The organism is Sorangium sp. So ce296 (assembly GCF_051529605.1).
GTDB lineage: Bacteria > Myxococcota_A > Polyangia > Polyangiales > Polyangiaceae > Sorangium > Sorangium cellulosum_D.
In genome coordinates, this window is record NZ_CP150325.1 from 13,728,582 (window position 1) to 13,786,252 (window position 57,671).

Here is a 57,671-nt window from a genome sequence, read left to right on the forward strand (position 1 = left end):
CATCACGGCCAGCGCCATCTGCGGCACCGACCTCCATTTCGTCCGCGGCACCATGCCGGGCATGGTCCCGGGCACCGTGCTCGGCCACGAGGCGGTCGGCGTCGTCGAAGAGCTCGGCAAAGACGTCAGGAACCTGAAGAAGGGCGACCGCGTCGTCGTGCCGTCGACCATCGCGTGCGGCTATTGCTCGTACTGCCGCGCCGCGTACTACGCGCAATGCGACAACGCGAACCCGAACGGCAAGCAAGCGGGCACCGCCTTCTTCGGCGGCCCCAAGATGTCCGGCCCCTTCGACGGCCTCCAGGCCGAATTCGCGCGCATCCCCTTCGCCAACGTCGGCCTCGTCAAGCTCCCGAACGGCGTCAGCGACGACCAGGCCATCCTCCTCTCGGACATCTTCCCCACCGCGTACTTCGGCGCCGAGCTCGCCGAGATCCGCCCCGGCGACACCGTGGCGGTGTTCGGGTGCGGCCCCGTCGGCCTGTTCACGATCGCCAGCGCCAAGCTCATGGGCGCAGGCCGCATCATCGCCGTCGATCAGGTGGCCGACCGCCTCGAGATGGCCCGCGACCAGGGCGCCGAGACCGTCGACTTCTCCGCCGAGGATCCGCTCGTCGCGATCATGCGCCTCACCGGCGGCATCGGCGTCGACCGGGCGATCGACGCCGTGGGCGTCGACGCCGAGCGCCCCCACGACGGCCCCGCCCACAAGCAGACAAAGCAGGACGCCAAGGCGTTCGACCTGGAGGTCAAGCAGATCTCCCCCGACGCGCGGACCAAAGGCGACACCTTCCGCGCCGGCGACGGGCCGTCGCAGGTGCTGCAGTGGGCCGTCCGCTGCGTGGCCAAGGCAGGGACCATCTCGGTCATCGGGGTCTACCCGCAGACCTCGCGCACGTTCCCCATCGGCGAGGCCATGAACAAGAACCTCACCCTGCAGATGGGCAACTGCAACCACAGGAAGTACATCCCGAAGCTCGTGGACCTCGTGCAGACCGGCCAGGTCGATCCCACCACGATCATCACGAAGCAGGCGCCCCTCACGTCCGCGATCGACGCGTACAAGGCGTTCGATCGGCGGGAGGCCGGCTGGGTGAAGGTCGAGCTGCGCCCGTCGGCGGCCGGCACGCCCGCCAACCTGAACCGCGCCGTCGCGTAGCCAGGCACCGCGCCGCCGCATGGCTCGGGTGAGCGCGCCGGGCGCCGGCGCGTCCGCCTGGGCCACCCGCGCGCGGGGACCGCTCCAGCGCGAACGGGGAACTTCCCGCTCGAGCGGGGCCCGCCGCTGCGGCTAGGCTCGCAGCCGCCATGAGGGTCGAGCCGTACCGCGCCCCGCTCCGGGGCGGCCGTCACTGCGTCGTCCGACAGAGCTCGCGCGACGACGCCGCCGCCCTGCTCGATCTCGAGCGGGCGATCGTGCGCGCCCGGCACGGCATCGTGAAGCACGAGGACGAGCTGCCGGCGGACGCGGACTCCTACGCCGAGCAGCGGGAGCGCGCGGGCCTCACGGCGATGGACGGCTCGGCGATGTGCCTGGCCGCCGAGCTCCCGGGGGGACGCCTCGTCGGCGAGGCGACGCTCCTCCGGCGGTTCAGGTTCCGGATGCTGCGCCACGTGGGGATCCTCGGGCTCGGCGTGCACCCGGAGGCGCAGGGGCTCGGCGTGGGCCGGGCGCTGATGGAGCGGCTGCTCGGGCTGGCGGCCACGCACCGCGACCCGGACGGGGGGCGCGTGCGGCGCGTGGAGCTCTACGTGCGGGCGGACAACGCGCGGGCGATCGCGCTCTACCGGTCGTTCGGGTTCGTGCACGAGGGGACGCGGCGCGACGTCGTCCGCGGCGACGGCGGGGCGTTCGTGGACGACCTGGTCATGGGCCTCCTGCTGTCCGACGATGCGCCCGCCGCGGGTCGATGAGGCGCGCCGCGCCCCCCGCGGGCACGACGCGCGCCCGCCGCGGGCCGGTGAGGCGCGCCGCGACCCCCGCCGGGCATGACGCGCGCCGGCGCCGCGCGGTAGCCTCCCCGCGATGAGCGGACCGCCTCCTGCCGCACGCGCCGCCGGCCCCGGCGCCCTCCCCGACCCCGGCGCCCTCCCCGACCCCACCGCCCTCCCCGGCCATGGCGTCGCGCCCGCGCCGGCCGCCGCTGCCGGCCCCGCCGACCGCGACGGCCCCGCCGCCCGCCACGACCCCGCCGCCCGCGCCCGCGCCGCGCTGCGCGCCGGGCGCATCGCCGCGCTGACCGCCGGCGGCCTCGCCCTCGGCAAGCTCGTCGCCGGCCAGCTCGGCCAGTCGATGGCCGTCACCGCGAGCGCCGTCGACTCGCTCACGGACCTCTTCGCCTCCTCGGCGAACGCCCTCGCCATCCAGCTCGCCCACGCCGCGCCCGACCGCTCCCACCCGTTCGGCCACGCGAAGATCGAGACGCTCGCGACCGCCGGTCAGGGCCTGCTCATCGGCGGCTCCGGGGTCTACCTGCTCGTCGAGGGGATCCGGCGGCTGCTCTCGCCCCAGCCGCTCCGCCTCGCCGCCGTCACGCTCGGCGCCATGGCCGCCGCCGCGCTGATCACCGCGGCGCTCGTGGCCTACCTCGGCCGCGTCGCCGCCCGCACCGGCTCGAGCGCCATCCAGGCCGACGCCATCCACTACCGCACCGACATCGCGGCGAACGTCGCCGTCCTCCTCGGCGTCGCCGTCACGTACGCGACCGGCTTCTCCCGCGTCGACGGCCTCCTGTCGATCGCGGTCGCCGCCTACGTCCTCACGTCCGCGGGGTCCCTCCTCCGGCTCGGCGTGCGCGACCTCATCGACACGAGCGCCCCCGACGAGCGCGTCGCCGCCATCGAGGCCGCGCTCGACGCGATGCGCGCGCGCGGCGAGATCCTCGGCCACCACGGGCTGCGCACGCGGCTCGCCGGGCGCACGCTGTTCGTCGACGTGCACATCGAGCTCCCGGGCGACATGCGCCTCGCCCGCGCGCACGCGACGGGCGACCGCGCGCGCGACGCGATCCGCGCCGCCGAGCCGGACGCCGAGGTGCTCGTGCACATCGACGTCGAGCGCGACGAGCCGGCGTGAAGGGCGCCGGCGCGGCGGGCGGGCGGCCGCGCCGAGCGCGCGGGGCCGCTCAGCCCGGCGGCGGCGAGCTCGGCTCGCCGGCGCGCGGCGGCCCCGCGCACGGGAGCTCGAGGAGGAACGTGGCGCCGGCGCCGGGCGCGCTCCGGACGCGGATCGAGCCGCCGTGCGCGTCCGCGATCCTCCGGCTCATGTAGAGGCCGAGCCCCAGCCCGCCGTAGTGCCGGTCGGACACGGCGCGCCCGAAGCGCTCGAAGATCTGCTCCTGCCGCGCCGGGTCGACGCCGATCCCCTGATCCTTCACCGAGAGCCGCGCCGTCCCGGCCTCCTCGCTGACGACGATCTCGACCGGCTTGCCCGCGCCGAACTTCATCGCGTTGGTGAGGAGGCTCGTGACGATCTGCTCGACGCGCGCGCGGTCCCAGCGGCCCACGATCCGGCCGCAGTCCCGCAGCGACACCGAACACCCGGCGCGCGAAAGCTCCAGCGTCAATCGCGCGAGGACATCGCGGACGACCGCCACGAGATCGACCTCCGCGACATGGAGCGACAGCCGATCCACCTGGCTCCGCGAGACGTCGAGGAGCTCGTTGTGCAGGCGGGTCAGGCGCTTCGCCTGCCGCAGCGCGCGGTCGACCTGCCTGCCCATGGCCCGCGGGTCCCAGGGCCCACCCGACCGGAGGGCCCGATCCATCGCCTCGAGCGTGAGCGTGAGCGACGTCATCGGCGTGTTGAGCTCGTGCGTCGCCACCGTGAGGAACTCGTCCCGCACCCGGACGGCCTCCTGGGCAGCACGGTAGAGCCGCGAATTGTCGATCGCGTTCGCCGCCCGGCGCGCCACTTCCTGCACGATCTCGATGTCCGCATCGCCGTAGCGGCGCTCCGGCACGGACGAGACGACGCTCAGCATCCCGAGCGGTTGTCCCCGCGCCACGACCGGCACGGTGATGGAACTGTAGATCCCGAGCTCTCGGAGGAGCCTCACGTGCCCGTCGTCCTCGCAGTGTTCCCGGAGGATGGCCTCTGAGATCTCGGGGAGCAGGAGCGGCTCACCGCTGCGCAGGACCCTGGCCGCGGGGTGCGGCGAGTCCCGACCAGGCGGATACCGCCGCTCCAGCTCCTGGATCAACGACGCCATCGTGGGATCTCTGTGCGCCCAGGAAATTCGCCGGATCTCTCCACCTTCCACGACATCGATGATGCACCAATCGCAAAGCGATCGTACCGAGAGCCGCGCAATACGCGACAACGTCTCGCCATAATCGAGCGACCTGGAGAGGATGTCCCCGGCCTCGGCCAGGAAGGCCGCACGCCGCTCCGCCGCCTCGGCCGCGGTCCGCGCGGCCTGCTCCTTGGAGAGCAGCCGCGCGTTCTCCAGCGAGATCGCTGCTTGCGTGGCGAGCAGCGAGAGGGCGGTGAGCCGCTCCGGCGTGAACGCGCCCTCGACGAGGTTGTTCTCGAGGTAGAGCAGGCCCACCACCTCGCCCTGCCTCAGGATGGGCATGCAGAGCAGCGACTTGGGCCGACACCTCGCGAAGTAGTCATCGCCGGAGAACTTGCCCGCGTCCGCGGCGGCATCGCTCAGGATGACGTGGTCCTTCGTCCGCTGCACGAAGCGGACGAGCGACATGGGGACGCGCCGCGAACCATCCTCCGTCGAAGGCGGGAGGAGGGTCGTCGCCGCCCCTTTCTCTTCGAGGGTCGCCTCCGCTTCGATGGAGAGGCGCTCGTCCTGGTACAGGAGGATGCAAGCCCTCTGCGCGCCGCCCTGCTCGAGGACGACCGTGAGCAGCGTGCGCAGCAGCTTGTCGAGGACGATCTCGCTCGACAGGCTTTGCGATGCCTTGGTCACCGAGAGCAGGTCGAGCTGCTCGGACCGCGCCGCGAAGGTGGCGGCCTGGGCGAGCGGCGTCGTATCCCAGAGGTGCGGATTCTGCTGGTCGATCTGCTTGACCTTGCCGTCCGCCCCCCAGCGGGCGTAACAGGCGCGCGCCTCGCGGAGGTACGTGGCGGCGATCAGGTCGAACCCTCGCGCCCGGTAGAACCTCGACGCGATCTCGTAGGCGAGCGCCTCGTCGTGGACGAAGCCGCTCGCGCGCGCGGCGCGGATGGCCTGCTCGTAGAGCTGCGCCGCCTTCTCCCATTCGCTGCCGACGCGCGCGATCTCGGCGCCGACCAGCGCCGCGCGATGGACGAAGTTCTCGGGGCAGCTCGAAGCCCAGACCTCGAGCTGCGCGTGGTGCGCGAGGAGCTCCGTGAGAACCTGGGGCCGCTCATCGGCAGGTGCCGCGTCGTGGCGCGCTGCCCGCGCGAGCGCGCTGTGGGCGAGCGCGCTGTAAAAATGGTACTCGGAGATCTCGGGGAACGACGGCGACGTCCAGAGGAGCCAGTGCGCCTTCGCCGCGGCCTCGATAGCAGAGGCATAATCACCCGCGTAAAAGCGCGCTTGCAGCTTGCGGATCCAGTACCAGCTCGCGGCCAACGAGAGGCGCGGATCGCCCTCGAGGTGCCGTTCGAATCGGCCCTCGTCGAAGCGCTCATCGTTGAAGGAGGCGAAATCCGGCAAGAGCCCCTGGAGCGTCTGGATGAGTCTGAGCTGTCCGGTGATGCAGTCGACGACGAGGCCGAACTTCGCCTTTCGCGCGAACTCGAGCGCGCCCTCGGCCTCTCGCTGCACCTCGCCGAGCGGCTCTCCATCTATGAGGAGGAGCGTGAGAAAGGCGGTACGCAGATAGGACGCATACGTGAGATCGCCCGCCTCCTGCGCCGCGTGAAAGGCGCGTCGCAATCGATCGAGGCTGGTACGCACGTGCCTCGTCCAGGGATTGATGGCGTACCAGAAGACCAGATAGACGCGGGCCTTGAAGCGGTCCAGCCCGCGCTTCTCCACGAGGTCGAGGCCGAGCTTGCCGAAGCGGAACCCCGCGCGGTAGTCGCCGAAGCGTGGCCCAAGGACCGTGCCGAGCCGGACGTAGCCGAGGCACGACGCGTCGCTGTTGCCATGCTCGATGCTGACGTTCACCATGCGAGCGACCAGGAGGCTCAGCAGGTTCTCGTCGGTGAACAGGGCGGGCGCCTCGCACCACGAGAGGACGTCGATGGTCGTGCGGCAGTCCGGATCGGCCATCGGGGGCAAGTCGAAGAGCTCCTCGATCGGGCGGCCCTCGAGCCTCTGCCACATCCGCTCGTACTCCTGCAGGACCTCCGCGTCCGTCGGGTGCGGCGACCACTCGACGCCGACGCGCCGGAGGTATTCGAGGCATGCCTCCACGCTGCGGTCGCTCCGATCCATGGTCGTGTAAAGAGCCATGCGCGCGCACGTGACGGCGCCGAAGGCGACGAGGTCTCCTGCGCGGCGCGAGAGCATGGAGAGCCGCTCCTCCGCTCTCGAGAGCTCGCCGGTCAGGAACTCACACTCGGCCCGGTGGAGCTCGAGCGCGAAGATGAGCTCGTAGCGGATGGACCAGCCGTCCTCGGCCAGGAGCGCCGCGCCGGCGACGAGGTACGCCAGCGCCGAGGCGTAGGCGGTCGACCCCTTGGCGCGCTTGCCCGCGATGAGGTTGAGCTCGGCGACCCGTTCTCGCTCTTCCCACGACGTGATGAGCCCGATGCCGCGGTTGAGCTGGTTCACGATCTCGAAGATCTTCTCCTCGAGCTCCTCCGGCGCCGTCCGCGACGCGAGCAGCCTGCCTATCTCGAGGTGCACCGACGCCCGCTCGCCTTCGGGGATGAGCGAATAGGCGGCTTCCTGGACCCAGTCGTGGAGGAACTTGTACGTGCCGTTCAAGCGAAAGACGAGCCCCTCATGGACTGCGTCCCAAAGATCCGCGTGCACATCCTCCTCCGAGCCGCCATGAACCAGCGTCAGCAGGGCGACGTCCGCGGTGTGTCCCAGGCAGGCGAGCTGCTTCAGCGCTCCCTGGGCGCCCTCCGGCAGCCGCGCGAGCTTGCCGACCATCAGGGCCGCCACGTTGTCGGTGAAGCCCTTTTCGCGGATCTTCGCCACGTCCCACCGGAAGGCCTCGGCCCGCTCGTCGAACTCGATCAGCCGCTCTTCGTGCAGCACCCTGAGGAACTGGGCCGCGAAGAAGGGGTTGCCGGCCGTCTTCTCGTGGACGAGGTTCGAGAGCGGCGCGGCGTCTTCGCGGGAGCAGTGGAGCGCGTCGCTGACGAGCGCGGCGATGTTGTCTCGGGAAAGCGGGCCGAGCACGATGTCCGAGATGCGCGCGCCCTCCTTCCGCATCTGGTCGAGCGCCAGCGCCAGCGGATGCGAGGGGGGCACCTCGTTGTCGCGGTACGCGCCGGTGACGAGCAGATAGCGCGTCTCGGGGTGCGTCACCAGATCGTGAAGGAGGCCGAGGCTCGCCGAATCGGTCCACTGGAGATCGTCGAGGAAGAGCGCGAGGGGGTGCTCCTTCCGGGCGAACACCCCGATGAAGCGCCGGAACACGACGCGGAACCGGTTCTGCGCCTCGGTCCACGGAAGCTCTGGAGCCGGCGGTTGCCGGCCGATGACGAGCTCGACCTGGGGGATGACCTCCACCAGGAGCTGTCCGTTGATCCCGAGGGCGTCGAGCAGCCGCTGCCTCCAGGCCGCCATCTGGTCCTCGCTCCCGGCGAGGATCTCGAGCACGACCTCCCGGAAGGCCTGGACGAGCGTGGAGTAGGGGATGTCGCGCTGGGATTGATCGAACTTGCCCGAAAGGAAGAGGGCTCGCTCCCGGACGACCGGCCTGTAGATCTCGTGGACCAGCGCCGACTTGCCGATGCCGGAATAGCCGGAGACCAGGACGAGCTCGGGGGATCCCGTGCCCACCACGCGCTCGAACGCGCGCAGCAGCGCGGCCACCTCCTCCTCGCGGCCATAGAGCTTCTGAGGGATCTCGAAGCGATCGGAGGCGTCGTGCTCGGCCAAGGGGAACGGCTCGATCCGGCCGGTCGCTCGCCACTCCGAAAGGCACCGCTCGAGGTCGTGCTTGAGGCCGCGCGCGGTCTGGTAACGATCCTCCGCCATCTTGGCCAGGAGCTTCAGGACGATCGCCGAGAGGACCTCGGGCAGGTCCGGGACGAGCGCGGCGGCCGGTGGCGGGGCGCGGGCGACGTGGCAGTGCACCCACTCGGACGGGTCGCGCGCCTCGAACGGCAGCCGCCCGGTGAGCATCTCGTAGAACGTGACCCCGAGCGCATAGAGATCGGTGCGGCTATCGATCGCCCGGTTCATCCGCCCCGTCTGCTCCGGAGCCAGGTACGGCAAGGAGCCCTCGATGAGCCGGGGAGGCCCTGCCGGCGACTGCTCACGGGAGAGGCGGGACGCGAGGCCGAAGTCGGCGAGCTTGACCTGCCCAGTAGCTGCATTGACGAGGATATTTTGGGGCTTGAGATCCTTGTGGATGATGTCCCGCTGGTGGAGCTCCGCCACGCAGGCCACGATACGCACCGCGAGGTCGAGGAACCGCTCGACGTTCATGGGCGCGTCCATGAAGTGGTCGAGCGACTCGCCGCCGAAATCCTCCAGGACGAGCGCCGGCAGCCCCTCGTACGTCTCGAGGGCGAGCGGCGTTACGATGGCCTCGTGGTTCAGCGCCTTGCCGATCGCGTACTCGTGCTTCAGGCGCTCGATGTCCTTCGGGCGGCTGCGCCTCGGGTCGAGGACCTTCAAGATCACCGGACAGCCATCGGCGCTCCGGATCGCGCGAAGCAGGCTGGTCTTCTGGCCCTCGTGGAGGGTCTCGGTGATCGCGTAGGGGGAGGCCAGGCTCACCTCCACGGGGAGCATCTCCCCGCGGAGGACACGCCGTGGGGCGCTGGCGCCCAGCGGCTCCGTGGGGCATGAGAGCTGTCGACGCCGGAACGGTCGAGCCCGCGTGCCTCGCCGAGGCGACGCAACCGCACGGTCGGCGTGAGCGCATAGCGCAGGCCAGGCACCGCATCACCTGTCGCGGTCTCCTGCGGTCGTACCATATCCGAGGCCCCCTCGACCGATAGATACCACGGCTGATGCCCGGCAGTTCCGCGGTGCACCTCGCAGGCGCCGACGAGCAGGGATCCCTGGCTCATGCGCACGCCCGGCCGCTCAGCCCGGCGGCGAGCTCGGCGCGCCAGCGTGCGGCGGCCCCGCGCACGGGAGCTCGACGAGGAACGTGGCGCCGGCGCCGAGCGCGCTCCGGACGCGGATCGAGCCGCCGTGCGCGTCCGCGATCCTGCGGCTCATGTAGAGGCCGAGCCCCAGCCCGCCATAGTGCCGGTCGGGCACGCGCGCCCGAAGAGCTCGAAGATCTGCTCCTGCCGCGCCGGGTCGATGCCGATCCCCTGATCCTTCACCGAGAGCCGCGCCGTCCCGGCCTCCTCGCTGACGAAGATCTCCCGTCAGCGCTCGAGCGGTCGAGCGCGCTCGCGCCGCGGCGACCGCGCAGCCGCACGATCGGCGTGAGCGCGCGGCGACCGCCGGCCCCCGCGCGCCGTGTCACGCGCTCGCGCGATTGTGACATCCCGGAGCCCCCCTCGATTCACAGATATCATAAGCGAGGTGGGAGATAAGTGACGTGGGGAGTTGCGCGGCGCGCTCCGCGTGCCGCGCCTGAGCGAGCTCTTCAAAAGCTCGCTCAGGCGCGTCCATTCCTCAGATTCCGTTCATGACAGCTCTCCGGGAGCGCCGAGGGCGGAGCCGGGCGAGGCCGAGCGAGAACGCCGATGACGTCGAACTCGGTGCTCTACGAGGCGCTCGCCTCGCCGTCGTCGTCGTGCTCGTCGAGGTAGCGCTCGGGCGCGAGCTCCCACCGCTCCGGCGAGCGCCAGAGCTGCGACAGGAGCAGCTCGCGCATCAGGAAGAACTCCTTGGGCAGCCGGTCGTAGAGCCGCTCGAAGAGCTCCCGGTGCGAGCCGAACTCGACCTTCCACGCCTCCCGGTCCACCGCCATGAGCTGGTAGAACTTCTCCTTCGAGAAGCGATCCATGCCCCGCCACTCGATGTCCTCGTAGCGCGGCATCCAGCCGAGCGGGCTCTCCTCGGCGAAGCCGCGGCCGTGCACGCGATCGACGATCCACTTGAGGACACGCATGTTCTCGCCGAAGCCCGGCCAGAGGAAGTTGCCCTGATCGTCCTTGCGGAACCAGTTCACCGAGAAGATGCGGGGCGGATTGACGATCTGGCGCCCCATCTGCAGCCAGTGGTTGAAGTAATCGCCCATGTGATAGCCGCAGAACGGCAGCATCGCCATCGGGTCGCGGCGGACCTGGCCGATGTTGCCGGCGGCCGCCGCCGTCATCTCCGAGCCGATCGTCGCCGCCATGTACACGCCGAAGCTCCAGTTGAACGACTGGTACACGAGCGGCACCGTCGTCGCCCGCCGCCCGCCGAAGACGATCGCGCTGATGGGCACCCCGTTCGGGTCGTCCCAGCGAGGATCGAGCGAGGGACACTGCGTCGCAGGGGCCGTGAAGCGCGCGTTCGGGTGGGCCGCCTTGCGCCCGCAGTCCGGCGTCCAGGGCTTGCCCTGCCAGTCGATGAGCTCGGGCGGCGGCTCGTCCGTCATCCCCTCCCACCAGACGTCGCCGTCGGGCGTGAGCCCCACGTTCGTGAAGATCGTCCCCTTCCGGATGGCCGCCATCGCGTTCGCGTTCGACTTCTCCGACGTCCCCGGGGCCACGCCGAAATACCCTGCCTCGGGGTTGATCGCGTAGAGCTGCCCGTCCCGCCCGGGCTTCATCCACGCGATGTCGTCGCCCACCGTCGTCACCTTCCAGCCCGCGAACGCCTTCGGCGGGATGAGCATCGCGAAGTTCGTCTTGCCGCACGCGCTCGGGAACGCCGCGGCGACATACGTCTTCTCGCCCTTCGGCGACTCGACGCCCAGGATCAGCATGTGCTCGGCGAGCCACCCCTGCTCCCGGCCGAGCACCGAGGCGATGCGCAGCGCAAAGCACTTCTTGCCGAGCAGCGCGTTGCCGCCATAGCCGCTCCCGTACGACCAGATCGCCCGCTCCCCCGGGAAGTGGACGATGTACTTGTGCTCCGCGTTGCACGGCCACGGCACGTCCGCCTGCCCCGGGGCGAGCGGCATGCCGACCGAGTGCAGACACGGGACGAAATCGCCGTCCCCGAGCACGTCGAGCACCTTGCTCCCCATGCGCGTCATGATCCGCATGCTCGCGGCGACGTAGGGCGAGTCGCTGAGCTCCACGCCGATGTGCGAATAGGGCGAGCCCACCGGGCCCATGCTGAACGGGATCACGTAGAGCGTCCGGCCCCGCATCGACCCGGCGAAGAGCCGGCGCAGCGTGGCCTTCATCTCCTGCGGATCGGCCCAGTTGTTCGTGGGGCCGGCGTCCTGCTTGCGGCGGCTACAGATGAACGTGCGATCTTCGACCCGCGCCACGTCGCTCGGGTCCGAGCGCGCGAGGTAGCTGTCCGGGCGCTTCTCCGGGTTCAGGCGGATGAGCGTGCCGGCCTTGACCATCTGGTCGCAGAGCGCGTCGTACTCCTCCTTGGAGCCGTCGCACACGTGCACGTTGTCCGGCTGGCACAGGGCGACGACCTCCGCGATCCACTGCCGGAGCTTCTCGTTGGCGATCGACGATCGGAGCCCCGGGATCGAGACCGGCGGCGGCGGCTCCGAGTGGACCGAGTTCTGGCTGCTCTGGCTGGCTGCTACGGACACTGGCGTACCCTCCTGGCTCTCTGGGGTCGAGCGGGTCTGCAAGGCGCAGGCCCTGCCCGCCCACGCGTCGATTCTGGCCGAAATGCGCCCGGTTGGCTGCACCGATCCTCCCTGAGCCCGGCCGCCTCGGCGTGCGGCGCGCACCAGGTGCGCCCCGGGGCAAACCGTGCGCGGATCCAGGAGCACGGGGCCAGCCCACACACGCGCGGCGTGAGCGAGACGAGAGGGGCTACTCTGCGTGCCCGTGGGCCGTCGCGTCGCCCGCGACGGCGAGGACCCGCTCGACCACCGGCGCGTGCAGCGCGAGCAGCCGCGAGGGCGCGACGCCCAGGGTCACGGTCAGCGCCAGCAGCGAGAGCAGCGCCGCGCGCTCGCGGAACAGGAGCGGCTCCACCATGGCGGCGCCCTTCGCGCCGCGGGGGAGCGGGCCGAGGAAGGTGCGCTTGAACGCGCGGAACATCGTGATCCCGTTGAGCGCCGTCGCGCCCAGCATCAGCACCGCGAACACGGGGTGGACGTGCAAAACCCCGTGCAGGAGCAGATCCTCGCCGATGAACGTCAGCGCCCCCGGGAGCCCGATCGTCGCGCACGCGAGCAGGAGGAAGAACGCGGCCATGCGCGGCGTCCTCGCCACGAGGCCGCCGAGCTCCCTCACGTCCGCGGTGCCCGTGCGCGCCTCGATCGCCCAGACGACCATCGTCACCCCGGTGACCGCGATCGACAGGGCGAAGCTCTGGAGCAGCGCGCCGCTCAGGCTCTGCGGGTTCATCGACGCGATCCCGAGGAGCACGAGCCCCTTCTGGCTCGCCACGAGGTACCCGATCATGCGGCGGAGATCGGTCTGCGTGAGCGCGAGGACGGCCCCGTGCAGGGCGCTGAAGAGCCCCAGCGCGGCGAGGACCGGCATGTTCGCGGCGCAGCCCTCCGGCAGGAGCGGCACCACCACGCGCACGAGCACGCAGACGCCGACCTGCATCTCCGCGAGCAGCACGGTCACCCCGAGCGGCCCGCGCTCGAGCAGCACCGGCAGCCAGCCGTGGAACGGCACGGCGGCCATGCGCATCAGCACCGAGATGCCGATGAGCGCGAAGAGCGGCGACTGCCATGCCTCCGGGATGCCCGCGCGGGCGACCTCCTGGATGTCGAACGGCAGCGCCGCGCCGCGCCGCGCGGCGAGCGCGGCCATGACGCCGAGCGCCAGGACGAGCGGCGCCGTGCCGCCGATGAGGAAGATGCGGTAGGTGCGCCGGAGCAGCTGATCGGCCGCGCCCCTCCGCGCGATGAGGCGCGCGCCCGGCAGGAACGCGGCGACCCACGCCACGGCGAGCACCACGAGGTCCGCGGCGCAGTAGACGCCGAGGATGGCGCTCCCGGTGACGAGCACCGCCGCGAGGCTCCGCCGATCGAGAGCGGCGCGCGGGCCCGCGGCGATCAGGGCGAGCAGCATGGCGCCGAGCAGCGGGAGCAGGGAGGCGGTGAAGCCGTTGAGGACGAGGCGGAGGCGCACGCCGAGGAGCGGCACGGCGGGGCCGATCGCGTCGACCGCGGCGCCGCCGGCCGCGTGGAACAGCGCGAGCGCAGCGAGCGAGAGCCCGAGGGTGAGCGCCGCGCCGGCGAGGGCCACGCGTCGCGCGGCGGGGTCGCTGCGCGCGCAGGAGGCCGAGAGCGCGGCGAGCGCGGGCGCGAGGATCGTCGCCGAGAGGATCAGGAACATGCTCATGACCGCGCCCCCTTGGTCTGGGGCGCCGGCGCCGCCGCGCCCGCGCGCTCGCCGGGAGTGCCCGCCTCGACGGCGCGGCCCTCGTCGCGCTCGGCGAGGCCGCTCAGCGCCGCGACCCAGCGGCGCTCGAAGCCGTCGATCACCTGCCCGAGGCGCATGAGCGGCGCCGCGATGAACCGCTGCTGCATCACCTCCACCTGGAAGCGATCGAGGGAGGCCCAGTACGCGCGCCGCACGAGCGACGCCGGCAGCACGCGGGCGGCGATCGCGAGGTGCGGGAGCGGCTCGCTGGCGTGCGCGGCCCGGATCTCCTGCGCGTCGCGGAGCGCCGCGGGCGCGCGCAGCATCTGCAGGCACCGGAGGCACGCGTGCGCGAAGAGGTGCACGAGCGCGAGCCGGTAGTACCCGAGCCCGATCTCCACGAACATGATCCCGACCTGCGACATCGTCGCGTACGCGAGCGCGCCCTTCACGTCCGCCTGCACCCGGCCGACAAGCGTCCCGTAGACGGACGTGAGCGCCCCGACGCAGGCCACCACCGCGCTCGCCGCGGGCGAGCGCTCGAGCATGGGGGCAGCGCGCAGCATCAGGTACACGCCCGCGTGGATCGAGATCGCCCCGTAGAAGAGCGCGCTCGACGGCGTCGGCCCCTCCATCGCCCGCGGCAGCCAGGTCCCGACGGGGAACTGCGCGCTCTTGCCCATCGCGGCGAAGAACAGGCACAGCGCGATCGCCGTGGCCCCGGAGGCGCCGATCGCGGCGGCGGACCCGGGCCACGGGGCGCCGCCGAACACCTCGCCGAAGTTGGCCGAGCCGGCGAGCGAGTGCATGAGCACCGCGCCGACGAGGAGCCCCACGTCGCAGAGCCGGTAGGTGATGTAGACGCGCAGCGCCGCCCGCGCCGGCGCCGCGCGCTCGTGGAAGAACGCCACGAGGAGCACGCTCGTCCCGCCGACGAGCTCCCAGCCGGCGAAGAGCTGGTCCATGCTCCCCGCGGACACGAGCGCCAGCATGCCCGCCGAGAACAGGGCGAGGAGCAGGAAGAACCGCGCGAACCCCGGCTCGCGGTGCAGGTACGCGACCGAGAACCTGCCGGTGACGAGCGCGATCAGCGAGACGAGCACCATCATCGTCGTCGACAGCCGGTCGACGAGCAGGACGATGTCGAACGCGTAGCCCGAGACCTCGAACCAGTGCCCGAGATCCACCGAGAGGAAGGCGTAGGGCGCCGCGACGGACGAGCCCCAGGCGACCAGCGAGGCGACGAGCGAGAGCGAGAGCGCCGACAGCACGACGCCCGACACGACGCGCTCGCTCGGCGTGCGCAGGAGGAGCAAGTAGGCGCCGAGCGCCGCGAACGCGACCGCCGGCGAGAGCACGGCGACCGCGGTGAGCTTGCCGAGGAGGACGTCAGGCAGCATGGTAAGAGATCTCCGTCTGGGACCGTGGAAGCCCGGCGCGGACGATGGCGGGCGGGATGAAGCCGCGCTTGCCCGCGTACCAGTCGACGGACCGCTGGACCGCGGGCAGCGGGTGCTCCGGCGGCGTGAACGGCGCGAAGGCGCCGCGGGTGAAGCGCTCGAACCGGCCCGTCGCCGGGTCGATGCAGACGAGCTGGATCCAGCCGTTGACGACGAGCTCGCGGAGCGCCGGCTGCCGCGCGCAGATCGCCGCGGCCGTCGCCGCGCTCGCCTCCACGACGGTGAGCATGCGCACCGGCTCGTGGATCTCGATCATCTGCTTCGGCAGGCCGGTGCGCAGATCGCTCAGCGAGCCGTCCATGACCCCGAGCAGCGAGGCGAGGTTGTGCGGCAGCTTGGTCCCGGCGCCGTAGCGGAGGTTGTCGACGCGGGAGAAGTAGTACTCGAGGTTGATCCCCGCCCCGACCGGACCCGCGGAGAGCAGGACGCGCTCGAGGATCGCCCCGGTCGGGTCCTGGGTCGGGTCGTACGAGACGAGGAACGCGCGGCGGTCGAGGAACATCCCGTGGGTGAGCTCGCGGCGGCCGATCACGCAGACGGCGTTTGTCGCGTGCCCGAGCTCGGGCCGGGCCTCGCTGAGGTCCACGGCGCGCGCCTCGACGTGCGCGAGCGCCTGCTCGGGGCTCAGGCGCTCCGGTGCCGACGCGAAGCGGCGGCAGCGCTCGTGCGCGTGCCGCTTGCGCGCCTCGCCGAGGGCCTGCTCGAGCGCCTCGATCTCGCCGCGGTGCGACGCCGGCGCGAGGTGCTCGTCGTAGAAGACGATCTCCTCCGTCGTCGTGTTGTTCATCCCGCCGAGGAAGAAGGTCCCGTCCGGGATGTCGATGCCGCGGCCGCGGAGCAGCGCACGCACCTCCTGGTCGTTGGCCATGGCGGCGAACAGCCGCGCGTTCGGGCCGCCGTGCCGGCCGCCGCACGCGCCGCAGTCGTACGCGGACTGGTGCGGGTTGTTCACGCTGGACGCGCCGTGGCCGAGCACCGCCACGACCGGCGCGAAGCGGCGGGTGAGCCCCATGATCTCGAGCGTCGCGGCCACCCTCGCGGCCTTCTCGGCGGCCGTGAAGGGCGCCCCTCCGCCGCCCGCCGGAGCCCCCTCCTCGTGCGGGCTGTGGAGGTGGGTCGGCACCGCCGGCAGGAGGCGGCGCTCGAGGGCGCGGCGCAGCCGCGCGAACGCCCTCGGGAACAGGACGCGCCCGACGAGCGGGATCGTGGAGAGCAGCCCGAGGGTCGGCGTGAGCAGGAGGCCGCGCGAGAGGGTCCGGGTCCCGTGCCCGAGCGTGTGGACGAAGCGCGCCCAGCGCCTGCGGCGCGCCTTCCGGAGGTGGAAGGCGCCCTCCTCGCGGGGCCGCTCGACGATCTCGTGCGCGGGCTCGACGCCGACGGGGCAGAGGCTCACGTGGCCGGCGGCGTCGAGCCCGCGGAACCGGATCGGCACGCCGAAGAACCCGGCGATGCCGAGGGTCTCGTGCCGCGGGGAGAGCTCCTCGAAGTGCCTCCGGAGGCCCTCGCAGCGGTCGTCGATGCACAGCGCGAGCTGGAACCGAGGGTCCATGACCGCGCGCTCGTACGCCGGGCGGCGCAGGTTCGCCGCGATGCCGTGCAGCACCTCGACCCGGTGGTGATGCTCGTACGCCTCGTGCAGGAGGCGCCGCCGCGTCGCCTCGTCGAACGCCTCGAGCACCTCCAGCGCCCAGACGCGCTCGGCCTGCGGGAGCGCCTCCACCTCGGCGACCGACAGCCCCGCGAGCTGCGCGAGGTGGAACAGGAGGAACGGCCGATCGCTGTCGGGCGAGCGCGGCGGCGGCCCGGCGCGCCTCGCGGCGAGCCGGGCGTGCTCGACGAGCCCCGCGAGGGGCCCGTCGAACCCGAGCCGCCGGCGCGCCACGTCGCGCAGGGCGTACCGGGCGAGGGTCAGGCGCACCGCGAGGTACTCGAGCAGCGACGCGGGCGGCGAGCCGTGCGGCCGGTCGCCCGGGGTGTGCTCGAGCCGGTGGACCATGCCGGCCCAGCCCGGCAGCTCGAGCAGGACGCGCGTCACGTAACCTTCCCAGCGGTCCTCCGCGACGCCGAGCTCGCGCAGGGCGCCGGTGACGAGGGCCGCGGGCGACGCGTCCGGCCCGAGCCGGCCGAGCTCCGCGTCGAGCCCGGCGAGGTGCGCGCCGGCAGGCCTCGCCCCCTCCAGCACGAGGCTGCGAAACGCGCGGAAGAGCCCCTGCGCGCGGTCCGGCATCACCCAGTGCGCGACGCCCTCGTCGAGGTAGGCGCCGAGGAGCCGGATGAAGAGCGGGTCGATGAGCTCGGCCGGGTCTTCCCCCGTGAGCGCGAGCAGCAGATCGCGGTGGGATCGATCGACGCCCACGCGGTCGGCGAGCGGCACCTCGGCGGACGGCGCCGGCGGCAGCGGCACGCCGCAGCACGCGTCCCAGAGAGCGAGCGCGGCGCGGACCTCCAGGTCGTAGCCGCCCTGGGCGAGGAGGCGCACGGCGGCCTCGGGGCGCTCGACCAGCCATCGCGCCGTACCGACGAGGATCCGGCGGCGCGGCTCGGACGGGAGGTCGGGCCTCAGCCTGCGCGCCTCTCCCGCCTCGGCGATGCGCCACCGGAGCCCCGCCTCGGTGGCGGCCTGGATGGGAAAGCGCAGCGCGAGGCGCTCGATCTCATTGCGAGACAGCGGGCCGCGACGCTCGTCAGGCCGGTCAGAGAAGCGCTCGACGAGCGCCGCCTCGATGTCCTGGTCGTCGATCCGGCCCGACGCGATGTGCGCGCGGTACTCCGCCTCGGAGAGGTACGGCTCTGCCCCGAACAGCGCGCTCGCCGCGGCGAGCGCGTCGTGGAACGGCAGGTGCTGAAACGCGTGCAGCGTGTTGTGGTGGACGAACACGCCGATGGGCCCCTGCGATGGCAGGAGGTGACCGGCGTGCTGGAGGGCGGTGCGCAGGCGCTCTTCTGGAGCTTCACCTGCGCTGGACTTCGCACTTGGCTCGTTCATGTCAATCGTACGTCTCCTAAAGTATCGCTCCATCAAGCGCGGCGCGCACGCGCAGCTTTCGCGCACCTCGCGCAGCTCGTGCACCTCGCGCAGCTCGTGCATCTCGCGCACCTCGCGCACCTCGCGCGCCGTGCGGGCTCAGCGGGTCACCGGCTCACCGCGGGCGCGAAGGCCACTTTCTTCCGCGCGGAGAGCGGGTGCGACGACATCGGGCCGTGGTCGTCGAGTCCCGACAGCGAGAGCGCCCGCCCCTCGCGCTCGAGCAGCGCCTTGAGGTCGTGCAGGTTGGCCATGACCGTGTGATCGACCAGGCGGGTAGCGGCGAAGTCGATCTCGATGGCAGCGACGTCCCGGTGCCGCGCGAGCCTCCGCTTGATCGAGAGGTAATTGCTGAAGACGGCGGCCTGCTTGACGCGCAGCACGAGCCGTCCGCCCTCGACGTGCTCCTCGATCTCGGGCCGGAAGAGGCTGCGGAGCGGCGCGCCGTGGAGCACGTGGATGAACATCTCCACGGCGATCCCGGCCACGACCCCCACGAGCAGATCGGTCGCGATGGTGATCGCGGCGGTGGCGACGAAGACCACGAGCTGCTCCTTGCCGATGCGGAACGTCTTCACGAGCTCCGTGGGAGCCGCGAGGCGGGTGCCCGTGAAGGTGAGCATCGCGGCGAGCGCGGCGAGCGGGATGCGGTGGATGAGCCCCGGCGCGAACGCGACGAACAGCAGGAGGAAGGCGCCGTGGAAGAAGTTCGAGAGCCGGCTCCTCGCGCCGTAGCCGATGTTGGCGGAGCTGCGGACGATCTCCGAGATCATGGGCAGCCCGCCGAGCAGGCCCGCGACGAGGTTGCCGGCGCCGGTGGCGAGCAGGTCCCTGTCGAGGTCGGGGCGGCGCTTCTCGGGATCGAGGGAGCTGACCGCCTTCGTGGACAGCAGCGACTCGATGCTTCCCACGAGGGAGAACATCAGGACATATTTCATGGACGCGGGCGTGGCGACCTGGCTGAAGTCCGGAAAGGCGATAGCCTGCGTCAGGTTCCCCGGCAGGGTGACGAGGAACTTCGGCCCGATCGTGTGGACCGAATCCGTCACCGACAGCGTGTACGTGTGCTCGTGCTCGAGGTCGAAGGCGAACGCGAGCGGTATCGAGGCCGCGAGCACGAGGAGCGGCGCGGGGATCTTCTGCATCCACCGCGTCCTCCTGGCCACCGCCGGATAGCCGAACAGGAGGACGAGCGACAGGACGCCTATCAGGGCGATCTCGGGGTTCATCCGCAGGACGCTCGCCGGGATCTCCAGGAGCAGGTGGAGCGGCGCCTTGGACGTCGGGGTGACGCCGAGGAGCGTGTGGACCTGCTTCGAGCAGATGATGATCCCGATGGCCGCGAGCATGCCGTGCACCACCGAGGAGGGGAAGAAGTCGCCGAGGGTGCCGGCGCGCGCGAGCGCGAAGGCGATCTGCGCCGCGGCGGCGACGACGATGCAGGCGAGCGCGCGGCGGTAGCCTGTCGCGTTGTCCCCGCCGCCGAGCTCCTGCACCGCGCCGAGCGCGATGACGATGAGCCCCGCGGCCGGGCCCTTGATGGTGAGGGGCGCGCTGCCGAGCCAGGTGGCGATGACGCCGCCGACGACGGCGGTAAGCACACCTGCGATGGGGGGAAATCCGCTCGCCATGGCGATGCCGAGGGAGAGCGGGAGAGCGATCAAGAAGACGAGGAACCCTGAGACGAGATCGGACTTCCACGTCGATGGAGCCGGCGCTGTCGGTGCTGGCTCTGGTGGGTCCGGGATGTTTGGCTTGGGCATGGCAGTAGTCGTTCTTCGGCAGGACGTGAGTCCCGCCACCTCCGCCCGACCGCTAGGAGATCGAGTGACGGCTTTCCAGTCCCCGGCTCGCACAATGTTTCAAAAAGTTTTCGCGAACACCGACGCTGTACTATTCCGCCGTGCGCGCATCGACGAGCGGCCCGGTCGCTGATCGACCGCGGTACCCGCCTCGCGTCCTGCGATGTCCGACGGTACGGCGCGGCGCCTGGGTGAAGCCGTTCGCGCGCGTCGCGGAGCTCGTCGCTCCGGCGGCGGCTCTTCAGAGCAGCCGCACGAGGAGCTGCGCCGCCACGATCTTCACCAGCGTCGCCACCGGGTAGACCGACGCGTACCCCGTGTTCGGCGCGTCGCTGCGCGCCTGCTCCAGGCTGAAGGCGAGCACCGCGGGCTGCGTCTGGATGCCGGCGAGCATGCCGGTGAGGGTCCCCATCGGGATCCGGAGCAGCCGGTGGCCGACGAGCAGCGTGCCGAACGCGACGACCGCGGTGATGACCGCGCCGCTCCCGATCAGCGCCGCGGCGCCGCCTTGCTGCAGGGTGTGCGCGAACGAGTACCCCGAGCGGGTGCCGACGCCGGCCAGGAACATGACCACGCCGAGCTGCCGGACAGCGCCATCCTCGCGTCTCTCCCCGCCCCGCGCGCGGGCCCCTGGGCTCTCGTGTGGAGGACGAGATCTCGAAACGCAGAGGACACGGCGAGACTCGGTCGAGCGAGAGCGAGAATGCCTTGAAGGAGGGATCGCCGAGCCGCGGACGAGCCCGCTCGGCGCGGTAGCGGCGCCCCGCGCCGCTGCTACCCTGAGCGCGACGAGCGGCCCATGTCCACAAGCCCCGTCGAGCGCGCGCTCGCCTATCACACGCGCACGAAGCATCACCTGAGGCGCTATGCGCGCGGCCCGGCCGCCATGGACTGGAGCACGCAGCCGGATCCGTTCCGCACCTTCGAGGGCGCCCCGGTCGTCCCCTTGCCGCTCCGCGCCGGCGGGCTCGCCGCGGCGTACCGGGATCTCTACCGCCCCGGCGCGATCCCGCCGGCCGCGGTCGAGCTCGACTCCATCGCGGCCCTCTTCGAGCTCTCGCTCGGCCTCTCCGCCTGGAAGGAATACCGCGGCTCGCGCTGGGCGCTCCGCTGCAACCCCTCGAGCGGGAATCTCCACCCGACCGAGGGATACCTGCTCTCGGCCGGCGCGCCCGGGCTGCCGGCGGGCCTCTATCATTATGTGAGCCGCGATCACGCGCTCGAGCGCCGATGCGCGCTGGGCGCCGGCCCTGCCCGCGCGCTCGCGGGGCTCCTCCCGGCCGGCGGCTTCCTCGTCGGGCTGAGCTCCGTCCACTGGCGCGAGGCGTGGAAGTACGGCGAGCGGGCGTTCCGCTACTGCCAGCACGACGCCGGTCACGCCATCGCGGCCGTCCGCTATGCCGCGGCCGCGCTCGGCTGGTCCGCCGTGCTGCTCGGCGACCTCGGCGACGGCGAGCTGTCCGCGCTGCTCGGCCTCGATCGGGCCACAGACTTCGCGGGCGTCGCGGCGGCGGATCGCGAGCACCCTGACGCCGCGCTGCTCGTCGTGCCCGCCGCGCCGCTCGCCCGGGAGGCGGCGCTCGCCGCGGCCCGCGCGGCGGCCGCGCGCGCGGCCGAGCTGACCCGCCTCACCGGCGAGGGCGCGTGGGCCGGGCGGGCGAACGCGCTGAGCCCGAGCCACGTCGACTGGGAGGTCATCGACGACGTCGCCGGCGCCACCTGGAAGGCCCACGCCGAGGAGCCGGCCGCCCCCCTGGAGAGCGGCCTGCCCCCGCTGTCGGACCACGGCGGCGGCGGCGCGCTGGCGTCGGAGATCCTCCGGACGCGGCGGAGCGCCACGGCGTACGACGGCCGCACGTCGATCGGTGCCGAGGCGTTCTACGCCATGCTCGACCGCCTCCTCCCCCGCCCCGGCGTGCCCCCGTGGGACGCGCTCCCGTGGGCGCCGCTCGTGCACGCGGTCGTCTTCGTGCACCGCGTCCGCGGCCTCGACCCGGGCCTCTACGCGCTCGAGCGGTCGGAGGCCGCGCACGAGCGGCTGAAGGCCGCCCTCGCGCACCCGTTCGCGTGGGAGAAGCCGCGCGGGTGTCCGGATCACCTGCGGCTCTATCGCCTCTCCGAGGCCGATCTGCGGAGCGCGGCGCAGATCGTGAGCTGTCATCAGGAGATCGCCGCCGACGGCGCGTTCAGCCTCGGGATGGTCGCCGACCTCGGCGCCACGCTCCGGGAGCGCGGCGCGCCGTGGTACCGGCGGCTCTTCTGGGAGGCCGGCGTCCTCGGCCACGCGCTGTACCTCGAGGCCGAGGCCGCGCGGGACCCCGGCGGCCGCGTGCGGGCGACCGGCATCGGCTGCTACTTCGACGACGTGTTCCACGAGCTGTGCGGCATCGCTGGCGGCGACGTGCAGAGCCTCTATCACTTCACCGTCGGCGGCCCCGTCGAGGACACGCGGCTGATGACGCTCGCGCCCTACGAGCACCTCGAGCGCGCACGGCCCGCCGCGCCTCCGCCTCCGGCGCGCGGCCCCCGCGGGAGCGGCCCCGAGGCGCCCTGAGCCGCCGCCGTCGGCGACCGCCGACGGGCACGCGCCTCGCATGATCGCGACCGATCTCGGGTCGCCGCGGCGCCCCGCCGGCGTACCGCAGCGCCGTCAAATAACGTCCTCACAACAAATCGCCAAACCGCCTTCGAATTCATGATGCCCGCTCGGCCGTATCACCACAGAGCTCCGTCGATGCCGCGACCCAGACGGCCAGATCGCAAGCGGCTTCGCCGCGCGCAACGCGTGTTGTGCGCGCAGCGCGCACAGCCCACGCGACCCACGGCGGCAAGCCCCGCCGCGGTCATCGGGCCTGCGTCTCGGGCCGGGGGCGTTGACAAGGATATCGGTCTTTGCTCCCATAGCGAGTTCCTTCGGAGCGGCGCGCGCGTCTGAGGACGGCCGGGGACATGGTGGGCACGGGTCAAGACAGCTCGGACGCGGAGCCGACCCAGACGGCGATCATGGGCAAGTACCGCCCGATCGCGAAGCTCGGCCGGGGCGGGATGGGCGACGTGTTCCTGGCGATCGCGCGGGGGCCGGGGTCGTTCAACAAGCTCGTGGTCGTCAAGCGCCACCGCGGCGTTGGCGGCGACGGCGAGAAGATCGTCACCATGTTCCTCGACGAGGCGAAGCTGTCGGCGCGCCTCAACCACCCGAACATCGTCCAGACCTACGAGGTCGGCGTGGACGAGGCCGGCTACTTCACCGTGATGGAGTATCTGGAGGGCCAGCCGCTCAACGCGATCATGAGGGCGGTGGCCCAGGGGGAGCCGGGCGCGGACGGCTTCACGCGCGGCGTCTGGGTCCGGATCGTGGCCGACGTGCTGGGCGGCCTCCACTACGCGCACGAGCTCTGCGATTACGACGGCACGCCGCTCGGCATCGTTCACCGCGACGTCTCCCCGCACAACATCTTCGTCACGTACGACGGCGCGGTGAAGCTGCTCGACTTCGGCATCGCCAAGGCGTCGATCAACACGGACCTCACCGAGACCGGGAAGCTGAAGGGCAAGACGTCCTACATGGCGCCCGAGCAGGCGGCCGACAGCGCGGGGATCGACCGGCGGGCCGACGTCTTCGTGGCCGGGATCGTGCTCTGGGAGCTCCTCACGCGGGAGCGGCTCTTCGGGGGCGACGCCGTGAGCGCGCTCTGGAAGCTCGCGGCCGTGGACGAGATCCAGCGGCCCTCGCTCGTCCACCCGGACATCCCGCCGGCGCTCGACGCCATCGTCGCGCGGGCGCTGGAGCGCGACCCGGCGAAGCGGTACGCGACCGCGCAGGAGATGCGCGCGGCGCTCGAGGACTACCTGCGCGGGTCCGGCGAGGACGTGCGGTCCGACGAGATCGGCGCGCGGATGCTGGCCGTGTTCGCGGAGCGCCGCGCCAGCATGCAGCGGCAGATCAAGGCGTACATCGAGCAGGGCGCGGGCCGCCCGAGCGTGATCCTGGAGCCCCGCCTGTCCCGCCCGAGCGCGATCGAGGGCTCGGACGGGCGGCGCCTCCAGGCCCTGACCCCCCTCGATGAGGAGATCGGCCAGCGGACGGCGGGGCCGCCGGGCCCCGTGCGCGCCACGTCCGACTCGACGAGCCTGAAGCCGGCCCTCCGCGCGGCCGGCACGCCGCAGCAGCGCAGCTACCTCATCGGGGCGCTCGGCGTGGCCGCCCTGATCGCGGCGCTGGCGATCTCCGTGCGCCGACCGGACAGGCAGGCGCGCTCCGTCGCTCCTGGGGCCGCCGCGCTCGCCGGGTCCGCCGCCGCCGCAGGCGCCCGCTGCACGGGGACGCTCCGCGTCCGGATCACGACGGGCGCCACCGGGATGGCGACCGACATCGCGCCGCCGTACAGCTACGGAGTCTACGACTACCTGCGTCACCTCAACGACACCCATGGGGGGATCCGCGGCTGTCCCATCGACGTCGACATGAGGGACGCGCAGTACGACCCGGCGAGGACGGAGGAGGTCATCGCGGCGTGGCGGCGGGAGCCCGCGTGGAGCGAGGTCTCCACGCTGTTCATCTTCGGCACCGGGCCGACCACGCGCGTCGCGCCGAAGCTCGCGGAGGAGAAGAAGCTCATCATCCCTGGCTCCTACGCCGGCTCGCTCGCCACGCCGGTGCCGATCTCGGCGGACGTGCCCTACGCCGAGTTCAACGCCCTCGGACAGAGCATCTCGGCGACAGAGCACAAGACGAGCCCGGGCTATCCGTACATCTTCTTCCCGGCCACGGACTATTCGACCGCGATCCGCATCGGGGTGAAGGCGGCCTGGAAGATCGCGCCCGGGCGCATCGCGATGGTGCACGACACGATCGACCGGTGTCTTTATTGCGTCGATCCGCTGGCGGCGGGCAAATCATACGTGGAGCACCTGCCCGGCATGCTGCTCGGCGAGGATCTCGTCGTGCCGCAGACGTCTTCCCTCGAGGACGAGGGGCTCATCGTCGAGGCGGTGACCCGCTATGTGAAGAGAGAGATCGAGAAGAGGCGGGCGGACCCGTCCTATGTCCCGACGAGCTGGTTCTGGGCGGGCAACAGCGTCGTCTCGTCGTCCTTCGTCGGCAAGGGCGCCGCCGCCGCGCAGAGGCTCATCGATCAGGCGTTTCCAGGTCACGGGTTCCCGGGGAGGAAGCGCTGGCAGCTGCGGGTGATGGCGAACAACTGGGGGATCGGCGAGCGGACGCTGTCGATCTGCGGGGCCGACTGCGCCGGCATCTTCTACGGGCTGTTCCCGGTCCCGATCTACGGCGACACGCAGCACTCGAGCGGGATGGCGGAGATGCTGCGGATCCACCGGGTGTACCGGGAGAAGGACGATCACCCGCTCGATCGGTATCAGGACCAGTTCTACGTCCAGGGCCACGCGGCGGCGCTCATGTGGCGCGAGGCCGTCGAGCGGGCGGTCGACGCGGGGCGGGAGCGGCCGACGGGAGAGGACCTGAAGAACGCGCTGGAGTCGTTCCAGAACGTGGTGCTCGACGGGATGACGGCGGGGCCGATCTCGTTCAGCCCGACGGACCATCGGCCTCAGGCGAACGAGTCGGTGTACACGATCCGCGCGAGCGGGGACGCGGGGGGCGTGGCGTTCAGGTTCGTGGATCATTATTCCATCGAGCTCGACCCGAAGTGGCTCGGGTACTGACGCCGTCCCCCGTCCCGCGAGGCTTGCTGTGGACGAAGCTCCACGGTGCCCTGTCCGCCGCGGCGATCGCTTTCTCTTGACAGCCGAGGCGCTGAGACCGCTATCGTCGAGCGTGCGTTCAGCCTCCTTCTTGCGCCGCCTCGCCCCTGTCTTGCTCGCCGCGCCGCTCGGATGCCATGGCGCCGATGAGCCACGAAGTCGCGCCAGGGAGCACGGCATCGAGGCGGCAGCCGCCGCGCTCACGGCGCCACGCTGGGACGTCGCGCCGCCGATGAACGTCGCCCGGAGCAGGCACACGGCGACACGGCTGCTCGACGGGAAGGTCCTCGTGGCCGGTGGAGCGAGCGCCACGGCCGAGGTGTACGACCCTGACACGAATACATGGACGCTCGTCGCGTCGATGAGCACGCCGCACACGGGGCATACCGCGACGCTCCTTCCGGACGGCAGGGTCGTCGTGGCCGGCGGCATGACCGAAGCCGTGGAGATCTACGACCCTGCCACGGACACATGGACGCTCGCCGCGCCGCTCCTCACGCCGCGCGAGCGCCACACCGCGACGCTCCTGCCCGACGGCCGGATCCTCGTGGCCGCCGGCGAGCTCGAAGAGTGGGTGATGAGGACGAGCGAGATCTACGATCCCGCCTCGGATACGTGGACCGACGCGGGGTCGATGGCGCAGGCGCGCTCCTCCCACGCGGCCGCGCTCTTGCCGGACGGCGACGTCCTCGTGGTGGCCGGGGTGGGCCCCTCCGGCGACCCCATCGGCAGCGCGGAGCGCTACGATCCGGCCACGGGCACGTGGACGGCCGCGGGCTCGATCCAGAACCGCAGAGGCCACACCGCGACGCTCCTCGGGAATGGCAAGGTGCTCGTCGCCGGCGGCTACACCGACTACGGCGGTGAAGGGTTCTCCTCCACGAACCGCAGCGCGGCGCTCTACGATCCGGCGAGCAACACCTGGACGACCGCGGCGCCGCTGAACGTCGCCCGCGACAGTCACACGGCCACGCCGCTCGCCGATGGGCGGGTGCTCGTCGCCGGCGGCAGCGCGATCACCGAGGTCTACGATCCGGCGAGCGGGACGTGGTCGCTCGGCAAGTACCTGAACACGGACCGGAGCGGCCACACCGCCACGGCGCTCGCGGGCGGGCGGGTGCTCGTGACCGGCGGCGGGAGCGCGAGCGTCGAGGTGCTCGCGCTCGCGGCCCCGGGCGCTCCTTGCCTCTTCGCGGGCGAATGCGCGAGCGGCTTCTGCGTCGATGGCGTCTGCTGCGACACCGCGTGTGACGGGGGCGCGTGCGACGCGTGCGCGGTGGACGCGGGCGCGTCGGCGGACGGCACCTGCACGCCGCTGAGCGGTGCCGTGTGCGGCAGCGCCGACGGTTGCACGGCGAACGGCGTCTGCCAGGCGGGCGCGTGCGTCGGGGATACGCCGGTCGGCTGCCAGCCCGCGTGGACGCCGGCCGGGAACATGCCCGTGCCGCGGCACGACGGCACGTGGGCCGAGCTCGCCGATGGCCGCGTGCTCGTGGCCGGCGGGTACGACAACGACTGGAACGATACCCTGTCCGCGAACCTCTACGATCCCGCGACGAACGCCTGGAGCGACGTCGCGCCGCTCTCGCATACGCGCCGCAAGCCCGCGTCGATCCGGGTCTCGACCGGCGAGATCCTCGTCGTGGGCGGCGATTCGCCGTCGACGGCCGAGGCCTACGATCCGGCGAGCGACACGTGGTCGCTCACCGGCGCCATGGTCGCGCACCACGATCCGAGCGTCGCTCTCCTGCGGCTCCCGGACGACCGTATCCTCGCCGTGGGCGGCGGGACGGCGGTCGCCGAGGTTTACGATCCGGCGACGCGATCCTGGGCTGCGACGGGCTCGCTCGGCGCCTCGCGCTCGAGGCATTCGGCGGTCGTCTTGCACAGCGGGAAGGTGCTGGTGAGCGGCGGTGCAGGCAACCCGGCGACGGCGGAGCTTTACGACCCGGCCACGGGGGCGTTCTCCCCGGCCGGGACGCTGACCTTCGCGCACTCCGGGCACAAGGCGACGAGGCTGCTCGACGGCAGCGTGCTCGTGGTGAGCGGCGACGGCGCCGATCGGTATGACCCGGCCACGAATACCTGGACGCCCACGCGAGCGTTGCTCATGCCGCCCGCCGATTTCACGGCGACGCTGCTCGCCGAGGGTCGGGTGCTGGTCACGGGCGCGGCGAGGGTCCCGCACGCGCAGGTGTACGATCCGGCGACGAACGACTGGATCGTGACTGGGCCCCTGGACGTCGCGCGCCGGCGTCACACGGCCACGCTGCTCGGGAACGGAATGGTGCTCATCGCGGGCGGCAAGGAATGGACCGGCGGCAACGAGTGCACCCTCCGCAGCGCCGCGGTGTACGACCCCGCGAGGAATGATTGGTCGACGGTGCAGAACATGAGCAGGCTGCGCGACGCTCCATCGTCCGTGCTGCTCGATGGCAATCGCGTCCTGGTCTTCGGGGGGTTACTGGCGGGGTGTTCGTCCGGAGACGGCGACCCCGAGGCGCATGGAAGCGCGGAGATTTACGAGGGCGGCATCACCCCGGAGGGCAGCGGCGGAAGCGGCGCCGCGGGCGGCTCCGGGGGAATGGGCGGCGCAGGCGGCTCTGGTGGAATGGGCGGCGCAGGCGGTCAGGGCGGCTCCGGCGGCTCCGGCGGCTCCAGCGGTTCTGGTGGAATGGCCGGCTCCGGCGGTCAGGGCGGCTCCGGCGGCTCCGGCGGAAGCGGAGGCGACGGAGGAAGCGGCGGCGCGGGCGGCTCCGGGGGATTAGGCGGCGCGGGCGGCATGGGCGAGGCCGGCGGCGGCACCGACGGCATGGCCGGCTCAGGCGGTCAGGGCGGTATGGCTAGCCCGAGCGGCACTGGCGGCGGCCAGGAGCCGGACGGCGGCTGCCGCGCCGCTCCCGGACCCGCGGAGAACAGCGGGCGCGGCTTCGCGGCCCTCGTGGCCCTTGGCGCCCTCTTCGCGCGCCGCCGCAGGCGCTGAAACGCAGCAGGCCCGCAGTCTCGGCGCGCCAGCGCTGGAGCTCCTAGTCGAGCGCGAGGCGCAGCACGCCAGAGCTCGATGTTCCGCCGCGCGAAGGGACAGCTGCGCGCTCAGGAGAGCGCGCTGACCATGACGTAATAGCCGTCGGGATCGCGGAGGGCGAACTCGCGGGTCCCGGTGGCGGGATTCGTCTGGGGCTCCTCCTCGAGCTGACTCACGAGGGCCCGGGCGCGCGACAGCGCATCGTCGAAATCATCCACCCGGAAGAACAGCAATAGCCCATTGCCAGGCTCCGCGCGTTCGGGACTGACCAGCGTCGGGTGCTCGTGGGATCCCCACTTGTGAAGACAGAGCAGCACCGTCCCGTCGGTGTCGAGGATTTGGCCGAAATAGTCATGAGCAGGCGACGACTCCGGCTGACCGAAGAGCGTTCGATACCAGTTGAAGCTGCGAGCCACATCAGCGACCCCAATGATTGTCCACGTGCGCTTCACGGGCTCCTCCTGTGGCGTGACGCCGCGCCGGTCTGCCGCCGCGGGAAGCGCGGTCGGCAGAAGCGGCTTGCCGGGCCGACTGCGTTCCGCAGCGCGTCCTGAGCACCCTGCGGGTCGATAACATACCGTCGACGCTCCCGCCGAGACAACGGCCAAGCTGCCGACCCCGACCGAGGCCGCCCGCCTCGAGAGGGCGCTCGGCCTTCCCGGCGTCGGGCCGCGCGTCCCCGGCGCGGCCGCATCTCCGCCCCGGGCCCTCGGTCCGCCTCTGGACCTGCCGCGGTGACCGAAGGGGCGATCAGCCCCGGAGAGATGATCCGCTACGTCGGCCCGGAGATCCGCCAGAAGCCCGTCCTCGCGGCCCCCCACAGGTCCGGGCCGACCGGGCCCTTGCCCCAGAAATGATCGTCGTAGTTCGGGAGCGTCCAGCCCGCGCCGTAGACCCCCATGATCGCGTAGATCACCTTGTCGTCGGGCTGGACCTCGATCGCCGTCGTCGCCCACGCCTGCCGGAGCGGCGCCGGGCTCGTGTCGTCGAGCAGGCGGCTCGCGAACATCGACCCCTCGTTCGTGTCGTCGAACGACTCGGTCGCATATCCGAGCAGCAGGTGCAGGCCGTCGAACGCGTTCGACCACCGGAGACGCCAGGCGCCCGCGTCGTCCTGGAGCGGGCCGCAGGCGGCGACCACCATCCACTCCAGGTTGGAGTTGCCCCAGTGAGCGTCGCTGAAGTGAAGGATCCGATCGCTCATGGCGCTGCAGAACATGAACCCGACGCCGTTCGCGTGCCCCGTGTAGAACGTGAGATCGACCGAGTCCGCATACGACGCGTCCTGGCCGCCCATCGCCGGGTCCTTGAAATCGACCTCCCACGCGCGGAGCTCACCCCAGTTGAAGCGGTGCTCGACGCCCCCCGCCTGGAAGCTCTTCAGGAGACCATCGACGTTCGCCGCCGAATGATCGAGGCCGCCGCAGCGCCCGACCCACTCGGCGCCAACCACGGCGCCGCCCTCGTTCGCCGACGGCGCCGCGGGCGCGCTCGGCGCCACGGGCGCGCTCGGCGCCACGGGCGCGCTCGGCGCCGCGGGCGCGCTCGGCGCCGCGGGCGCCGCAGCGCGCGCAAACGGGAGCTGCCGCGCCGCCGTCGCGACCAGGCCGTCGGCGTCCGTGACGTAGAGGGTGAGCGTCTCCGTCTCGCCGCGAAGCGCGGGGCCGTCCAGCGAGATCCGCACCGCCGCCCCGTCGGCGCGGTCAGGAGCGAGCGACCGCGCCGAGGTTACCCACCTGTACGTGTACGGCGCAGTACCTCCGGTGACGCTCGCCTCCGCAGAGAGGGTCTCGCCGTCCTCGCGCACCGTGATCGCCGCCCTCGGAACGTCGATGACGGCCGGGACGATCACCTTGCGGACGTCCACTACCTCGGCGCCGAAACGCCGCCTGCCGCTGCACACATAATGAGGGAGGATCCGGCGCACCTCGCGGGAGAGCGGCGGCGCGTAATAGACGAGCTCCGGCTCGGCCGCGACGACCGCGCCGCCGCCGAGCGCGCCGGCGCACAGCGCGGGGGCCTCGGCGGCCGGGACGATCGCGACGTCCTCGCCGCGCGCGAGGTCGCGCCGCGCATAGACGAGGTGGGTCACGGCGCCCTCGGCGTCGAACGTCACCCGGACCTTGGCGCCAGGGCCGATCAGCCGGAGCCCCTCGAGCGCGTCGCGAAAGCTCACCTGCGTGTCGAGGGCGGCCCGCGCCACGTAGCGCCCCTGGGCGTCGCTCGACTCGAAGAGCGAGTGGCCGACGGCGACGTCGCGCCCGAAGGGCAAGCGCGCGCCTTCCAGCGCGGCCCACGCCCGCGCCGCGGCGTCCGTCTCCGGGAGGACGCGGAGCGCCGCGAGCGCCTCGATATCCAGGGCGTCGTCGCCCCTCTCGGTGGCGAAGCCGCGCTCGTCGCGGAACCCGGGCGCGGGCGGGTAGGCCTTCCTCGTCGGCAAGCGCTGGAACCTCGCCCGGTCGAGGTAGCGAATCGCCCCGTCGGCCCCGAGCGCGGCGCCGCCCCAGAGGCCCTCCGCCGCGAGCCCGAGCGCGCCGGCGAGCGCGGACGCCCGCGCGACATCGGCGCTCCGGCCGATCACGCGGTACGCGGGCAGAGAGCTCGCCCAGCGGGACAAAGGCGCCGTGCCGGACGCACCGAGATCGGCGCTCTCCGGGAGATCCTCGCGGGCGTCGCGGCCGCTGCACCCCGCGACGCCGAGACCCATGACGAGAACGATGCCCAACACCCCACCCGGTGATCTCTTCACGAAAGTCCCCCTTTCCCTTCGGTTGCGGCGAGGGTCGGCGCGCAACTCCGGAGGAATCGATCTCGCAGGAAGCCCGCGCGCGGCCCTCCCGGCCCGCGACGCGGGCCCCACGCATTGCAGGACCCAAGCCACGCCGGCGGCGGCGATGAACGGCGCGCGACGCCGGCGGTTCGCGGCGTTTCGGCCGACATTGACCGGATCGCGCGCGGCTCCTAGGCTGCCGCGCATTCCATGACAGCGCACACGAAGGACGGAGAGAGCGCGCCCCGCACCGGCGATCGAACACTCGAAGGGACGGCGGACCCCGGCGCGCGCCTGTTCCTCGACTTCCTCTCCTCGCTCCGCCCCCGCATCGAGGCCGCGCTCGAGCAGCGCTGGTGCGCCGCGGCGGGCCACGCGCAGCGCTACGGCCGCGAGGTCTCGGCGATGGTCGCCGAGGCGAGGAGCCTGACCCTGCGCGGCGGCAAGCGGTTCCGCGCAGCCCTGCTCGTCGCCGCCTACCAGGGCGTCGCGCCGGACGCGCCGCTCGAGCCCGCGATCGACGCCGGCGTCGCGCTCGAGCTGCTCCAGACCTACCTGCTCATCCAGGACGACTGGATCGACGGCGACACCGTCCGCCGGGGGGACCGCACGGCGCACGTCGCGCTGACCGAGGTGCTCGGTGATCCGCACCTCGGGGCCTCGTCGGCGATCCTCGCGGGCGACTTCACGTGGAGCCTCGCGCTCGGCGCGCTCGCGGGCGCCGGGGCGCCGCCGGAGAGGACGCTCGCGGCCGTGCGGCTGTTCTGCGCGATGCACGAGGACGTCGTGATCGGGCAGCACCTCGACGTGGTCGGGCGGGCCGAGGACGTCGAGCAGATGCACGCGCTCAAGACCGGCAGCTACACGGTGCGCGGCCCGCTCGCGCTCGGCGCCACGCTCGCCGGCGCCCCGGCCGAGACCGTGGCGGCGCTCGAGCGGTTCGCGGCGCCGGTGGGCGTCGCCTTCCAGCTGCGCGACGACCTGCTCGGCACCTTCGGGAGCGCCGCCGCGACCGGCAAGCCGGTCGGCAACGACCTGCGCGCCGGCAAGCGCACGGCGGTGCTCGCGGCCGCCGAGGGGCGCCTCGACGCCGAGGGCCGGAGCGCCGTCGAGCGCGCGCTCGGCCGCAAGGACGCGAGCGACGACGACGTGGCGGCCGCGACGCGGGCCCTCGAGGCGTGCGGCGCGCGGCGCGCGGTCGAAGAGCGGCTCGACGCCCTGTGCGGCGAGGCCGAGGCCCTCGGGCGGGCGCTGCCGGTGAGCGCGCCGGCGCGGCAGATCCTGTGCGGCGCGGCGAGCGCGCTCCGGTGGACGGGCGCATGATCGAGGCGCTCGGCCAGGCGTCCGGCAAGGTCATCCTGCTCGGCGAGCACGCGGTCGTGTACGGCGCGCCCGCGCTCGCCGCCGGCATCGAGCGCGGCGCCCGCGCGCGCGCGACGCGCGCTCCGGAGGGCGCGCGGACGAGCGCGCTCCTGCTGGGCGGCCGCGAGCACGGCGCCGCGCCGGCCGAGGGGGACGTCGCGCAGGCGTTCGCGGCGCTCCTCGAGGCGCTCCCCGGCGCCGGCCCGGTGCGCGTCGAGGCGGAGAGCGATCTGCCGCCCGGCGGCGGCCTCGGGAGCTCGGCGGCGCTCGGGGTCGCGATCGCCCGGGCGGTCGCCGCGCTCGCGCGCGCGTCGACCGAGGCCGGCGCGCCGGCCGCCGCGCCGGGCGCCCTCACCGCCGCCGCCGAGGTCGCCGCGGCGGCCGCCTGGGAGCGCGTGTTCCACGGCAACCCGTCGGGCATCGACACGGCCGCCGCCGCGCGCGGCGGCTGCTTCCGCTTCACCCGGGCGCACGGCGCGACCCCCCTCGCCCCGCGCGACGACCTCTGGCTGTGCGTCGGCTCCACGGGGGTGCCGTCGTCCACGCGCAGCATGGTCGAGCTCGTGGCGAAGCTCTTCGAGCGCAAGCCCACCGTGGCCGAGACCTCCATCGCCGGCATCGCCGCGCTCGTCGAGAACGCGGCCCTCGCCATCGAGGCGGGCGACGCGATCGCGCTCGGCCGGCTCATGGACCTGAACCAGATGCTCCTCGCCGGGATGTTCGTCTCGACCGAGGCGATCGAGGCCCTGTGCAAGCTCGCGCGCGAGGCCGGCGCGCTCGGCGCCAAGCTCACCGGCGCCGGCGGCGGCGGCTCGGTCATCGCGCTGCTCCCGCCCCCCCCGCCGGGCGGCGCGGCGGCGACGTCGAACGACGCCGCGGGCCGCGTGCTCGCCGCCTGGCGCGACGCGGGGTACAGCGGCTTCGTGACCCGCGTGAAGGCAGGCGCCGCCACGGCCGCGCCGGAGGAGCAAGCATGAGCGCCGTGAGCCGGGCGACCGCGATCGCCCATCCGAACATCGCCCTCGCGAAGTACTGGGGCAAGCGGGCCGACGGGCACAACCTGCCCGCCGTGCCGAGCCTCTCGGTGACGCTCGCCGGGATGGCCACGACGACCGAGGTCGCCTTCGATCCGTCGCTCGATCGCGACGAGCTCCACCTCGGCGGCGCGGCCGTGCCGCCGGACGCGGAGGCCGCGCGCCGGGTCGCCGGGCTCCTCGACCGGGTCCGCGCCGCCTCGGGCCGGCGCGAGCGCGCCCGCGTGGTCAGCCGCAACGACTTCCCCACCGCGGCGGGGCTCGCCTCGAGCGCGTCGGCGTTCGCCGCGCTCGCGCTCGCCGCGAGCGCCGCCGCGGGCCTGCCCACCGCGCCCGCCGCCGTGAGCGACCTCGCCCGGAGGACCTCGGTCTCCGCCGCGCGCTCCGCGTTCGGCGGCTTCGTCGAGCTCCGCGCCGGGCGCCCCGGCGACGAGGCGCTCGCGGCGACCCCGCTCGCGCCGGAGGACCACTGGCCGCTCGCGGTCGTGATCGCCGTGACGCGCGAGGGCCCGAAGGACGTGGGCTCCAGCGACGGCATGCGGCACACCGCGGCGACGAGCCCGTACTTCCCCGCCTGGGTGGACGCCGCGCCGTCGCTCTTCGCCGCGGTCCGCGCGGCGGTCCTCGCCCGCGATCTCGCGGCGCTCGGCGCCGCGGCCGAGGCGAGCGCCCTGTGCATGCACGCCTCGAGCATCGCCGCCTCGCCGGGCCTGCTCTACTGGACCGGCGCCACCGTCGAGGTGATCGCCGCGGTGCGGAGGCTCCGCGCCCAGGGCACGCCGGCGTTCTTCACCATCGACGCCGGCCCGCACGTGAAGGTCTTCACCGCGCCCGAGGCGAAGCCCGCCGTGGAGAAGGCGCTGCTCGCCGTCCCCGGCGTCCTCCGCACCATCTCGGCCGCCCCCGGCGGCGGAGCCCACCTCGCGTCCGGGGGCGCGGGCGCGTGATCGTCCGGGCGCCTGGCAAGCTGGTCCTCTCGGGCGCGTACGCCGTGCTCGAGGGCGCGCCCGCGCTCGTGGCCGGGGTCGATCGGTACGTCGTCGCCGATCCGGCGCGCCAGGCCGACCTCGTCACCGAGGAGGTCCAGGCGGCGATCGACGCGGGCGCGCTCGACAGGGCGGCGTGGTTCGACGCGTCCGCGCTCCGGTCGGCGGCGCCGGATCCCACGGCGGGCGCGCCGGCCGGGGCGGGCGCGCCGCCGCGCGGGGCGAGCCGCAAGCTCGGCCTCGGCTCGAGCGCCGCCATCCTCGTGGCGACGCTCGCGGCGCGCGCCGCGGCGGCCGCGCCGACCATGGCGGCGGCCGCGGCCGCGGCGGCGTCGGCCGGCCGGCCGATGCCCGCGTGGGACGCCCGCGCGCTCTTCCTCGCCGCGCTCGCCGCGCACCGGCGGGCGCAGGGCGGGGGCAGCGGCGTCGACGTCGCCGCGAGCGTCTACGGCGGCGTCCTCTGCTGCCGGCTCGGCCCGGACGGCGCGCTCGCCGTGACGCCGCACGCGCTGCCGAGCGGGCTCGCGATCGAGGTCTACGCCAGCGACGCCTCGGCGCGCACGAGCGCCATGCTGGAGCGCGTGCGCGCGCTCGCCGCCCGCGACCCGGGGGCGCACGGCGCCCTGCTCGGCGCGGCCGCCGAGGGCGCGCGCGCGGCCGTCACCGCCGCGGACGCCCGCGCCTTCGTGGCCGCGCTGGATCGCCAGGTCGACGCGCTCGCGGAGCTCGGCGACCGCGCGGGCGCGCCGATCGTCACCCCTGCCCTCGCGCGCCTCCGGCCCGCCGCGGCCGCCGAGGGCGCCGCGCTCGCGCCGAGCGGCGCCGGCGGCGGCGACGTCTCTCTCTTCGTCGGCGGCGCGCCGCCCTCGGCGGCATGGCGCGCCGCGGCGGCCGCGGCCGGCCTCGAGTGTGTGCCCATGTCGCTCGGCGCCCCCGGCGTCCACGTGCTGGACGCAGCCCGCCCGCCGCACGCCTGAGCGCGCCCCCTCCCCGATCGTGCGCCGCTCGGTGCCGCGGCGCTTGGCACGGAGCCCGCTCTGCTCGCTCCGGGATCGACGGCGGCGCTGCGCTCCGGCGACGCACCGCGGACCCTCCACGAGGCCTTCGAATGCGAAGAACGAGACAGGCATGAAAACCCTGGAGCTCGCGATGCCGCAGCGCCGCCAGAAAAGCATGACTTTTCATGGTGTTACCGCGCGGGCGTCCGATGAGCGCGGCGGGCGTCGGGTCCTCCGAGGCGGGCTCCGCGGGCGTGTCGCTGACGGCGTGGGCGCGGCGAGCGTGACCTGCGTTCACAGCGCGCCGGCGCGGGGCGCGCGCGATCGCGCCGGGCGCCCGACCCGTTGATTCGGCCGCGGGGGGTGGTGAACGGGGCGAGGTGGCACGAGGACAGAGGACGAGGTGAGGAGGGGGCTCCATGACGACGTGCGATCGAGAGCTTTGCCGATTCGAGGATGTGCTTGGCGCGAGCATGGCCGAGTCGAGGGCGACGCTGGCCGCGTTCGGCGTCCAGGTCGCACCGCTGCGGAGGCGCACCGCCCGCACGTACCTGGGTCGGGTGCTCGTCCACCCGTACAACCTGCTCGTCGTGGGGAGCGTGCTCCTCCTGAGCTTCATCGGCTGGAGCCCGCTGCTCTTGCTGCTCGGCCTCGGGGCGGAGCTCGTGATCCTGTGCGTCGTCCCCTGGCGCGGCTACTTCCGCCGCAGCATCGACGCGCAGCTCGACGAGGCCGATCGGGCGGCGTGGTCGCGGGCGCGCGAGACCCTGATCCGGCAGATGGACATCCGTCACCAGCAGGAGCTCGCGCGCCTCGACCGGCTGATCGACCGCACCCGCGAGAACATCCGCCGCCGCGGCGGCGCCGTCCCGCTGCTGCTCGACGACGGCTTCGGGCTGAGCCGCCTGCTCATGAGCTACATCCGCCTCGCGATCGCGCACAAGGCCGGCCAGGAGTCGCTCGCGATGACGAACCACAGCGAGCTCATGGAGACGATCCGATCGCTCGAGGCGATCCGGAGCGCGTCCGCGGGGCGCACGCGCGGGCTGTCGGAGCGGCGGCTCGCGATCGCCTACCGGCGCGCCGAGTGCTGGAGCCGGACCCGCGAGGGGCTCGAGGTGGTATCGCAGAAGCTCGCGACCATCCTGGAGCTCATCCAGCTGATGCACGAGCAGTCGATGACGCCCGTGGACTCCCCGGCGACCTGCGCGGAGATCGACCGGTTCATGCGCGAGCTCGACGGGCTCGACACCGGCGAGAGCGCGCAGCGCGAGCTCGAGGAGCTCGACATGGACATGGACAGGGCGTTCGAGCTGGAGGAGCTCGAGGCCGAGCCCACCCAGCACAGCCGCCCGCCGATGCGCCTGGTCGCGCGGTGACCCGGCCCCCGCCGCGCGCTGGAGGCTGGAGCAGCGCACGCCGGAACGTCGCGCGCGCTCCCGGGGCGACGCCGTCTTCGGGGTTCATGGCGCTCGTCGCCCGGGTAGACTATCGCCCCCGTGACCTCCCCCACGCCCGCGATCCTTGTCGACTAAGCCGATGCCCACGCCCGACTTCCTCTCCGCCCTCCTCCGCCCCGAGCTCGCCGAGCTCCACGCCTACACCCCGATCGCGGGCCACTTCCCCGTGCGCCTCGACGCCAACGAGAGCCCGCCGCTCCTGTCGGCCGAGGCGCGGGCCGCCCTCGCGCGGGCCGCGGTGCCCGAGGACTGGGGCCGCTACCCCGACGCGCGCCTCGTCGAGCTCCGCGAGGCCATCGCCGCCCGCTGCGGCGTCGAGCCCGACGAGGTCCTCGCCGGCGTCGGCTCCGACGAGGTGATCTCGATCCTTCTGACCGCGCTCAGCCGCCCGCGGCCGGGCGCCGACGCGGCGAGCATCGTGACGACCAGCCCCACCTTCGTCATGTACAAGCTGAGCGCCCGCGCGCGGGGCATGCGCGCCGTCGAGGTCCCGCTCGACGCCGGCTGGGACCTCGACGTGGCGGGCCTCGTGCGCGCCGTCGAGTTCGCGCGCCCGAGCGTCGTCTTCATCGCCTCGCCGAACAACCCGACCGGCGCGCTCGCGTCGGCGGACCGGATCGAGGCGGTCATCGCCGCGGCGAGCGACGCCCTCGTCATCGTCGACGAGGCGTACATCGACTTCGCCCCGCGCGACCAGCTCGCCCTGGTCCGCAAGCACCCGAACGTCGCCGTGCTGAGGACGCTCTCGAAGATCGGCCTCGCGTCGCTGCGGGTCGGCTGGCTCGTCGGCGACCGGGCGCTCGTCGCCGAGCTCGACAAGGTCCGCCAGCCCTACAACCTGCCCGTCCCGTCGCAGCGCGCGGCCACCTTCGCCCTGCGCGAGCTCGGCGGGGAGCTCCGCCGCGCCGCCGCGTTCATCACCGAGGAGCGCGAGCGCCTCGCGCGCGGCCTGACCGAGCTCGGCCTCTCCGTCGCCCCGAGCCACGCGAACTTCCTCTGGGTCGGCACGCGACGCCCCGCCGGCGAGGTCTTCGAGGCGCTCGCCGCGCGCGGCGTCCTGGTGCGCAGCTTCCACGGGGCGGGCGGGCGCCTCGCGCACCGGCTCCGCATCACCGTCGGCCTCCGCGAGGAGAACGATCGCCTCCTCGCCGAGATCGCCGCGTGCGCGTAGCCCCGCCGCCCCCTGCCGCGCGGCTCGCGGCGCTCGCGGCGCTCGCGCTGACCGCGGCCTGCGCCGCGCCCGAGGTCGCGCGCTCCGTGGACGGCCAGATCCTCGTGGGCCGCCAGATCTCGGCGCGCGCCTACGCGCTGTACGCCATCGGCGCCGAGGCCGAGGCGCGCGGCGACCTCGAGACGGCCCTGGAGGCGTACGAGCTGGCGGAGGACAGCGATCCCGAGAGCGCGGACATCTGGACCCGCGTCGGGTCGGTGCGCTGCCGCCTCGGCCACCGGGAGGCGGCGGACGACGCGTTCGACCGCGCCCGCGGGATCGATCCCGACTACGCGCCGGCCCACCTCGAGCAGGCGCGGTGCGATCTCGCGGCCGGGCGGCCCGCGGCGGCGCTCGGCCGCGTCGAGCGGGCGGTCCTGCTCGATCCGGAGCGCGACGACGGCGTCCTGCTCCGCGCCGAGATCCTGCGGCGGCTCGGCCGGTCGGAGGACGCGCGCCTGTCGCTGCGGGCGCTGCTCGTGCGCCACCCCTTCTCGGCGGACGCCTGGCGCGCGCTGCACGCGGTGGCCCTCGAGGCCGGCGATCGCCCGGCCGCCGAGGAGGCGGCGCGGCGGCTGCGCGAGCTCGCCGCGCGGAGGACCGCCGCCGCCGAGCGGCCGGCGGCGCCGCGGGGGCCGCTGGCCGAGCTCGACGACGCGCTGGTCCACGGGCAGCTGCGCCGCGCCCGTCGCCTGGCGCGCGACGCGGATCTGCCGCCGGCCGAGGTCGCCGTGCGCGCGGCCGCCCTGGGCCGCGTCGGCGAGGCGCGCGAGCAGGCCGAGCTCGTCTCGGCGGCCGATCCGTCGAGCGCCTCCGCGCTCGTCGCGCTCGCGGTGGCGGCCGATCTGAGCGGCGATCTCGAGGCGCTGGCCCGCGCCTGCGACGCGCTCCAGGCGCCCGCGGGCGGCGGCGCCGCGGTGCCCCCCTCGCCGCTCGCCCGGCTGCTCTTCGCCGAGCTGCTCTTCCGTCGCATCGGCCGCGACGCCGCGCTCGCCTGGCTCGGCCCGCCGGGGCCCCCCGCGCCCGGCGCCCGCGATCCGCTGTCCCGCGAGGTCGAGCGGCGCGTTCACCGGGAGCTCGCGGGGGGCGCGCCGGCCGCGCCCTGAGCTCAGGGCGACGGCTTCGCCTTGTTCTTCTTCGCGTTGTACTTCTCGAGATCGAAGTTGAGCTCGAAATCGAGGGTGTTCTCGCCCTCCTTGATCTCGATCTCCTTCTTCACGTCCTGATCGATGGCCGGCAGGAGGGCGGCGGTGAGCACCTTGCCCACGGGGATGTCCTTGATCTCGAACTGCCCGTCGAGGCCGGTCACGTCGTGGGTCGCGAACTTGAGCACGAAGACCTCGGCCTTGAGGAACGGCTTCGGCATCTTGTCCACGAGGTGGTAGTAGCCCGGCTGGGGCGGGAAGAACTTCACCGCTTCGCCTTGCGGCATGGCGACGAGGACGGCCATGAACGGGGCGCCCTCGAGGTTGGGCATGTAGGGCTCGAGCAGGTCGAGGTTCGCCACATCGAGCCGCTGTCCGAACGTCATGGCCACGGTGCGGGTCGAGAACGCGCACCCGTGGATGGTCACCTTCTCGGCCTCTTCGCGCTCGGGCACGTGGCCGCTGTAGTTGACGACGGTGACGAGCGCGTCGGCGACGGCGTTCTGCTGCCCCACGCGGAACAGCCTCCCGTAGGTGGCAGCGGCCTCGCCGCACTTGCCGGTCGGAAAGCTGAGCCCCGTGTCGGGCGGCGGGTCTCCCTTGATGGTGACCCGCCCTTTCAGCGTCCCCGTGGGCCCGCTGTACGGCGCTTGCCGCTTCGGGTTCGTCACCTTGAGCACCGCCTCCGAGGTCAGCGAGATCGCGGGCGCATCCGCCGCCTGCGCGCTCGCCGCCGCGCTGGCGCTCGCCGCTGCCGGCGCCGTGCTCGCTGCCGGCGCCGCGCTCCCTGCCGGCGCCGCGCTCCCCGCAGGCGAGCCTCCGCTCGTGTTCCCCCCCTGACACCCGAGCGCCCCGAGCAGCGCGACGCTTGCCGCGCGCATCCGCCAGTTCCCCGCTGTCCTCTGCATCGTCTCGCCGTTCCGCATCGGCGCCGACTTTAGCAACTCGCGCGCCCCGCGCAGCACCGCGGTTTCGCCGCACGAGGGCGCGAGCGCCGCTAGCGCCGGTGCCATCGCCGCCAAGTCAGTTGGCGACGCGCTGCCCCGCGGCGCGTTCACAGATCATCGTGAGGCCGCATCGAGCCCGCACCGCCATGCGAGCCCAAGCGTTGCCGAGCGGGGGTTCACCCGCACAAGAGACGGGCCCAGATCGGCGTTTTCGGCGCGCAGGCGTACTCCAGTACGCCGAGCACCGAAAACGTCGAGGTGGGCCCGTATCCGCAGCGGGTGGACCCCCGCTCTAGTGGGAAGCGAGGACCGCGCGCACCGCGATCCCGAGCGAGGTCGTCGGCCAGATCCCGAGGACCATGACGAGCACCGCCGACACGACGAGCGCCGCGTTGACGTACCCCGACCGCATGGGCCGCGCGATCGGCGCCCCCGGCGCCGGCTCGCGCATGTACATGAACACGAGCACCCGCAGGTAGTAGTACGCCGACAGCACGCTGTTGAGGAGCAGCGCCACCGACAGCGTGTACAGCTCCGCGCCCATCGCCGCCTTGACGATGTAGAGCTTGCCGAAGAACCCGGCCGTCGGCGGGACGCCCGCCAGGGACAGGAGAAACAGCGAGAACGCGAGCGCCGCCACCGGGTGCCGCTTGCCGATGCCCGAGAGGTCCTCGTAGCTCACCGCCTCCGCGCCGCGGCTGCCGCACAGGATGAGCGTGCCGAACGCGCCGACCGTCGAGACCGTGTAGGCGAGCAGGTAGAACATCACGCTCGCCTGCGCGTCCTCGCTCGCCCGCACCGTCGCCGCGACGCCGACGAGCAGGTAGCCGGCGTGCGCGATGCTCGAGTAGGCGAGCATCCGCTTCACCGACTCCTGCCGCCCCGCGATGAGGTTCGCCACCGTCATCGTGAGCAGCGCCATCACCGCCACCGCCGGCGGCCAGCCCGCCGCCCATGACGACAGCGCCGGGCTGCCGAACGCGCCGAGCAGCACGCGCAGCAGCGTCGCGAACGCCGCGCCCTTCACCGCGACGGCCATGAACGTCGTGGCCGGCGTCGGCGCGCCCTCGTAGGCGTCGGGCGTCCACATGTGGAACGGCACCGCGCTCACCTTGAACGCGAGGCCGACCAGCATCAGCGCCGCCCCGATGAGCAGGAGCGCCGGGTTCGGCGCCTTGTCCCCCGTCGCGCCCGCGATCGCTTGACCGATCCCGGCGAGGTCGGTGTGCCCCGTCGCCCCGTAGATCAGCGCGCCGCCGTAGAGCAGCAGCGCCGCCGCGAACGAGCCGAGCAGGAAGTACTTGATCGCCGCCTCGGTGCTCCGCGGCGACGTCCGGCGGAAGCCGGTCAGCGCGTACGCCCCGAGCGACATCGTTTCCAGCCCGAGGAAGAGCGTCAGCAGATCCCCCGCGCCGGCGAGGATGATCGCGCCCACCGTCGAGAAGGTCAGCAGCGGGTAGAACTCCCCGCGATCGAGCCGGTGCTCGGGGAGGTACCCCCCGGCGAGCAGCGCCGCCAGCGCGCCGCCCAGGCAGAGCACGAAGGAGAAGAACAGCGTGAAGCGGTCCATCACCAGGTAGGGCGCGAGCACGTCGACCCCGTCCAGCGTCTCGGGGCCGACGAACCCGACCGCGCCCGAGAACACCGCCCCGGCGAGGAGCGTGATCGCGGTCCCGAGCGCGATGTCGGACGACGGGCCGGAGCGGCGGTCGTGCGACTCCTCGCGGCGATGCGAGAACGCCTCCGCCACCATCAGCAGCACGCCGCCGAGCGTGACGACGAGCAGCGGCGACACCGCGATGAAGGGTCCGAGGTTCATCGCGCCGCCTCCCCCGCGCGCGCCGCGAGCTTGCCGCCCGCCGGAGGCTCGCGCCGCGCCTCCTCGTCACCCCCCGCCGCGCCCGCGCCGGAGCCCAGCACGGGCGCCCCCTTCAGGAAGGCGGGGGAGAACGTGTCCTCCGGCAGGAGCTTCGCGTTGCGTTCGTCCGCGAAGAGGATCGCCTGCCCGGAGACGACCTTGAACTGGTTGTACGTAGACAGGACCGACTCCTTCATCCGATCGAGGAAGACGTCAGGGAACAGGCCGATCACGAAGATCATCAGGATGAGCGGCGCGAGCGCCAGGCCCTCGCGGGGCGTGATGTCGGGCAGGTGCTTGTTCTTCGGGTTCGTGAGCGGCCCGAAGAACATCTTCTGCACGACGCTCAGCATGTAGACGGCCGCGAGGATGACGCCCGCGGCGGCGCCCACGGTGTGGATCCCGCTGAAGACCCCGAGGCGCTCGGACACGTAGGTCGCGGTGATGATCATGAACTCGCCGATGAACCCGTTCGTGCCGGGCACGCCCACGGAGGCGAACGTCACGATCAGGAACAGCGTCGCGTAGACCGGCATCACCTTGGCGAGGCCGCCGAACTCGGAGACCTGGCGGGTGTGGCGGCGGTCGTAGATCACGCCGACGAGGAGGAAGAGCGCGCCGGTGGAGACGCCGTGGTTCACCATCTGGAGCACCGCGCCCTGGATCCCGCTCGGCGTGACGCCGAACAGACCGAGCATCACGTAGCCGAGGTGGGCGACCGACGAGTACGCCACGAGGCGCTTCACATCCGCCTGCTTCCAGGCGACGAGCGCGCCGTAGATCACGCCGCCGAGGATCGCGATGCCGGCCAGGTTGGCCGCGAGGCTGGAGGCCGGGCCGGGGAAGAGGCCCATCGAGAAGCGCAGGTACGCGTACGTCCCGATCTTCAGCATCACCGCGGCCAGGATGACCGAGCCGCCGGTCGGCGCCTGCACGTGGGCGTCCGGCAGCCACGTGTGCACCGGCCACATCGGCACCTTGATGAAGAACGCGATCGAGAACGCCCAGAAGCAGAGCATCTGGGTGCCGCGCGGCAGGACCACGCGCGAGAGCGCGAGGTAGTCGAAGGTGTACGCGCCCGTGAGCTTCTGGTTCGCCCACACGAGGTACACGATGCCCGCGAGCATCAGCATCGAGCCGGCCATCGTGTAGACGAACAGCTTGATCGCCGCCTTGATCTTCTCGACGCCGCCCCAGATGCCGATCATCACGAACATCGGCACCAGCATCAGCTCCCAGAAGAGGAAGAACAGGAACAGGTCGAGCGCGACGAACGCGCCGAGCATCGCGCCCTGCAGGAGCAGGAGGCAGAAGCAGAGCTCCTTGATCCGGTTCTTGATCGACCCGAACGACGCGTACGCCGCGATGGGCGCGATGAACGTCGTGAGCAGGACGAGCCAGAGGCTGATGCCGTCGATGGCGACGTGCCACCGGATGCCGAGCGACGGGATCCAGTCCTTGATCGACTGGAAGTGCCAGCCCACCGTCATCGGCACGCTGAGCAGCCAGAGCGACGCGAGGAAGCCCGCGCCGAGCACGGCCAGCGTGAAGCCGCGGAGCAGCGAGAGCATCTGCCGCGGCATGAACAGCACCGCCGCGGCCCCGACGAACGGCAGGCCGATGAGCACGTTGAGGAGCGACGACCACTCCCCGGACGCCTCCCCGGCGGCCGCCGCCGCGTCGGACGGCCAGAGCCACTGCACGCCGAGCACGGTGAGCGCCGCGATCAGCCCGAGGCCGAACCGCTGCCACGGCGTGTACCCGGCGCTCGCGTGAGCCTCGCCGTGGCCGTGGTCGTCGCCGTGCCCGTGATCGTGGTCGTCACCGTGCCCGTGGTCGTGCTCGTCGCCGTGCCCGTGATCGTGGTCGTCGCCGTGGGCGCCGTCCGCGCCCTGCCCGGCGCCCCTCGGGAGGAGCGCTCCGACGACGCCGGCGGCGAGCGCCGGCCAGTAATGGGTTACGAGGTCGAGCGCGCTCATTGCAGGCCCTTCGGCTGGATCAGGTCATGGATCTGCTCCGCCGGGGTCGTCCCCGGGGAGAGCGTGGGCACGTCCGGGCCCCGCATGGAGGTGGGGCCCGTCGGGTTCCCGCGGGCCGTCGGCCGCGAGAACGTGAACGTCTCCGTCGCCTCGCGGTTGAAGGCGTTGCGCACGCGGAGCACGATGTCCTTCTTCTCGCCCGGCTCGAGCTTCACCGTGACGTCGGTCGACTCCGAGAAGTCGCGGGCGGGCACGCCGGGCCCCTCCCAGCGGTACTGGTAGCCGAGCCCCGGCGCCGCCGAGAGCTTCACCTCGCCGGACCTGCGCAGCTCCGCGTCGTCGACGTTCGCGTCGGCGTGCGGGTTGACCAGGAACCAGCCGACGCCGGCGAGCCCGACGACCATCGACGCGGCGTAGACCTGCACGCGGCCCGTCTGGAGCGCGCGCAGCACCGTGCCGAAGAACCCGACCAGCGCGGCGGAGAGCTTCGCGATGACGCCGTCGATGATCCACTTGTCGGCCATCGTGAAGATGTCCGCCAGCGCGTCGACCATGCCCACCACCGTGGCGTTGTAGAGCTCGTCGATCCGCCACTTGTCGTAGACGAGCTGGTGGAGCCCCGGGAAGCTCTGGGCGAAGCGCCGCTCGGGCTCGCCGCGCTTGTTCCAGTACACGAGCATCGCGAGGCCGATGCCGGTGAAGCACGCGGCGACGCCGGGCAGCATCATCGGGAAGAGCAGCCCCTCCACCCCCTCGCGCGCCTGGACCGCCCTCGACGTCATCGAGAAGACCGGCTCGAGCAGGTGCGCCAGCGGCGCGAACGCGTGGTTGTGGGTGAGGTGCACGAGCGGCTCGGCCATGAGGAAGCCCGCGAGGACCGACAGCGCCCCGAGCACGATCAGCGGGATCGTCATCGGCAGCGGCGACTCGTGCGGCTCCGGGCCCTCGAGCTTCTCGCCCGGCGCGTGCGCGTGGTGGTCGTCGTGGTGGCCGTGCGGGTGCGGGTCCTTCCAGCCGCGCACGATCGTCCAGCCGCGGAACTCGCCGTGGAACGTCAGGAAGTACGCGCGGAACATGTAGAAGGCGGTCATCGTCGCGGCCAGGATGCCGACCCAGTAGATCGCCGGGCCGAGCCAGTCGGGCCACTGCCACACCGGCTGCCCGCGCGTCGAGACCGACGCGATCCGGCTGGAGAACGCGCGCCAGAGGATCTCGTCCTTGGACCAGAACCCGGCGAACCCGGGGAAGCCCGCGATCGAGAGGCACGCGAGGAGGAAGGTCCAGCGCGTGAGCGGCATGTGGGCCTTGAGGCCGCCCATGTTCCGCATGTCCTGGGACTGGTCGGTGTCGTGGATGCGGGCGTGCATCGCGTGGATCACCGAGCCGGCGCCGAGGAAGAGGCAGGCCTTGAAGAAGGCGTGCGTGAGGACGTGGAAGAAGCCGGCCGCGAAGGCGCCGACGCCCACGCCGATGAACATGAACCCGAGCTGGCTCACCGTGGAGTAGGCGAGGACCTTCTTCAGGTCGTTCTGGAAGAGCCCGATCGAGGCCGCGAACAGCGCCGTGGCCACGCCGGTCACCGCGACGACCGCCATCGCGAACGGCGACAGCACGAACACCGCCGAGAGCCGCGCCACGAGGTAGACGCCCGCGGTCACCATCGTCGCGGCGTGGATGAGGGCGGACACCGGCGTCGGGCCGGCCATCGCGTCCGGCAGCCAGATGTAGAGCGGGATCTGCGCGCTCTTGCCGGCGCAGCCGAGGAACAGCGCGAGCCCGACCAGGGTCGCCGCGTACACGAGCACCGGCTGCGACGGGATGATGAAGCTCAGGAAGCCGGGCACCGTGTCGGCCGACATGTTGCCGATCGGCCAGACCTTCACGGCGGAGAGCAGGTTGCCCGCGTTCGCCGCGATGCCGTCGAAGTTCAGCGTGCCCGTGTAGTAGGCGAGCATCGCCATCGCCACGAGGAGGCCGAAGTCGCCGATGCGGTTCACGACGAACGCCTTCTTGCCAGCGCTCGCGTTCTTGTCGTCCTTGAACCAGAAGCCGATGAGCAGGTAGCTGCACATGCCGACGCCCTCCCACCCCACGAAGAGGACGGCGAGGTTGTCGGCCATGATCAGCACGAGCATCGAGAAGCAGAACAGGTTCAGGTACGCGAAGAACCGGTAGTACCCCGGGTCCTCGCGCATGTACGCCGACGAGTAGAGGTGGATGAGGAAGCCGACGCCGGTGACGACGAGGATCATCGTCCCGCTCAGGCCGTCGACGCTGAAGGCGACGTCGATCGGGATCGACTGGCCCATCCGGCCGCTGATCGAGAACCAGCGCCAGGCCGTCCAGGTGAGCTTGCCGCCCTCGTGCGGCAGCATCAGGAACGTCGTCACGGCCGCCAGGAAGGCGCCGCCGAGCGCGGCGAGCGCCATCAGCCGGACCGCGTCCTTGCCGAGCCGCTTGCCGAAGAGGCCGTTCACGAACGCGCCGAGCGCCGGCAGGCCGAGCACCACCGCGAGCAGCGCGAACTCGGACGCGGGGAATAAGACTCTCAGGGCTTCCACGCTAACTCCTCAGGAGATCGGCGTCGTCCGCGCGCATCGTCTTCCGGATGCGGTAGAACGCGAGCACGATCGCGAGACCCACGGCGGCTTCCGCCGCCGCGATGGCGATGACGAAGAAAGTGAAGATCTGCCCGGCGTGATCCTGCGGGTGCACCCGGTTGTACGCGACGAGCGTGAGGTTCACGGCGTTGAGCATCAGCTCGATGCTCATCAGGAGGACCAGCAGGTTCCTGCGCAGCAGGAAGCCCACCGACCCGATCACGAACAGCACCGCCGCGACAACGAGGTAGTACTCGATGGGGACGGAGATCATGACTTCGGCTCCTTCGTCGACAGGGTGAAGTGGCCCGTGAGCGCGCCCGGCTGCGGGTCCGGCGTCGCCGCGTCGCGCACCGGGACCTGGTCGTTTCCGTCCGGCGAGGCGGCCCCGGCCGGCAGCAGCGTGGGGTCGACCTGCTTGCCGCGGGCGACGGCGACGGCGCCGATCACGGCGACGAGGAGCAGCGCGCCCGAGAGCTCGAACGGCACGATCCCCTTCGTGAAGAGCTCGTGCCCGAGCGCCTCGATCGTCCCGAGCGCCTCGGGGGCCTCCGGGACGACCCGCGCGCCGGGCTTCGCGGCGCTGGCGACGAGGGCGAGCGCGCCGATGCTGCTCGCCGCGAGGACGCCGGCGCCCACGTAGCGCGGCACCGCGGTGCGGGCGTCGCGCGGCGACGTCGCCGACGGGCCGAGGAGCATGATCACGAAGAGGAAGAGGATGACGACCGCGCCCGCGTACACGAGGATCTGGATCGCCGCGAGGAACTCCGCGGAGAGCATCAGGTAGAGCCCCGCGATGCCGACGATCGACGTGAGCAGGCCCATCGCGCCGCGGATCGGGTTCCGGGCCGCGACCGTGGCCAGGCCGCCGAGGAGGACGAGCAGCGACGCCAGCCCGAAGTAGGCGAATTCGAAGATTTTCACGGCGAGAGCACCCCTGTCGACGACCGGCCCTTGGTCTGAATGTACGCCTCGAACTCCTTGCGGAACTTGCGCAGGAACCCGAGCGCGGGCATCGCCGTGCCCTCGCCGAAGGCGCAGATGGTGTTGCCCATGATGTTGTCGGCGATCTCGTGCAGCCGATCGAGCTCCTCGATCGTCCCCTCGCCGTGCACGATGCGATCGAGGATCCGGTGGATCCACGCGCTGCCCTCGCGGCAGGGCGTGCACTGGCCGCACGACTCGTGGCGGTAGAAGCGCATCAGGTTGTGCATCGCGAGGACCGGGCACGCCTTGTCGCTGAGGACGATGGCGCAGCAGGTCCCGAGCATCGTCCCGAGCGTGCGGAACGTGTCCACGCCGAGCGGCACGTCGAGCACGCTCTGGCCGTGCCACGGGTGGAGCGGCGACTTCTCGTTCGGCGCGTTCACGACCTCGTCGGCGCGCAGGATGGGGCACGACGAGCCGCCCGGGATGACCCCGAGCAGCTTGCCGTGCTTCACGCCGCCGCCGAGGTCGTAGATGAGCTCGCGGAGCGTGAGGCCGACGCACGCCTCGAAGATGCCGGGGTTGTTCACGTGGCCGCTCACGCCGAAGAGCCGGCAGCCGCCGTCCTTCAGGTTGTGCAGCGCGGAGAGCTTCGAGAAGTTGTCGCCCCCGAGCTCGAGCGCCGTGGGGACCGCGGCGATCGTCTCCAGGTTGTTCACGGTCGTCGGCATCCCGAACGCGCCGAACTGTGCGGGGAACGGCGGCTTGAGCCGCGGCTCGCCGCGCTTGCCCTCGAGCGAGTTGAGGAGCGACGTCTCCTCGCCGCAGATGTACGCGCCGGCGCCCGTGTGGACGTAGACCTCGACCGGGTAGTCGATCCCGAACGGCCGCTTGCCGAGGTAGCCCTTCGCGCGCGCCTCCTCGATGGCGCCCCAGAGCCGCGCCTTGGACAGGTGGAGCTCGTCGCGCACGTAGATGTACGCGGCGTGGGCGCCGATGCCGAAGCAGCCGATGATGCACCCCTCGACGACGGAGTGCGGGTTCTTCTCCATCAGCGTGCGGTCCTTGAAGGTGCCGGGCTCGCCCTCGTCGGCGTTGATGACGAGGTAGTGCGGCCGCTCGGGCTTCGGGGGCCACGGCATGAAGCTCCACTTCACGCCCATGGCGAAGCCGGCGCCGCCGCGGCCGCGGATGTTGGCCGCCTTCATCTCCTCGACGAGCGCCTCGCGCGTCATCCCGAGGGCGCGCTTCGCCTGCTGGTAGCCGCCGCCCTTCTCGTACACCGAGAGCTTGTGGCCGTCGGGCGTGTCGTAGTTCTTCGTCAGATAGCGCGTCAGCCGGAGCATCTCGTCACCTCGTCAACCGATCGAGGATCGCGTCCACCTTCTCGAGCGTGAGGCCCTCGTAGTAGTCGCGATCGACCTGCATCATCGGGGCTGTGCCGCACGAGGCGAGGCACTCTGCGGTGCGCAGCGTGACCCTCCCGTCCTGCGTGGTCTCGCCCGCGTGGATCCCGAGGCGCTTCTCGCAGTGGTGCAGCACGGCGTCCGCGCCGTTCAGCGCGCAGCTCAGCGTCCGGCAGACCCAGACCTGGTGCTTGCCCACGGGCTGCTTGTTGAAGAGGGTGTAGAAGGTCGCGACCCCCTGGACGTGCGCCGTGGGGAGGCCGAGCTGCTCGGCGACCCAGCGCAGCACCCGTTCGGAGACCCACCCCTCCTGGCTCTGGCAGAGGTGGAGCACCGGGATGCACGCGGCCTGGCGGTTCGGGTAGCGCGCGAGGATCTTCTCGAACTCGGTTTGCCGGTCGGGGCTCAGAGCAAATTTGTCGGTCATGTCGGCTGTTGGCACGGTCCGCTGGCTCCCTGGGCGCGCCGCGCTCGCGGCGTGCCCGCTTCGACATGCAGTCGGGACCCCCGTGGCGGGTCCCTTCCAACGAGGGTCGGCCCGGAGAACCCGGGCGCACCCTCGTGCGCCTCCGGAGTAGAGGCGCCTGCCGGAGGCGGACAGCCCCGCGCACCGGCGGCCGGGCATTCGGTTGTCCGTCGTACGGAGCCGTCCCGAGGCGCCGGCACGCTAGTGAGCGACGGTGGTCACTGTCAAGGCGCGCCGGGGGGAAACCTCCAGCGAACCACGGAAACCCTCTCGCTGCCCAGAAACCTGGGCGACGCCTCGCGCCGGCCGGCCCGCCCGGACCGCGCCCGGGTGACGCGGTCGCGACGTCGTCACATCGGCGGAGAGCGCGCCCCGACGGTGAGCGGGAGCGCGGCGCGCGGCGCGCGGTGAGCGGGAACGCGCGCCGCTCGCCACGCGCCGCTCGCCAGGCGCCACGGAAGCAGCGCGCTCCCTCGCGGAGAGAACGCCCTGGGTTTTCTGGCGGAGAACGCGTAGCCTCGGGAGAAGCCCGCAGCGTTCTTCGTCTTTCACTTGAGAACCGGAACGCGCTTCAACTACCCTTCGCGCCTCTTACGACGCGCGCAGGGCGCGGGCATCGGTAGCAGCGAACCCCCCTCCGGAGGTGGTGCGTGTTCTGTCCGAATTGTGGGACGCAAAACTCGGAAACGGCGTCCACGTGCACGAAGTGCGGCTTCAACCTCAAGGGGGCGGCCGCGCCGAAGTTCAAGGGCACCATGCTGATGAGCCAGCCGTCGTCTGGGGCCGGCGCGGCGAGCCCGCGCGCTCCGGGGGCGCCTCCTCCGCCGGCGCCTCCGGCCGGCGCGCCGCCGGGCATGCCCGCCGGCATCCCGAGCACGCCGCAGGGGCTTGCCGGCACGGTGGTCGGCGTCCCGCCGGCCGGGCTCGGCGCGTCTGCCGGACCTCCCCCTGCGCCGCCTCCGCCCGGGATGGGTTACGGATCGCCCCCCGCGGGACAGCAGCCCTCTGGCCCGGCCTTCGGCGGCGCGGCTGCGAGCCCGTCGGGCGGGTATTCGCCGTACGGCCAGCCGCCCAACCAGGGCGTGAACCCGCTCGGCGGCACGATGGCGATCGACCAGCTGCCCGGGTACACCCCGGGCGCGCCGCAGCCGCCTGGCGGGGCTGGCGGCACGCCGGCCGGCGCGTTCCCGCCGCCCGGCGGCAGCTACGGTCAGCCTCCGCAGCCGGGCGGCAGCCCGTTCGGCGCGCCTCCGGGCCAGGACCCGATGGGCGGCGCCCCTCCCGGTTACGGCCAGCCGCCCGGTTACGGCCAGCCTCCCGGCTATGGCCAGCCGCCGGGCGGCGGTTACGGCCAGCCGCCCGGTTACGGCCAGCCTCCGCAGCACAGCGCCAGCGGGTACGGTCCGCCTCCGGGCCAGGATCCGATGGCCGGCGGCGGCTACGGCGCCCCTCCCGGCGGCGGCTACGGCGCCCCTCCCGGCGGCGGCTACGGCGGCGCTCCAGCGGGCGGCTACGGCAGCCCTCCTGGCGGCGGCTACGGCAGCCCGCCGGGCGCGGGCAGCTACGGCTCTCCGGCTGGCGGGGCCTACGGGAGCCCCCAGGGCGTGAGCGATCCGGGCGGTTACGGCGGATCGTCGCCGGCCGGCGGTCAGCTCTCGGCGCCTGGTCAGTTCGGCCAGCAGCCCAGCAACCTGGGCGTGTATGCCGGCAGCGGGTCGATGACCCCGGGCGCGCGGGGCGAGACGCGCAACCCCGTCACGGTGTGCGTGATCGGGATGGTCTGCTTCGTGTACGCGATCTGGCAGCTCTGGGCGATGCTGAACGAGCTGCAGCAGGCGACCAAGGATCCCGAGTTCAAGCCCTGGTACGTCTTCATCCCGCTGCTCAACTACTACTTCCTCTGGGTGAAGGTGCCGGAGCAGGTGACCAAGGCCAAGCAGATGGCCGGCTCGCGCAACCCGCAGGCCGAGGGCATCGTGCTCTACATCTTCCTCCCGCTCTACGCCCTGGCGAAGGACCTCAACGAGGTCTGGGATCCGAACGCCGCCTAGCTCGCGCTATCCTCCCACCGTTGTCGCTGTCCGGCCCGACCGAAGCCCGCCCGCCCGCTCCATCGGCCTCGTCCACCTGGAGCGCCGCGCACCCGCGCGGCCGCGCGGCGCGCCTCGGCGCGATCGCGGCGTTGCTCGGGCTCCTGGTCGCGTGCGGCGTCCCGCTGTGTCCGTTCGCGATCGTCACCCGCCACCCGTGCCCTGGCTGCGGGCTCACGCGCGCGACCCTCGCCCTCGCGCACGGCCACGTGTCCGAGGCGCTGCGGCTGCACCCGCTCTCCCCGATCATGGCGCCGCTCGTGCTCGCCGCGCTCGCGTACAACGCCGCGGTCTACGTGAAGGACGGCCGCATCGCCGCGACCGAGTCGGTGCAGGGCGCGTGGGTCACGCGCCTCGGCGTCGCGCTGGCGATCCTGATGGTCGCCGTCTGGGTCGCCCGCTTCCTCGGCGCCTTCGGCGGCCCCGTGCCGGTCTAGCTCCGCCGCCCGAAGTCCGGCCAGGGATCCGGAGAGAGAGTTCAACGCCAAGGCGCAAAGACGCAAAAAAGGTTTGCAATTTTGCGCCTTTGCGCCTTGGTGTTTATTTCTCTGTCGCTCGCGAGGCAGATCCCTGGCGGGAGCTCTGACGCGCGGAACTAGCCCTCGCCCCGCCGTCACCGACCCTCACGGCCGCAGGCCCTCGTCGGGGGTGCGCGTCGCGCTCGGTCAACACCCCCGGGCGCGCTGCCCCTCCCCGCGGCGCCGCGACACCGGCCGCGCCGCGCGCACGGAGTGGGCCCCCCGCCTCGGCCACCCGCGCTGCGACCGCGCGAGCGACGCGCCCGCCGGCACCCCCACGCGCAGCAGCACCTCGTACGCGCGCTCCAGATCGCTGCCGATCACGTCGAGCTGCTCGTCCGTGAGCCCCCGCTTCGCCTTCGGGAAGAGGATGCCCTCCTCCTCGTCGGCGTGGTGGGCGAAAACGTCCCGCAGCAGCCGGAGCCGCGCCTCGAAGCGCACATCGGTCACCCGCGTGCGCAGCAGGTTGTCCGCCGCGAAGCGCGCGAGGCCGTGCTTCTCGTACGCGTCGTGGAGCGGCTTCCGGTCGCCGGCCATCCGCTCGGCACACACCGGATAGAGGTACGTCTCCTCGATGCGTACGTGCGCGTCGATCATCCGGGAGAGCTGCGCGACCATCGATGTCCTGAGGCCCGGGCTGGGCTCGGCGGCGATGCGCGCCATCAGGGCGCTGAGTTCGAGATGCTGCTGCTCCAAGAGATCGAGTGCGTCCATGGGGTTCCCCTCGCGTGAAGCTCACCGCGCCGCGTCGCCGCCCTTGAGCAGCGCGTGCACAGCCCGGATCCCGGTGCTGCGTGGCGCGGTGCAGGCGGCCCCGTCGTGGCAAGGAGCGGGCCGGCGCTGGAAGGGACCGCGGGCGCGCCGCGCGCGGGGGCTACGCCCGGACCGCGGCCAGCGCGTCGCGCATCGCCGACGCGCCGGCGAAGCGGTGGTCGGGGTGCTTGGACAGGGCGCGGGCGAGCACCTCGTCGAGCACGCGCGGGACATCCCGGCGCTCCCGCCGGAGGGGCACGGGCGCGGAGCGCACGATCGCGACGAGCACGTCGAGATCGCCCCGGCCGCGGAACGGGAGCTTGCCCGAGAGGGCGTAGTAGACGAGCAGCGCGGCGGCGAACAGGTCGCTCCGCTCGGTGATGGCGCGGCTGCGCATCGCCTGCTCCGGCGACATGAACAGCAGGGTGCCCACGAGCGACCCGGGGCTGTCGGGCGTCACCCCGTCGCCCTTGTCGACCCCGGGCTCGTGCGCGAAGCCGAGGTCGATGAGCTTGACCGTCGGCGCTCCGTCTCCCGGCGCCCCCGGCGCCGCGGGGACGAGCAGGATGTTGCCCGGCTGGAGGTCGCGGTGGACCACCTTCGCCGCGTGCATGGCCGCGAGGCCGGCGAGGATCTGGTCCGCGACGGCCAGCGCGCGATCGAGCGGCAGGGGGCCGTTCCGGCGCACCTCCTCGCTCAGGGTGATGCCGTCGAAGAGCGGCATCAGGAAGAACGGGCGCCCGTCCTCGAGGCGCCCCTCGCCGAGCACAGGGCAGACGTTCGGGTGGTCGATGCGGCGGGCGAGCTGGACCTCGCGGGCGAACCGGCCCTCGATGCCCGAGTCCCCCGCGTGCACGCGCCGGAGCACCTTCAGCGCGACCCGCTCCCCCGTCGCGACGCGGCGGGCCGCGTAGACCGCGCCCATCCCCCCCTCGGCGATGAGCCGCTCGATGTGCAGTCCGTGCTCTGTACGGCCGACGAGCGGGTCGACCGCCGCGGTCCCACCTGCCGGGAGCCCCGCCGCCGCCCCGCCGCGCACCGCGGAGGGAGCGCTCGCCGCCGCCCCCCGGTCGCGCCCCGCGTGGCGGACGATCCCGGAACGAGGAGGCAGCCGTCGCTCCGCGGCGGGACCGAGGCCCTCCCCGCCGGGTTCGGGGAGCGCCTCAGCGAAGGCGGACCTGTCCCGGGCTGGACCGAAGGAACGACGGAGCGGGGAACCAGGAGCCACGTGAAGAACCTCGTCAGAAATTACCTGACGAGTGTCCATGGACCAGGCCCTCCGAGCAAGGGGATTGGGCACCGAAATGACGAACCCCTGGATTTGGCCCCACCGTCTTATGTCCCGTATCTACTAAGTTTTTGCCCGGACACAGCCGACCGCCCGAGGCGTTTTCGGCCTGTCGGGAAAATCCCGAAAGAATTTGTGTCCCGATCGCCGTTACGCTCGGCGCGTACTCATCATGACATGTAGGGGCGACAACGAATGGCGAAGCGTCTTGATCTCATCCTCGTGATCGACGTCGAATCGACCTGCTGGGAGGGCAGCCCGCCGGAGGGCGAGGAGAACGAGATCATCGAGATCGGCGTGTGCACGCTGGAGGTCGCGTCGGGCCGGCGGCGCGACCGGCGCTCGATCCTGGTGCGCCCCGAGCGCTCGCGCGTGAGCCCGTTCTGCACGGCGCTGACGACGCTGACGCAGGCCGACGTCGACGCCGGCGTGTCGTTCAAGGAGGCGTGCGCGACCCTGCGGGGCGAGCTCAAGGCGCAGGATCGCCTCTGGGCGAGCTACGGCGACTACGACCGGCGCATGTTCGAGCGGCAGTGCGAGGCGCGGGGCGTGCCCTACCCGTTCGGCCCGAGCCACCTCAACGTGAAGAGCCTGTTCGCGGTGACGCACGCCCTGTCGCGCGAGATCGGGATGGCCGAGGCCCTGGAGCGCGCGGGCCTGCCGCTCGCGGGCACGCACCACCGCGGCGGCGACGACGCGTTCAACATCGCGGGCCTGCTCGCGCACGTGCTCCTGGCCGCGCGGCGGTGAGGCCGGGCGCGCCGCGCGCTCAGCCGACCGGCGCGGCCTCGGGCACGTCGGGCTGCGCCCCCGCGGCGCCCCGCGCCGGCGGCGCGCCGGCGGGATCGGGGCCCGACGGCGCCGGCGCGCCGTCGCCCTCGGCGATCGCCCCGGCTGCGGTGGGCGGGACGGCCGCCGCGGCGAGGAGGTACGCGAGGCCCGCGCCGAGCAGCAGGGCGCTGTAGCCGAGGCTCATCGCGCACAGGGCGCCGAGGGGCATCGCGATCGCGCCGGCGAGGGCGCCGAGCGACCAGCACCAGGGGAGCAGCGCCGGCGCGATCGCGGCGACGAGCTTGACCCCGAGCGGCGCGAGTGAGCCGGCGAGCAGGCCGAACGGCACGAGGAGCGCGACGGCGAGGAGCGCGCGCGGGAAGGCCGCGAGCCCGAGGCTCCACCGCGCGAGCGGGACGAGCCCCGCCGCGGCGAGCGCCGCGGCCACGACGAGCGCCTCGGCGACGCGCGCGGAGGTCCACGTCGCGGCGTCCGGCGCCACGCGGGCGGTGAGCAGGCCGCCCACGCCGGCCGAGACGAGGAGGATCACGAGGACGACGGGGAGCTCGTACGCGGGCAGGTCGAGCAGGAGGAGCCCGTGCCGGAAGACGGCGAGCTCGACGAGCGCGAAGCCCGCGCCGATCGCGGCGAAGAAGAAGAGCGCGCGGGCGGGCCGCGGCGGGGGCGCGGCGTCGGGCGCCGCGGCGCCGCGGAGGAGGCGGCCGGCGCGCGCGGTCAGCGCGGGGAGCAGCGCGGCGAGCGCGAACAGGCCCGCGCCCGCGGCGAGCAGCGCGGCGAGCGCGAACAGGCCCGCCTGCTCGGCGCGCAGGGCCCCGAGGTCGCCGAGCACGGCGGGGAGGCGGCGCGCCGGGACCGCGTACGAGAAGAACGGCCGGTCGTCGGTGGGCGGCGTCAGGTCGACCGCCGCGTCGGGCGCGCGGCCGCCCCCGGAGGCGACGATGAGCGCGCGGATGGGCGTCTGCGGCCGGTCGGGGGCGAACGCCTCCGAGAACTTGTGCCGGCGGCAGTGGCGGCGCAGCGCCTCGACGTCCTCGCGCGCGAGCGGGGTGCGCCGCGCGAGGAGCGCGGTCCGCTGCGCGGCGCTGCACGCGAAGAGGTGGTCCTTGGGCTCGGCCGCGCCCGCGCGGCGCAGCGCCGCGGTCGCGAGCGAGAGCAGGCGATCGAAGTCGACGTCGGCGCGGCTCAGGACCAGCGTGCCCTCGGGCAGGAGGCGCGAGAGGAAGTCCCCGACGCCCTCGACCGTGTGGAGCCGGCTCTCGGACAGCGCGAGCGCGCCGGTCGACGACGCCTCGGCGGTCTCCGGCGACGGGATCACGATGTTCCGGAAGAGCAGCGGCGTGCGCCGGGCGAAGCTCCGCCCGTCGCCCACGACGAGGTGGACCTCGGGCTTGTCGAACAGGTTGCCGCTGAACGCGGCGTACCGGCCGCGCATCACCTCGAGGACGCCGCGGTCGCCCTCGACGGCGTAGACGTCCTTCAGCCCGGCCTTGAGCGCGGCGCGCACGTCGCGCCCGCCCCCGGCGCCGACGACGAGCGCCGGCCCCTGGTCCTTGTGGAGCGCGTAGGCCATGTCCTCGGGCTGGGCCGGGGGCGGCGTCTTCGCGTCGACGATCGGGCTCTGCGCGGCGCTGCCGATCCGCATCATCGCCGCGCCGGCCCTCGGCTTGTCGACCGTGATCAGCGAGCGCGCGCTCCAGGCCTCGTGCTCGGTGCGGTCGGCCGCGCCCCGGCGGAGGCCGGCGAGCCGGAGCCACGGGGCGCCGAGATCGCCGGCGAGGAGCACGAAGCCGCCGAGCACGAACGTGGCGACGAGGCCGCCGGGCGCCCGCTGCTCGCCGCCCTGCCCGCGCGCCGCGAGGTAGAAGAAGACGCCCGCCACCGCGAAGAAGATCGCCGCCGCGAGCGCGGCGCGCGGCGCGCCGGCGCGGAGCGCGGCGGCGGCCGCGAGCCCGCCGAGGGCGCCGCCGACGAGGTCGAGCAGGTAGAGGCGGGGCATCTCGGACGCGACGTGCCGGATCGCGGCGGCGAGCGCGAGGCCGGCGAGCGCGAACGGGACGGTGGCCGCGGCGTAGAGCAGCGCGACCCACGGGAGCGCCCCGGGCGCCGGCCCGCGCTGCGAGAGCAGGACGACCGCCGCGAGCGTGGCGCCCGACGCGAGCGACGACAGGGTCGCCATGCGGGCGAAGAGCGCGGGCGGGCGGACGAGCGACGGGGCGAGGGTGAGCGCCGCGCCGCCCGCGCCCGCGCCGAGGAGCGGCAGCGCGAGCGCGACGAACGCGTGGGGCTCGCCGAACAGCGCCGCACAGATCCGCGTGAGCGAGATCTCGAGCAGGACGGTGGCGCACGCGAGGGCCGCGACGCCGCTGAAGAGGCCGCTCCGCTGGGAGACCCGCATGGGCCCGCTCCTACCACAGCGGGAAGCGGCCTTTCACCTCTCTCGACCGAGCGGGGCGAGCGGCCACGGCGCGAGCAGGGGCACCGGGCCGCTCGGCCGGAACCCGGGCGCGCCGGGGGGGCTCGCCGCCGCGTCCCCCGCCCGATCGCCCTGCGCGCCGCGCGGCGGGGGCTCGCCCGGGCG

The 57,671-nt window shown here is 73.1% G+C and carries 38 protein-coding genes (2 of these 38 cut by a window edge); 16 read left to right on the top strand and 22 right to left on the bottom strand.

From position 1 onward, the window contains the following. The 3 genes from WME98_RS50655 to WME98_RS50665 all read left to right on the top strand — a co-directional run. Positions 1-1,159: the 3' portion of a zinc-dependent alcohol dehydrogenase gene (locus WME98_RS50655; RefSeq protein WP_437948794.1), read on the top strand. Its footprint begins 92 nt before the window's first position; the window shows 1,159 of its 1,251 coding nt (coding positions 93-1,251); its start codon lies off the left edge, out of view; it ends in the stop codon at positions 1,157-1,159. Positions 1,160-1,308: 149 nt separating this feature from the next. Then, positions 1,309-1,914 carry an N-acetyltransferase family protein gene (locus tag WME98_RS50660; RefSeq protein ID WP_437948795.1) on the top strand — a complete coding sequence of 202 codons (606 nt, stop codon included), beginning with the start codon at positions 1,309-1,311 and terminating at the stop codon, positions 1,912-1,914. Between the two features lie 112 nt (positions 1,915-2,026). Beyond that, positions 2,027-3,076, top strand: a complete 1,050-nt coding sequence (locus tag WME98_RS50665) for a cation diffusion facilitator family transporter (protein ID WP_437948796.1) — start codon at positions 2,027-2,029, stop codon at positions 3,074-3,076. Between the two features lie 49 nt (positions 3,077-3,125). On the opposite strand, the gene WME98_RS50670 is transcribed toward WME98_RS50665, so the two are convergent. The 8 genes from WME98_RS50670 to WME98_RS50705 form a co-directional block, all read right to left on the bottom strand. After that, the gene (locus WME98_RS50670) at positions 3,126-8,849 is read right to left on the bottom strand and encodes a sensor histidine kinase (protein ID WP_437948797.1); all 5,724 of its coding nucleotides are present in this window, start codon (positions 8,847-8,849) and stop codon (positions 3,126-3,128) included. A gap of 297 nt (positions 8,850-9,146) precedes the next feature. Beyond that, a complete protein-coding gene (locus tag WME98_RS50675) occupies positions 9,147-9,326 on the bottom strand; it encodes a sensor histidine kinase (RefSeq protein ID WP_437948798.1) in 180 nt (59 codons plus the stop codon). 457 nt (positions 9,327-9,783) lie between these two features. Next, positions 9,784-11,664, bottom strand: coding sequence for a phosphoenolpyruvate carboxykinase (GTP) (locus WME98_RS50680; RefSeq protein ID WP_437954129.1), 1,881 nt, complete (start codon positions 11,662-11,664; stop codon positions 9,784-9,786). Between the two features lie 295 nt (positions 11,665-11,959). Then, positions 11,960-13,450 (bottom strand): complex I subunit 4 family protein, encoded by a 1,491-nt coding sequence (locus tag WME98_RS50685; RefSeq protein WP_437948799.1) that lies wholly within the window; start codon positions 13,448-13,450, stop codon positions 11,960-11,962. Continuing rightward, positions 13,447-14,871: a proton-conducting transporter transmembrane domain-containing protein gene (locus WME98_RS50690; protein WP_437948800.1), complete on the bottom strand. Its 1,425-nt coding sequence runs from the start codon at positions 14,869-14,871 to the stop codon at positions 13,447-13,449. The genes WME98_RS50685 and WME98_RS50690 overlap by 4 nt, the downstream gene beginning before the upstream one ends. Then, positions 14,861-17,917, bottom strand: coding sequence for a YbcC family protein (locus WME98_RS50695; protein WP_437948801.1), 3,057 nt, complete (start codon positions 17,915-17,917; stop codon positions 14,861-14,863). The genes WME98_RS50690 and WME98_RS50695 overlap by 11 nt, the downstream gene beginning before the upstream one ends. A gap of 146 nt (positions 17,918-18,063) precedes the next feature. Beyond that, positions 18,064-19,719: a SulP family inorganic anion transporter gene (locus WME98_RS50700; RefSeq protein WP_437948802.1), complete on the bottom strand. Its 1,656-nt coding sequence runs from the start codon at positions 19,717-19,719 to the stop codon at positions 18,064-18,066. A 280-nt stretch (positions 19,720-19,999) separates the two neighbouring features. Next, complete coding sequence (locus tag WME98_RS50705; protein WP_437954131.1) at positions 20,000-20,326, bottom strand: hypothetical protein; 327 nt, start codon at positions 20,324-20,326, stop codon at positions 20,000-20,002. Positions 20,327-20,557: 231 nt separating this feature from the next. On the opposite strand from WME98_RS50705, the gene WME98_RS50710 reads away from it, so the two are divergent. The 3 genes from WME98_RS50710 to WME98_RS50720 all read left to right on the top strand — a co-directional run bounded on the left by WME98_RS50710 (position 20,558) and on the right by WME98_RS50720 (position 28,462). Further along, positions 20,558-22,312: a nitroreductase gene (locus WME98_RS50710; RefSeq protein WP_437948803.1), complete on the top strand. Its 1,755-nt coding sequence runs from the start codon at positions 20,558-20,560 to the stop codon at positions 22,310-22,312. Positions 22,313-22,707: 395 nt separating this feature from the next. Further along, positions 22,708-25,440 carry a protein kinase domain-containing protein gene (locus WME98_RS50715; RefSeq protein WP_437948804.1) on the top strand — a complete coding sequence of 911 codons (2,733 nt, stop codon included), beginning with the start codon at positions 22,708-22,710 and terminating at the stop codon, positions 25,438-25,440. 271 nt (positions 25,441-25,711) lie between these two features. Continuing rightward, positions 25,712-28,462 carry a kelch repeat-containing protein gene (locus tag WME98_RS50720; protein ID WP_437948805.1) on the top strand — a complete coding sequence of 917 codons (2,751 nt, stop codon included), beginning with the start codon at positions 25,712-25,714 and terminating at the stop codon, positions 28,460-28,462. A gap of 110 nt (positions 28,463-28,572) precedes the next feature. On the opposite strand, the gene WME98_RS50725 is transcribed toward WME98_RS50720, so the two are convergent. Both WME98_RS50725 and WME98_RS50730 read right to left on the bottom strand, forming a co-directional pair. Further along, the gene (locus WME98_RS50725; RefSeq protein ID WP_061623301.1) at positions 28,573-28,956 is read right to left on the bottom strand and encodes a VOC family protein; all 384 of its coding nucleotides are present in this window, start codon (positions 28,954-28,956) and stop codon (positions 28,573-28,575) included. A 320-nt stretch (positions 28,957-29,276) separates the two neighbouring features. Further along, on the bottom strand, positions 29,277-31,211 hold the full coding sequence (locus WME98_RS50730) for a DUF6345 domain-containing protein (RefSeq protein ID WP_437948806.1): 1,935 nt from the start codon (positions 31,209-31,211) through the stop codon (positions 29,277-29,279). A 273-nt stretch (positions 31,212-31,484) separates the two neighbouring features. On the opposite strand from WME98_RS50730, the gene WME98_RS50735 reads away from it, so the two are divergent. The 7 genes from WME98_RS50735 (at position 31,485) to WME98_RS50765 (ending at position 39,430) form a co-directional block, all read left to right on the top strand. Beyond that, the gene (locus tag WME98_RS50735; protein WP_437948807.1) at positions 31,485-32,597 is read left to right on the top strand and encodes a polyprenyl synthetase family protein; all 1,113 of its coding nucleotides are present in this window, start codon (positions 31,485-31,487) and stop codon (positions 32,595-32,597) included. Further along, positions 32,594-33,613 carry a mevalonate kinase gene (gene mvk / locus WME98_RS50740; protein WP_437948808.1) on the top strand — a complete coding sequence of 340 codons (1,020 nt, stop codon included), beginning with the start codon at positions 32,594-32,596 and terminating at the stop codon, positions 33,611-33,613. Before WME98_RS50735 ends, mvk begins: the two co-directional genes overlap by 4 nt. After that, entirely contained in the window at positions 33,610-34,617 is a 1,008-nt protein-coding gene (gene mvaD / locus WME98_RS50745; RefSeq protein WP_437948809.1) for a diphosphomevalonate decarboxylase, read from the top strand. The genes mvk and mvaD overlap by 4 nt, the downstream gene beginning before the upstream one ends. Continuing rightward, positions 34,614-35,633, top strand: a complete 1,020-nt coding sequence (locus WME98_RS50750) for a hypothetical protein (RefSeq protein WP_437948810.1) — start codon at positions 34,614-34,616, stop codon at positions 35,631-35,633. The genes mvaD and WME98_RS50750 overlap by 4 nt, the downstream gene beginning before the upstream one ends. A gap of 494 nt (positions 35,634-36,127) precedes the next feature. Further along, positions 36,128-37,033, top strand: a complete 906-nt coding sequence (locus WME98_RS50755) for a hypothetical protein (protein ID WP_437948811.1) — start codon at positions 36,128-36,130, stop codon at positions 37,031-37,033. Positions 37,034-37,193: 160 nt separating this feature from the next. Next, the gene (hisC, locus tag WME98_RS50760) at positions 37,194-38,285 is read left to right on the top strand and encodes a histidinol-phosphate transaminase (RefSeq protein ID WP_437948812.1); all 1,092 of its coding nucleotides are present in this window, start codon (positions 37,194-37,196) and stop codon (positions 38,283-38,285) included. Then, positions 38,276-39,430 (top strand): tetratricopeptide repeat protein, encoded by a 1,155-nt coding sequence (locus WME98_RS50765; RefSeq protein ID WP_437948813.1) that lies wholly within the window; start codon positions 38,276-38,278, stop codon positions 39,428-39,430. The genes hisC and WME98_RS50765 overlap by 10 nt, the downstream gene beginning before the upstream one ends. A 2-nt stretch (positions 39,431-39,432) precedes the next feature. On the opposite strand, the gene WME98_RS50770 is transcribed toward WME98_RS50765, so the two are convergent. The 8 genes from WME98_RS50770 to nuoE form a co-directional block, all read right to left on the bottom strand. Beyond that, a complete protein-coding gene (locus tag WME98_RS50770; RefSeq protein WP_437948814.1) occupies positions 39,433-40,350 on the bottom strand; it encodes a hypothetical protein in 918 nt (305 codons plus the stop codon). 358 nt (positions 40,351-40,708) lie between these two features. Beyond that, a complete protein-coding gene (locus tag WME98_RS50775) occupies positions 40,709-42,235 on the bottom strand; it encodes an NADH-quinone oxidoreductase subunit N (RefSeq protein WP_437948815.1) in 1,527 nt (508 codons plus the stop codon). Then, entirely contained in the window at positions 42,232-44,253 is a 2,022-nt protein-coding gene (locus tag WME98_RS50780; RefSeq protein WP_437948816.1) for a complex I subunit 4 family protein, read from the bottom strand. The genes WME98_RS50775 and WME98_RS50780 overlap by 4 nt, the downstream gene beginning before the upstream one ends. Further along, on the bottom strand, positions 44,250-46,814 hold the full coding sequence (gene nuoL, locus WME98_RS50785) for an NADH-quinone oxidoreductase subunit L (RefSeq protein ID WP_437948817.1): 2,565 nt from the start codon (positions 46,812-46,814) through the stop codon (positions 44,250-44,252). Before nuoL ends, WME98_RS50780 begins: the two co-directional genes overlap by 4 nt. A gap of 1 nt (position 46,815) precedes the next feature. After that, entirely contained in the window at positions 46,816-47,127 is a 312-nt protein-coding gene (gene nuoK / locus WME98_RS50790) for an NADH-quinone oxidoreductase subunit NuoK (protein WP_061622757.1), read from the bottom strand. Further along, a complete protein-coding gene (locus WME98_RS50795) occupies positions 47,124-47,777 on the bottom strand; it encodes an NADH-quinone oxidoreductase subunit J family protein (RefSeq protein ID WP_061622758.1) in 654 nt (217 codons plus the stop codon). Before WME98_RS50795 ends, nuoK begins: the two co-directional genes overlap by 4 nt. Beyond that, positions 47,774-49,126: an NADH-quinone oxidoreductase subunit NuoF gene (gene nuoF / locus WME98_RS50800; protein WP_020737043.1), complete on the bottom strand. Its 1,353-nt coding sequence runs from the start codon at positions 49,124-49,126 to the stop codon at positions 47,774-47,776. The genes WME98_RS50795 and nuoF overlap by 4 nt, the downstream gene beginning before the upstream one ends. Positions 49,127-49,130: 4 nt before the next feature. Next, on the bottom strand, positions 49,131-49,613 hold the full coding sequence (gene nuoE / locus WME98_RS50805) for an NADH-quinone oxidoreductase subunit NuoE (protein WP_061622760.1): 483 nt from the start codon (positions 49,611-49,613) through the stop codon (positions 49,131-49,133). 689 nt (positions 49,614-50,302) lie between these two features. On the opposite strand from nuoE, the gene WME98_RS50810 reads away from it, so the two are divergent. Then, the gene (locus WME98_RS50810; RefSeq protein ID WP_437948818.1) at positions 50,303-51,703 is read left to right on the top strand and encodes a zinc ribbon domain-containing protein; all 1,401 of its coding nucleotides are present in this window, start codon (positions 50,303-50,305) and stop codon (positions 51,701-51,703) included. A 20-nt stretch (positions 51,704-51,723) separates the two neighbouring features. Then, complete coding sequence (locus tag WME98_RS50815; RefSeq protein ID WP_437948819.1) at positions 51,724-52,179, top strand: DUF2752 domain-containing protein; 456 nt, start codon at positions 51,724-51,726, stop codon at positions 52,177-52,179. 228 nt (positions 52,180-52,407) lie between these two features. On the opposite strand, the gene WME98_RS50820 is transcribed toward WME98_RS50815, so the two are convergent. Together WME98_RS50820 and WME98_RS50825 are read right to left on the bottom strand one after the other, a co-directional pair. Next, the gene (locus WME98_RS50820; protein ID WP_061622763.1) at positions 52,408-52,974 is read right to left on the bottom strand and encodes a hemerythrin domain-containing protein; all 567 of its coding nucleotides are present in this window, start codon (positions 52,972-52,974) and stop codon (positions 52,408-52,410) included. A 160-nt stretch (positions 52,975-53,134) separates the two neighbouring features. After that, complete coding sequence (locus tag WME98_RS50825; protein WP_437948820.1) at positions 53,135-54,241, bottom strand: serine/threonine-protein kinase; 1,107 nt, start codon at positions 54,239-54,241, stop codon at positions 53,135-53,137. Positions 54,242-54,496: 255 nt separating this feature from the next. On the opposite strand from WME98_RS50825, the gene WME98_RS50830 reads away from it, so the two are divergent. Beyond that, the gene (locus WME98_RS50830; protein ID WP_061622765.1) at positions 54,497-55,051 is read left to right on the top strand and encodes a 3'-5' exonuclease; all 555 of its coding nucleotides are present in this window, start codon (positions 54,497-54,499) and stop codon (positions 55,049-55,051) included. 19 nt (positions 55,052-55,070) lie between these two features. On the opposite strand, the gene WME98_RS50835 is transcribed toward WME98_RS50830, so the two are convergent. Both WME98_RS50835 and WME98_RS50840 read right to left on the bottom strand, forming a co-directional pair. Next, the gene (locus WME98_RS50835) at positions 55,071-57,488 is read right to left on the bottom strand and encodes a hypothetical protein (RefSeq protein ID WP_437948821.1); all 2,418 of its coding nucleotides are present in this window, start codon (positions 57,486-57,488) and stop codon (positions 55,071-55,073) included. Between the two features lie 33 nt (positions 57,489-57,521). After that, positions 57,522-57,671: the 3' portion of a hypothetical protein gene (locus WME98_RS50840; protein WP_437948822.1), read on the bottom strand. The gene runs 1,995 nt beyond the window's last position; the window shows 150 of its 2,145 coding nt (coding positions 1,996-2,145); its start codon lies off the right edge, out of view; its stop codon occupies positions 57,522-57,524.

What these genes read in the sequence shown, in the direction of transcription:
- WME98_RS50660 (WP_437948795.1), top strand. Translation starts at nt 1,309, where the DNA reads ATGAGGGTCGAGCCGTACCGCGCCCCGCTCCGGGGCGGCCGTCACTGC.
- WME98_RS50665 (WP_437948796.1), top strand. Translation starts at nt 2,027, where the DNA reads ATGAGCGGACCGCCTCCTGCCGCACGCGCCGCCGGCCCCGGCGCCCTC.
- WME98_RS50670 (WP_437948797.1), bottom strand. Translation starts at nt 8,849, where the DNA reads ATGCTCCCCGTGGAGGTGAGCCTGGCCTCCCCCTACGCGATCACCGAG.
- WME98_RS50685 (WP_437948799.1), bottom strand. Translation starts at nt 13,450, where the DNA reads ATGAGCATGTTCCTGATCCTCTCGGCGACGATCCTCGCGCCCGCGCTC.
- WME98_RS50690 (WP_437948800.1), bottom strand. Translation starts at nt 14,871, where the DNA reads ATGCTGCCTGACGTCCTCCTCGGCAAGCTCACCGCGGTCGCCGTGCTC.
- WME98_RS50695 (WP_437948801.1), bottom strand. Translation starts at nt 17,917, where the DNA reads ATGAACGAGCCAAGTGCGAAGTCCAGCGCAGGTGAAGCTCCAGAAGAG.
- WME98_RS50700 (WP_437948802.1), bottom strand. Translation starts at nt 19,719, where the DNA reads ATGCCCAAGCCAAACATCCCGGACCCACCAGAGCCAGCACCGACAGCG.
- WME98_RS50705 (WP_437954131.1), bottom strand. Translation starts at nt 20,326, where the DNA reads ATGTTCCTGGCCGGCGTCGGCACCCGCTCGGGGTACTCGTTCGCGCAC.
- WME98_RS50710 (WP_437948803.1), top strand. Translation starts at nt 20,558, where the DNA reads ATGTCCACAAGCCCCGTCGAGCGCGCGCTCGCCTATCACACGCGCACG.
- WME98_RS50715 (WP_437948804.1), top strand. Translation starts at nt 22,708, where the DNA reads ATGGTGGGCACGGGTCAAGACAGCTCGGACGCGGAGCCGACCCAGACG.
- WME98_RS50720 (WP_437948805.1), top strand. Translation starts at nt 25,712, where the DNA reads ATGAACGTCGCCCGGAGCAGGCACACGGCGACACGGCTGCTCGACGGG.
- WME98_RS50730 (WP_437948806.1), bottom strand. Translation starts at nt 31,211, where the DNA reads ATGGGTCTCGGCGTCGCGGGGTGCAGCGGCCGCGACGCCCGCGAGGAT.
- WME98_RS50735 (WP_437948807.1), top strand. Translation starts at nt 31,485, where the DNA reads ATGACAGCGCACACGAAGGACGGAGAGAGCGCGCCCCGCACCGGCGAT.
- mvk (WP_437948808.1), top strand. Translation starts at nt 32,594, where the DNA reads ATGATCGAGGCGCTCGGCCAGGCGTCCGGCAAGGTCATCCTGCTCGGC.
- mvaD (WP_437948809.1), top strand. Translation starts at nt 33,610, where the DNA reads ATGAGCGCCGTGAGCCGGGCGACCGCGATCGCCCATCCGAACATCGCC.
- WME98_RS50755 (WP_437948811.1), top strand. Translation starts at nt 36,128, where the DNA reads ATGGCCGAGTCGAGGGCGACGCTGGCCGCGTTCGGCGTCCAGGTCGCA.
- hisC (WP_437948812.1), top strand. Translation starts at nt 37,194, where the DNA reads ATGCCCACGCCCGACTTCCTCTCCGCCCTCCTCCGCCCCGAGCTCGCC.
- WME98_RS50770 (WP_437948814.1), bottom strand. Translation starts at nt 40,350, where the DNA reads ATGCGCGCGGCAAGCGTCGCGCTGCTCGGGGCGCTCGGGTGTCAGGGG.
- WME98_RS50775 (WP_437948815.1), bottom strand. Translation starts at nt 42,235, where the DNA reads ATGAACCTCGGACCCTTCATCGCGGTGTCGCCGCTGCTCGTCGTCACG.
- WME98_RS50780 (WP_437948816.1), bottom strand. Translation starts at nt 44,253, where the DNA reads ATGAGCGCGCTCGACCTCGTAACCCATTACTGGCCGGCGCTCGCCGCC.
- nuoK (WP_061622757.1), bottom strand. Translation starts at nt 47,127, where the DNA reads ATGATCTCCGTCCCCATCGAGTACTACCTCGTTGTCGCGGCGGTGCTG.
- nuoF (WP_020737043.1), bottom strand. Translation starts at nt 49,126, where the DNA reads ATGCTCCGGCTGACGCGCTATCTGACGAAGAACTACGACACGCCCGAC.
- nuoE (WP_061622760.1), bottom strand. Translation starts at nt 49,613, where the DNA reads ATGACCGACAAATTTGCTCTGAGCCCCGACCGGCAAACCGAGTTCGAG.
- WME98_RS50820 (WP_061622763.1), bottom strand. Translation starts at nt 52,974, where the DNA reads ATGGACGCACTCGATCTCTTGGAGCAGCAGCATCTCGAACTCAGCGCC.
- WME98_RS50830 (WP_061622765.1), top strand. Translation starts at nt 54,497, where the DNA reads ATGGCGAAGCGTCTTGATCTCATCCTCGTGATCGACGTCGAATCGACC.
- WME98_RS50835 (WP_437948821.1), bottom strand. Translation starts at nt 57,488, where the DNA reads ATGCGGGTCTCCCAGCGGAGCGGCCTCTTCAGCGGCGTCGCGGCCCTC.